Source organism: Natronomonas salinimetallica (genome assembly GCF_013839515.1).
Taxonomy (GTDB): Archaea; Halobacteriota; Halobacteria; order Halobacteriales; family Haloarculaceae; genus Natronomonas.
In genome coordinates this window covers 1-56,937 of the sequence record NZ_JACDNQ010000001.1, presented here as the reverse complement: position 1 = coordinate 56,937, position 56,937 = coordinate 1, and the positions used below count along the sequence as shown (strand labels likewise).

At 63.7% G+C, this 56,937-nt stretch carries 52 protein-coding genes and 2 pseudogenes; 26 read left to right on the top strand and 28 right to left on the bottom strand.

All coding sequences use genetic code 11. The features are described from left to right. The first annotated feature begins 122 nt into the window (after window positions 1-122). On the top strand, window positions 123-995 hold the full coding sequence (gene thiL / locus HZR14_RS00265) for a thiamine-phosphate kinase (protein ID WP_181690864.1): 873 nt from the start codon (window positions 123-125) through the stop codon (window positions 993-995). A gap of 60 nt (window positions 996-1,055) precedes the next feature. Here thiL and HZR14_RS00260 read toward each other — a convergent pair whose 3' ends face one another. The 3 genes from HZR14_RS00260 to HZR14_RS00250 all read right to left on the bottom strand — a co-directional run bounded on the left by HZR14_RS00260 (window position 1,056) and on the right by HZR14_RS00250 (window position 4,194). Beyond that, window positions 1,056-2,228: a site-2 protease family protein gene (locus HZR14_RS00260; RefSeq protein WP_181690863.1), complete on the bottom strand. Its 1,173-nt coding sequence runs from the start codon at window positions 2,226-2,228 to the stop codon at window positions 1,056-1,058. 475 nt (window positions 2,229-2,703) lie between these two features. Then, window positions 2,704-2,943, bottom strand: a complete 240-nt coding sequence (locus HZR14_RS00255) for a DUF7123 family protein (protein ID WP_181690862.1) — start codon at window positions 2,941-2,943, stop codon at window positions 2,704-2,706. A 465-nt stretch (window positions 2,944-3,408) separates the two neighbouring features. Next, window positions 3,409-4,194: a molybdopterin synthase gene (locus tag HZR14_RS00250; protein ID WP_181690861.1), complete on the bottom strand. Its 786-nt coding sequence runs from the start codon at window positions 4,192-4,194 to the stop codon at window positions 3,409-3,411. An 83-nt stretch (window positions 4,195-4,277) separates the two neighbouring features. Between HZR14_RS00250 and pyrH the strand changes: the two genes are divergently transcribed. The 3 genes from pyrH (at window position 4,278) to HZR14_RS00235 (ending at window position 8,524) form a co-directional block, all read left to right on the top strand. Continuing rightward, entirely contained in the window at window positions 4,278-4,961 is a 684-nt protein-coding gene (gene pyrH, locus HZR14_RS00245; protein ID WP_181690860.1) for a UMP kinase, read from the top strand. Continuing rightward, complete coding sequence (gene lysS / locus HZR14_RS00240) at window positions 4,954-6,594, top strand: lysine--tRNA ligase (protein ID WP_181690859.1); 1,641 nt, start codon at window positions 4,954-4,956, stop codon at window positions 6,592-6,594. The genes pyrH and lysS overlap by 8 nt, the downstream gene beginning before the upstream one ends. A gap of 121 nt (window positions 6,595-6,715) precedes the next feature. After that, complete coding sequence (locus tag HZR14_RS00235) at window positions 6,716-8,524, top strand: site-2 protease family protein (RefSeq protein ID WP_181690858.1); 1,809 nt, start codon at window positions 6,716-6,718, stop codon at window positions 8,522-8,524. 249 nt (window positions 8,525-8,773) lie between these two features. Here the strand turns inward: HZR14_RS00235 and HZR14_RS00230 are convergent, their stop codons facing one another. Beyond that, window positions 8,774-9,022 carry a DUF7123 family protein gene (locus HZR14_RS00230; protein WP_181690857.1) on the bottom strand — a complete coding sequence of 83 codons (249 nt, stop codon included), beginning with the start codon at window positions 9,020-9,022 and terminating at the stop codon, window positions 8,774-8,776. Between the two features lie 2 nt (window positions 9,023-9,024). After that, complete coding sequence (locus HZR14_RS00225) at window positions 9,025-9,306, bottom strand: DUF8028 family protein (protein ID WP_181690856.1); 282 nt, start codon at window positions 9,304-9,306, stop codon at window positions 9,025-9,027. Window positions 9,307-9,800: 494 nt separating this feature from the next. Here HZR14_RS00225 and HZR14_RS00220 point away from each other — a divergent pair, with 494 nt between their 5' ends. Continuing rightward, window positions 9,801-11,747, top strand: a complete 1,947-nt coding sequence (locus HZR14_RS00220; RefSeq protein ID WP_181690855.1) for a heme-binding protein — start codon at window positions 9,801-9,803, stop codon at window positions 11,745-11,747. Between the two features lie 19 nt (window positions 11,748-11,766). On the opposite strand, the gene hisB is transcribed toward HZR14_RS00220, so the two are convergent. Beyond that, window positions 11,767-12,354 (bottom strand): imidazoleglycerol-phosphate dehydratase HisB, encoded by a 588-nt coding sequence (gene hisB, locus HZR14_RS00215; RefSeq protein WP_181690854.1) that lies wholly within the window; start codon window positions 12,352-12,354, stop codon window positions 11,767-11,769. Window positions 12,355-12,443: 89 nt separating this feature from the next. On the opposite strand from hisB, the gene HZR14_RS00210 reads away from it, so the two are divergent. Together HZR14_RS00210 and HZR14_RS00205 are read left to right on the top strand one after the other, a co-directional pair. Next, window positions 12,444-12,947 carry a CinA family protein gene (locus HZR14_RS00210; RefSeq protein WP_181690853.1) on the top strand — a complete coding sequence of 168 codons (504 nt, stop codon included), beginning with the start codon at window positions 12,444-12,446 and terminating at the stop codon, window positions 12,945-12,947. 260 nt (window positions 12,948-13,207) lie between these two features. Further along, entirely contained in the window at window positions 13,208-13,696 is a 489-nt protein-coding gene (locus tag HZR14_RS00205; protein WP_181690852.1) for a metal-dependent hydrolase, read from the top strand. Here HZR14_RS00205 and HZR14_RS00200 read toward each other — a convergent pair. From HZR14_RS00200 to HZR14_RS00180, 5 genes are all read right to left on the bottom strand, one after another. Next, window positions 13,693-14,448 carry a PHP domain-containing protein gene (locus HZR14_RS00200; RefSeq protein ID WP_181690851.1) on the bottom strand — a complete coding sequence of 252 codons (756 nt, stop codon included), beginning with the start codon at window positions 14,446-14,448 and terminating at the stop codon, window positions 13,693-13,695. The two genes, HZR14_RS00205 and HZR14_RS00200, sit on opposite strands and share 4 nt — an antisense overlap. 161 nt (window positions 14,449-14,609) lie before the next feature. Further along, the gene (locus HZR14_RS00195) at window positions 14,610-15,050 is read right to left on the bottom strand and encodes a transcription elongation factor Spt5 (protein ID WP_181690850.1); all 441 of its coding nucleotides are present in this window, start codon (window positions 15,048-15,050) and stop codon (window positions 14,610-14,612) included. Further along, window positions 15,050-15,223 (bottom strand): protein translocase SEC61 complex subunit gamma, encoded by a 174-nt coding sequence (locus HZR14_RS00190; RefSeq protein ID WP_181690849.1) that lies wholly within the window; start codon window positions 15,221-15,223, stop codon window positions 15,050-15,052. Before HZR14_RS00190 ends, HZR14_RS00195 begins: the two co-directional genes overlap by 1 nt. A gap of 139 nt (window positions 15,224-15,362) precedes the next feature. After that, complete coding sequence (gene ftsZ, locus HZR14_RS00185; RefSeq protein ID WP_181690848.1) at window positions 15,363-16,511, bottom strand: cell division protein FtsZ; 1,149 nt, start codon at window positions 16,509-16,511, stop codon at window positions 15,363-15,365. A gap of 135 nt (window positions 16,512-16,646) precedes the next feature. Then, window positions 16,647-17,978: a D-aminoacyl-tRNA deacylase gene (locus HZR14_RS00180; protein WP_181690847.1), complete on the bottom strand. Its 1,332-nt coding sequence runs from the start codon at window positions 17,976-17,978 to the stop codon at window positions 16,647-16,649. Between the two features lie 195 nt (window positions 17,979-18,173). Between HZR14_RS00180 and HZR14_RS00175 the strand changes: the two genes are divergently transcribed. Next, window positions 18,174-18,968 carry a shikimate dehydrogenase gene (locus HZR14_RS00175; RefSeq protein WP_181690846.1) on the top strand — a complete coding sequence of 265 codons (795 nt, stop codon included), beginning with the start codon at window positions 18,174-18,176 and terminating at the stop codon, window positions 18,966-18,968. Window positions 18,969-19,094: 126 nt separating this feature from the next. Here HZR14_RS00175 and HZR14_RS00170 read toward each other — a convergent pair. Continuing rightward, window positions 19,095-19,259, bottom strand: a pseudogene (locus HZR14_RS00170) (IS5/IS1182 family transposase); the annotation flags it as partial. 155 nt (window positions 19,260-19,414) lie between these two features. Beyond that, entirely contained in the window at window positions 19,415-19,636 is a 222-nt protein-coding gene (locus HZR14_RS00165) for a transcriptional regulator (protein WP_181690845.1), read from the bottom strand. Between the two features lie 106 nt (window positions 19,637-19,742). Between HZR14_RS00165 and HZR14_RS00160 the strand changes: the two genes are divergently transcribed. Then, on the top strand, window positions 19,743-20,549 hold the full coding sequence (locus HZR14_RS00160) for a DNA methyltransferase (protein ID WP_255479124.1): 807 nt from the start codon (window positions 19,743-19,745) through the stop codon (window positions 20,547-20,549). Between the two features lie 117 nt (window positions 20,550-20,666). Here HZR14_RS00160 and HZR14_RS00155 read toward each other — a convergent pair whose 3' ends face one another. Both HZR14_RS00155 and infB read right to left on the bottom strand, forming a co-directional pair. Further along, entirely contained in the window at window positions 20,667-21,314 is a 648-nt protein-coding gene (locus tag HZR14_RS00155; RefSeq protein ID WP_181690844.1) for a hypothetical protein, read from the bottom strand. 647 nt (window positions 21,315-21,961) lie between these two features. Continuing rightward, entirely contained in the window at window positions 21,962-23,773 is a 1,812-nt protein-coding gene (infB, locus tag HZR14_RS00150) for a translation initiation factor IF-2 (protein WP_181690843.1), read from the bottom strand. A 157-nt stretch (window positions 23,774-23,930) separates the two neighbouring features. On the opposite strand from infB, the gene HZR14_RS00145 reads away from it, so the two are divergent. Beyond that, the gene (locus tag HZR14_RS00145; RefSeq protein ID WP_181690842.1) at window positions 23,931-24,680 is read left to right on the top strand and encodes an ArsR/SmtB family transcription factor; all 750 of its coding nucleotides are present in this window, start codon (window positions 23,931-23,933) and stop codon (window positions 24,678-24,680) included. Here HZR14_RS00145 and HZR14_RS00140 read toward each other — a convergent pair. Further along, a complete protein-coding gene (locus HZR14_RS00140; protein WP_181690841.1) occupies window positions 24,677-25,300 on the bottom strand; it encodes a DUF8526 domain-containing protein in 624 nt (207 codons plus the stop codon). The two genes, HZR14_RS00145 and HZR14_RS00140, sit on opposite strands and share 4 nt — an antisense overlap. A 150-nt stretch (window positions 25,301-25,450) precedes the next feature. On the opposite strand from HZR14_RS00140, the gene HZR14_RS00135 reads away from it, so the two are divergent. Next, window positions 25,451-26,236, top strand: a complete 786-nt coding sequence (locus HZR14_RS00135) for a hypothetical protein (RefSeq protein WP_181690840.1) — start codon at window positions 25,451-25,453, stop codon at window positions 26,234-26,236. Between the two features lie 142 nt (window positions 26,237-26,378). Here HZR14_RS00135 and HZR14_RS00130 read toward each other — a convergent pair whose 3' ends face one another. The 5 genes from HZR14_RS00130 to HZR14_RS00110 form a co-directional block, all read right to left on the bottom strand. Continuing rightward, complete coding sequence (locus tag HZR14_RS00130; RefSeq protein WP_181690839.1) at window positions 26,379-27,440, bottom strand: NAD(P)/FAD-dependent oxidoreductase; 1,062 nt, start codon at window positions 27,438-27,440, stop codon at window positions 26,379-26,381. Window positions 27,441-27,552: 112 nt separating this feature from the next. Next, window positions 27,553-28,176, bottom strand: a complete 624-nt coding sequence (locus tag HZR14_RS00125; RefSeq protein ID WP_181690838.1) for a helix-turn-helix domain-containing protein — start codon at window positions 28,174-28,176, stop codon at window positions 27,553-27,555. A gap of 137 nt (window positions 28,177-28,313) precedes the next feature. Further along, window positions 28,314-28,718 carry a MoaD/ThiS family protein gene (locus HZR14_RS00120; RefSeq protein WP_181690837.1) on the bottom strand — a complete coding sequence of 135 codons (405 nt, stop codon included), beginning with the start codon at window positions 28,716-28,718 and terminating at the stop codon, window positions 28,314-28,316. A 117-nt stretch (window positions 28,719-28,835) separates the two neighbouring features. Then, the gene (locus tag HZR14_RS00115; protein WP_181690836.1) at window positions 28,836-30,038 is read right to left on the bottom strand and encodes a TIGR04347 family pseudo-SAM/SPASM protein; all 1,203 of its coding nucleotides are present in this window, start codon (window positions 30,036-30,038) and stop codon (window positions 28,836-28,838) included. A gap of 1 nt (window position 30,039) precedes the next feature. Continuing rightward, a complete protein-coding gene (locus HZR14_RS00110; protein WP_181690835.1) occupies window positions 30,040-30,342 on the bottom strand; it encodes an Htur_1727 family rSAM-partnered candidate RiPP in 303 nt (100 codons plus the stop codon). 154 nt (window positions 30,343-30,496) lie between these two features. On the opposite strand from HZR14_RS00110, the gene HZR14_RS00105 reads away from it, so the two are divergent. Both HZR14_RS00105 and HZR14_RS00100 read left to right on the top strand, forming a co-directional pair. Then, complete coding sequence (locus HZR14_RS00105; protein WP_181690834.1) at window positions 30,497-30,700, top strand: DUF7511 domain-containing protein; 204 nt, start codon at window positions 30,497-30,499, stop codon at window positions 30,698-30,700. A 122-nt stretch (window positions 30,701-30,822) separates the two neighbouring features. After that, complete coding sequence (locus HZR14_RS00100) at window positions 30,823-31,275, top strand: pyridoxamine 5'-phosphate oxidase family protein (RefSeq protein WP_181690833.1); 453 nt, start codon at window positions 30,823-30,825, stop codon at window positions 31,273-31,275. 96 nt (window positions 31,276-31,371) lie between these two features. Here the strand turns inward: HZR14_RS00100 and gfcR are convergent, their stop codons facing one another. The 4 genes from gfcR to glpA form a co-directional block, all read right to left on the bottom strand. Further along, entirely contained in the window at window positions 31,372-32,007 is a 636-nt protein-coding gene (gene gfcR, locus HZR14_RS00095; RefSeq protein WP_181690832.1) for a transcriptional regulator GfcR, read from the bottom strand. 77 nt (window positions 32,008-32,084) lie between these two features. After that, window positions 32,085-33,458: an anaerobic glycerol-3-phosphate dehydrogenase subunit C gene (locus HZR14_RS00090; protein WP_181690831.1), complete on the bottom strand. Its 1,374-nt coding sequence runs from the start codon at window positions 33,456-33,458 to the stop codon at window positions 32,085-32,087. Next, window positions 33,455-34,729 carry a glycerol-3-phosphate dehydrogenase subunit GlpB gene (gene glpB / locus HZR14_RS00085; RefSeq protein ID WP_181690830.1) on the bottom strand — a complete coding sequence of 425 codons (1,275 nt, stop codon included), beginning with the start codon at window positions 34,727-34,729 and terminating at the stop codon, window positions 33,455-33,457. Before glpB ends, HZR14_RS00090 begins: the two co-directional genes overlap by 4 nt. Next, window positions 34,719-36,449: an anaerobic glycerol-3-phosphate dehydrogenase subunit GlpA gene (gene glpA / locus HZR14_RS00080; protein WP_181691042.1), complete on the bottom strand. Its 1,731-nt coding sequence runs from the start codon at window positions 36,447-36,449 to the stop codon at window positions 34,719-34,721. The genes glpB and glpA overlap by 11 nt, the downstream gene beginning before the upstream one ends. A gap of 529 nt (window positions 36,450-36,978) precedes the next feature. Here glpA and glpK point away from each other — a divergent pair. From glpK to HZR14_RS00050, 7 genes and pseudogenes are all read left to right on the top strand, one after another. Beyond that, on the top strand, window positions 36,979-38,511 hold the full coding sequence (glpK, locus tag HZR14_RS00075) for a glycerol kinase GlpK (RefSeq protein ID WP_181690829.1): 1,533 nt from the start codon (window positions 36,979-36,981) through the stop codon (window positions 38,509-38,511). Between the two features lie 3 nt (window positions 38,512-38,514). Then, window positions 38,515-39,609: a DUF7973 family transport facilitator gene (locus HZR14_RS00070; protein WP_181690828.1), complete on the top strand. Its 1,095-nt coding sequence runs from the start codon at window positions 38,515-38,517 to the stop codon at window positions 39,607-39,609. Window positions 39,610-39,790: 181 nt separating this feature from the next. Further along, window positions 39,791-40,960, top strand: coding sequence for a Cdc6/Cdc18 family protein (locus tag HZR14_RS00065; protein ID WP_181690827.1), 1,170 nt, complete (start codon window positions 39,791-39,793; stop codon window positions 40,958-40,960). A gap of 61 nt (window positions 40,961-41,021) precedes the next feature. Then, on the top strand, window positions 41,022-41,504 hold the full coding sequence (locus HZR14_RS00060; RefSeq protein WP_181690826.1) for an FKBP-type peptidyl-prolyl cis-trans isomerase: 483 nt from the start codon (window positions 41,022-41,024) through the stop codon (window positions 41,502-41,504). 317 nt (window positions 41,505-41,821) lie between these two features. Then, complete coding sequence (locus HZR14_RS00055; RefSeq protein WP_181690825.1) at window positions 41,822-42,226, top strand: UPF0175 family protein; 405 nt, start codon at window positions 41,822-41,824, stop codon at window positions 42,224-42,226. Next, a pseudogene (locus HZR14_RS14540) lies at window positions 42,186-42,347 on the top strand (PIN domain-containing protein); the annotation flags it as partial. The gene HZR14_RS00055 and the pseudogene HZR14_RS14540, both read left to right, overlap by 41 nt. A gap of 25 nt (window positions 42,348-42,372) precedes the next feature. After that, window positions 42,373-43,281, top strand: a complete 909-nt coding sequence (locus HZR14_RS00050; RefSeq protein ID WP_181690824.1) for a hypothetical protein — start codon at window positions 42,373-42,375, stop codon at window positions 43,279-43,281. Window positions 43,282-43,295: 14 nt separating this feature from the next. Here HZR14_RS00050 and HZR14_RS00045 read toward each other — a convergent pair whose 3' ends face one another. Continuing rightward, a complete protein-coding gene (locus HZR14_RS00045; protein WP_181690823.1) occupies window positions 43,296-43,655 on the bottom strand; it encodes a hypothetical protein in 360 nt (119 codons plus the stop codon). Between the two features lie 107 nt (window positions 43,656-43,762). On the opposite strand from HZR14_RS00045, the gene HZR14_RS00040 reads away from it, so the two are divergent. From HZR14_RS00040 to HZR14_RS00020, 5 genes are all read left to right on the top strand, one after another. Beyond that, the gene (locus HZR14_RS00040) at window positions 43,763-44,734 is read left to right on the top strand and encodes a DUF7983 family protein (RefSeq protein ID WP_181690822.1); all 972 of its coding nucleotides are present in this window, start codon (window positions 43,763-43,765) and stop codon (window positions 44,732-44,734) included. Then, entirely contained in the window at window positions 44,731-45,618 is an 888-nt protein-coding gene (locus HZR14_RS00035) for a DUF7964 domain-containing protein (protein ID WP_181690821.1), read from the top strand. Before HZR14_RS00040 ends, HZR14_RS00035 begins: the two co-directional genes overlap by 4 nt. Before the next feature lie 266 nt (window positions 45,619-45,884). Then, window positions 45,885-46,631 (top strand): ribonuclease H-like domain-containing protein, encoded by a 747-nt coding sequence (locus tag HZR14_RS00030; protein WP_181690820.1) that lies wholly within the window; start codon window positions 45,885-45,887, stop codon window positions 46,629-46,631. 361 nt (window positions 46,632-46,992) lie between these two features. Then, window positions 46,993-47,793 carry a lipoate--protein ligase family protein gene (locus tag HZR14_RS00025; RefSeq protein ID WP_181690819.1) on the top strand — a complete coding sequence of 267 codons (801 nt, stop codon included), beginning with the start codon at window positions 46,993-46,995 and terminating at the stop codon, window positions 47,791-47,793. Between the two features lie 211 nt (window positions 47,794-48,004). Further along, window positions 48,005-48,838 carry a deoxyribonuclease IV gene (locus HZR14_RS00020; RefSeq protein ID WP_181690818.1) on the top strand — a complete coding sequence of 278 codons (834 nt, stop codon included), beginning with the start codon at window positions 48,005-48,007 and terminating at the stop codon, window positions 48,836-48,838. 426 nt (window positions 48,839-49,264) lie between these two features. Here the strand turns inward: HZR14_RS00020 and HZR14_RS00015 are convergent, their stop codons facing one another. Both HZR14_RS00015 and HZR14_RS00010 read right to left on the bottom strand, forming a co-directional pair. Continuing rightward, window positions 49,265-51,958 carry a DEAD/DEAH box helicase family protein gene (locus HZR14_RS00015; RefSeq protein WP_255479123.1) on the bottom strand — a complete coding sequence of 898 codons (2,694 nt, stop codon included), beginning with the start codon at window positions 51,956-51,958 and terminating at the stop codon, window positions 49,265-49,267. A 316-nt stretch (window positions 51,959-52,274) separates the two neighbouring features. Next, window positions 52,275-54,347, bottom strand: a complete 2,073-nt coding sequence (locus HZR14_RS00010) for a vWA domain-containing protein (protein ID WP_181690817.1) — start codon at window positions 54,345-54,347, stop codon at window positions 52,275-52,277. 268 nt (window positions 54,348-54,615) lie between these two features. On the opposite strand from HZR14_RS00010, the gene HZR14_RS00005 reads away from it, so the two are divergent. Further along, window positions 54,616-56,187: an AAA family ATPase gene (locus HZR14_RS00005; protein WP_181690816.1), complete on the top strand. Its 1,572-nt coding sequence runs from the start codon at window positions 54,616-54,618 to the stop codon at window positions 56,185-56,187. The last annotated feature ends 750 nt before the right edge of the window (window positions 56,188-56,937 follow it).

The following is a 56,937-nucleotide window of genomic DNA, read 5'->3' as shown; positions in this document are numbered from 1 at the left end:
GCCCCAGTGCCGCCTCCGGGCGGTCGCGGTCGGTACTGTCCGGCCGGTGGTCGCACCCGACGCCGTTCGTGATCCGCCGCTCGCACCGATGGGCCTATTTTCCCCGCCGCCGATCGGCTGGTATGGACGAACGGGCGGCGCTGGCGCTCGTGGGCGATTCCGTTCCCGCGGCCGGCGACGACTGTGCGGTGCTCGACGGGCTCGTCGTGACGACGGATATGCTCCACGAAACCAGCGACTTTCCGGGCGGGACGACCCGCTATACCGCCGGTTGGCGGGCGGTCGGCGCGTCGCTATCGGACGTAGCCGCGATGGGCGCCGAGGCGACGGCCGCCCTCGCGATCTACGGGGCACCGTCGTTCGAGGAGGACGAAATCGCGGCGTTCCTCTCCGGCTGTCTCGACGTGTGTTCGGCCGCCGGTGCGGAGTACGTCGGCGGCGACCTCGACGGCCACGGGGAGTTCACCGTCTCGACGACCGCATTCGGGCGGAGTGAGGCCCCCGTCTACCGGTCCGGGGCGACGCCCGGCGACGCCGTCTGTGTGACCGGAACGCTCGGCCGAAGCGGGGCCGCACTGCGTCTGTTCGAGGAGGGTGCCACGGAGCGCGCGAACGGGCTGTTCCGGTTCGAGCCCCGCGTCGCCGCCGGGCGGGCGCTTGCGCCACACGCGAGTGCGATGATGGATTCGAGCGACGGGCTGTCGCGGTCGCTGCACCAACTCGCCGAGGCGAGCGACTGCGGAGCGTCGGTCTCGTATGCGGACGTTCCGGTCGCCCAGACCGCCTCCGAAGTGGCCGAATCAGCCGACGACGAACGCGAACTGGCGGTCCATTTCGGTGAGGACTTCGAACTCGTCTGTACCGTTCCCGAGGACGCGCTCGCGGCGGCGATCGAGGCGAGCCCCGTTGAAGTGACCCGGATCGGAACCGTCACCGAGAGGGAGGTCCGGATGGACGGGGCGGCGCTTCCCGATCGGGGGTTCACCCACGGATGAGCCGGCACCGCCGGCATGGGGGCGATACGGCACTCGAGGCGGTCACGGCACTCGAGGCGGTCACGGCCCGATGAGTTCGATCGGGACCGGGGTGAAACAGAGGACGCCGAGCGCGAGCGTCACGACCCCGACCGCCTTCCGGCCCGGATCCAACGGCTCGTCGAAGACGGGCGTTACGGCCCCGACGTAGGCCAAAAACAGCGTAATGAGCCCCCAAAACGCCCACAGTACCGGCGCGTTGTAGCTCACGTCGGCGAAGACCGCCAGGTATGCGGCCAATCCGAACAGCGCGGTGGGAACGAGCGATCCGATCGTTTCGGCCCGTTCGCCCACCATCGAGCGAACGATGTGGCCGCCGTCGAGTTGGCCCACAGGGATGAGGTTGAGGAAGGTCACGAAGAGGCCGACCCACGCGCCGAAGATCACCGGGTTGGCGACGAGACCGGGATCCTCGTAGGTGAGCTGTCCGCCGGTCGCCCACGCGAGGAACTCGAGCAGCGGCGGATAGCCGAGTTCGAGTTGGATCGACTCCTCGTTTTCGAGGACGTACTGGGGGACCTGTACCGGATCGAGATGTAAGCCGACCACCGCGACACAGACCGCGGCCGCGAGACCCGCCAGCGGCCCCGAGACCCCGATGTCGAACAGCGCCTTCCGATCGGGGATCCGACCCCGCATCGAGATCAGCGCGCCGAAGGTCCCGATGAAGCTCGGAACGGGGATGAAATACGGGAGGCTCGCCTCGACGCCGTGGTACCGAGAGAGCGCGTAGTGGCCCAACTCGTGGACCGCGAGCACGCCGAGTACCGCGACGGTGAAGGGCCACCCGGCGAGGAGATCGAGCGGCCCCCCGACCGGCTGGTAGTACCAGATCGTCCCGGCGTACAGCGTCGTGAGCACCGTCGCAGCGAACATCACGACGTTCGTCCACGGAATCCCTTCGACGCCGACCTGACGGGGTTTGGCGACGAGCGCGCGGCGGGGCTCGCCGATCTCGACGCCCGTTATCGGATCCGCCTCGCTGTCCGTGACCGTGTCGAGACGGACCTCGTAGCCGTGTTCGCGGAACAGCGGCCACAGCTCGCGCTCGAGCCGACGGGCGTCGGTTCGGGGCTGGCCGTAGTAGACGAGTCGGCCGTCCTCCTTGACGTCGACGTCGTTCGTCCGGAACGCCGGGAGAAGCGACTCCGGTGGCGGCCCGGCGTGGTCCGACGGCCGGCTGGGGTGATCCATCGTCCTAGTCCAATCGTCTCGCGGAAATAAATCCCGCGCCAGCGACCGGCGCTGCTGGTACGGCGGTTTTTATAACGGATTTTTGCGCGTCGTCGCACATCGGCGGGGACCGTCCCCCGACCGAGGCGTACGTCGGTTCGGGATCCACCGTGCCGTCGGGCTGGGGCGGCTCTCCGCCGGGCGTAGCCGCCGTTTCGTCCGACGGGATGAGACCTCTATCGGGCGAGATATACAGAACGCGGGGACCGGTCGGGCGGACCGGTGTCAGGCCGACGCGATCGGCGTCGGGGGGATCGGCGTCGACGCTCCGACGGCGTCCCGTCCGGCGTTGTCCCGTCCGGCGGGACCGACAGACCGGTGCCGGACAGCGACCCTCGGACCGGACGGCGGTCGTCGGAGGCAGACGTCACGGTCGTCGGAGGCAGACGTCACGGTCGTCGGAGGCAGACGTCACGGTCGTCGGAGGCAGACGTCATCATCCACGCGTGACGCGCCACGTGGTCGCGGAGGTGTAGGACCACTTTTCGATCTCGAGGTCGGGGGCGGAATCGCGGAGTTTCACCATCAACGCGCCGATCTCCTTCGGGGAGAGCTCGACGTCGTCGGCAATGAACTTGCTCTTTATGTACACTTCGCCATCCTCGGCCCGTTGGCTGAGATACTGTCGAAGGCGCGTCTCCTTGCTCTCCGTCGTGGGCTCCGTTGTGGCGCTCATATCTGACACCTCATCCTCCCCTTGCCGCCGGAGAAGTATATAAAGGCGAGAAGCTTCGGGTGCCTTCGGTTCGATTCGACACAAATCCGTAAACAAGAGACGTTTTATAAATGTCTCAAAAGTTCTCAGACGTTTTATAATCTGTTTTGGGCTTTTCTTTCTTTAATACTATGGAGAATTATGCTACATAATATCGGAGTTGAAATCCTGAATAAAGGAGGCTTCGGGGCGAAAAACGTCCCCCGGACGCTGGATGCCGCCACAGTGTGCGCCGGTCCGGGTCCGGATGTCCCAGGCCACGCCCGCCACGGTGTCGTCCCGACCCGCGTCCGTGCGTTCCGGCCCGGCCAACCACGGTGTCGTCCCGACCCGCGTCCATGCGTTCCGGCCCGGCCAACCACGGTGTCGTCCCGACCCGCGTCCGTGCGTTCCGATCGGTGCTCCGGTATGACGGGAGCGTCCCGATCAGTCCCGCTCGTGGACCCAGAAGGTCTCCTCGTCGGTCACTTCCTTTTTGAATAACGGGACCTCCGCTTTCAGCCGGTCGATGCCGTCTTCGACCGTCCGGAACGCCTCCCCGCGGTGGCCGGCGAGGACGACGACGAAAACGATGTCCTCGCCGTCGGGGATGCGTCCGGTCCGGTGGTGCATCCGCACGTCCAGGATCCCGTCGCGCGCTTCGAGTTCCGACTCGATTTCGTCCATCCGTCGTTCGGCGACCCCGTCGTACTTTTCGAACTCCAGATACCGCGTCCGCTCGTCGGCTTCGTCCTCCTTCGCGCGGACGCGGCCGGTGAACGTAGCAATCGCGCCGGAGTACGTCGCCTTGTCGGACCGTTTCACCGCCGCGACCAGCGATTCGAGCGTCTCGTAGGGGTCCGTCCCGTCGATTGCCCCGAGGGCGGCGTCCGCATCGAGGTCGCCGACGCCATCGACGGATACGATCGGGTCACCGACCGCCGCGTCCGTTTCGCCGGCCACGACGACCGGGAGCCGTGCCTCGGGCGCACCGAGGACGAACGCGTACTCGTGGTCCGGTGCGAGCCGGTCGATCGCGTCCCTGACGGAGAGTCCCTCGCCGCTCGCGTGCCAGCTGTCGTCGACGACGTACCCCGTCGCCTCGCGCGCGCGAGTTCGCCCGCCATCGGCGGCGGTTTCTAAACGGACGGTTCCGACGCGTCCCTCGGCCGCCTCCACGAGGCGCGAGACGGTGGGTTCGGCGTCCGATCCGAGCACAGAGACCGTGTACATACGGGAGTCCTTCGTCCGGGAGCGCTTGTAGGTGTCGGAGGGCTTGACAACCCTTAAGAGTAAAACAGGGCAACCATATCCCAATGAGAGTTATCGTTTCTATCGGCGGGAGCGTTCTCGCCCCCAATCTCGAGGCCGACCGCGTCGACGCCCACGCGAACGTGATCGACGGGCTGGTCGACGATGGCCACGAGGTCGCCGCCGTCGTTGGCGGCGGCGGCGTCGCCCGCCGTTACATCGGAACGGCCAGAGTGCTCGGCGCGACCGAGTACGACCTCGACGCCCTCGGGATCGACGTGACGCGGCTGAACGCCCGGCTGTTGATCACCGCCCTCGAAAGCTCCGCCACGCCGGAACCAGCCGAGTCCCACGAGGCCGCCCGCGCCTCGCTGCGGCGCGGGGAGGTCGCCGTGATGGGCGGGACGATCCCCGGTCACACGACCGACGCCGTCGCCGCACTGTTGGCCGAAATGGCCGGCGCGGACGTGCTCATCTACGCGACGAGCGTCCCGGGGGTCTTCTCGGCCGATCCGAACGCGGAGGCGGACGCCGAGCGCTACGACGAGTTGAGCGCGGGGGACCTCGTCGACGTCATCTCCTCGATCGAGACCGCGGCGGGCTCGAACGCGCCCGTCGACCTACTCGCCGCGAAGATAATCGAGCGCTCCGGGCTCCGTGCCGTCGTGTTGGACGGGTCGGATCCCTCCCGGATCGCCGACGCGGTCGAGGGCGACGCCCGGGGGACGGAGGTCCTCCCGAATGAGTGACCCCTACGACGTGGGGACCGACGAACGGCGCGCGTTCTGGGCCGACGCCGTCGCCGACGAGATCGAAGCCCGTGACCCCGAGGACCCCATCGTAATCAAAGGCGGCGTCTCGCCATCGGGCGTTCCCCACCTCGGCCACTTCAACGAGATCATGCGCGGCTACTTCGTGGCCGAGGCGCTTAGAGAACGCGGCCACGAGGTCGAGCAGGTGTTCACGACCGACGACCGGGATCGACTCCGGAAGCTCCCCCGCAAGCTCGCGGATCTAGAGTGGAACGTCGTCGGCCTCGGCGAGGTCGATGCCGGTGCGCTGGGCCGAAACCTCGGTAAGCCCTACACCGACATCCCCGACCCGTTCGGGTGTTGTGACTCCTACGGCGCGCACTTCACCGAACTGCTCGGCCGGTCGGCGGCGGTCGTCGACGTTCCGATCGAGACCGTCTCCAACACCGAACTGTACGAGTCCGGGCGGTTCGACGACGCGGTCGAGCGTGTCCTCGCGGGTCGCGAAACCGCGCGCGAAGTCCTCTCGACGTTTCAGAACAAAGTCGATGACGGGTACGTTCCCTTCTTCGCACAGTGTTCGGAGTGTGGACACCTCACGGAGACCATAACGGGGGTCGATCTCGACTCGAGGACCGTCGAGTACGTCTGCAGTGACGTCGAGGCGGGCGACGGCGTCATCGAGGGCTGCGGCCACGAGGGGACGGCGACGTTCCGCGAGGGGAAACTGCCGTGGCGCTTCGAGTGGCCCGCCCAGTGGCTGACGCTCGGGATCGACTTCGAGCCGTTCGGCAAGGACCACGCCGAGGGATCGTGGCCCTCCGGCGAGACGATCGCCCGCGACGTGTTCGGCTTCGAGCCGCCGGTACCGATGGTGTACGAGTGGTTTACGCTCAACGGTGACGCGCTGTCGTCGTCGGCCGGCAACCTCATAACGGTCGAGGAGGTTCTGGAGCTCCTCGAAGTCGACGTGATCCGGTATTTCTTCACGAAGAACCCGAAGAAACAGCGCGATTTCGACGTCGGGCGGATCGACCGACTCGTCGACGAGTTCGATCGCTTCGAGCGGGCCTACTTCGAGGGCGAGACGGAGGGGATCGGCGCGGACGAGGCCGAACGGGCCGAGCGCGCCTACCCGATGGTCGTCGACGACACGGGGACGCGGCCGATCCGGATCCCCTACACCTTCGCCGCCGTTCTCGGGATGACCGACGACCGGGACCTGCGCATCGCGATGGCCAGACGGTCGGGACATCTCCCCGAAGACGCGGGCGAGGACGAGATCGACGCCGCCCTCGAGCGCGTCGAAAAGGCGCGCGCGTGGGCGGTCCGAACGGACAACGAGTTCAACTACCGCCTCGCCGAGACGCTCCCCGAGACCGACTTCGACGACGGCGTCGAGACCGCACTCGAGGACCTCGCCGCCGTCGTCGAGGCCGAGTCCCCGGACGAGAAAGCCCTCCAAGAGAAGATCTACGAGACCGCCCGGAACAACGACGTGCCCGTTGGAGAGTTCTTTGCGGCGGGATATCGGCTCTTCCTCGACGAGCCGGAAGGGCCGCGCCTCGGCCCGTTCCTCGCCGCCATGGACGACGCCTTCGTCGTCCGGCGGCTCCGCCGGGAGGCGTGAATCACTTCGGGGTATTCGCCTTGTCCGCTGATAAAACGGCCGACGCCGGCCGCCCGTGGACGTCGGAACACCCCGCCCCGACGGAACGACTTTTCAGTATCCGAGGCCCTACCACTATCCAATGAGCACGCTGTCTTGGATCCTGATCGGGATCCTTATTTATACGGCCGCCGCGATGGCGCTCGAAGCCCGCGGGCTGTTGCCGTCGTCGTTCAACGTCTCGGGGCCGATCCTGACGATTCACACGAAACGGGGACGCGCACTCCTCGAGTGGCTCGCGTCGCCGAGGCGCTTTTGGCGTGCGTGGGGCAACCTCGGGGTCGGGATCGCGCTCGTGATCATGGTCGGGGCGTTCGTTACGGTGCTCCTGTCGGCGATCAGTACGGTCTCCCAGCCGCAGGCCGCCGGCTTCGTCCGCCCGCAGGACGCCCTCGTCATTCCCGGCGTCAATCAGTTTCTGCCGTGGGCGGCCGCCGTCGATATCGTCGCCGGTCTGATCGTCGGGCTCGTCGTCCACGAGGGCGGCCACGGCCTGCTGTGTCGTGTCGAGGACATCGAGATCGAGTCGATGGGCATCGCATTGCTCGCGTTCATTCCGATGGGTGCGTTCGTCCAGCCGGACGAAGGGAGCCAAGAATCGGCAGACCGCGGCGGTAAGGCTCGGATGTTCGCCGCCGGCGTGACGAACAACTTCTTCGTGACCGTGGTCTCGTTCGTATTGCTTTTCGGGATCGTCGCGAGCCTCGTCACCGTCGTCCCCGGTGTCGCCATCGGTGGCGTGCTTCCGGGATCGGCGGCCGAGGACGCCGGGATCGACCGCGGTGACGTATTGGTCGGCGTCGATGGCGAATCGGTCGACGGGGAGGCGGCGTTCAGCGCCGCCCTCGACGACGCCGACAGGCGAGTCACCGTCGAGCGACGGGACGGCGATCCGGTCACGGTCGACCGGAGCCTCATCGTCACCCGTGCGGTCGTCGACGGGCCGGTCGAGACGGGGGCCAGGATCGAACGCGTCGACGGCGAGGCCGTCCACACCGAGTCCGAGTTCGAGGCGGCGCTCGCGGGGGCCGACGTCGTCGAATTGGGTCTCAACCGGTCGAAACCCGACGGATCGGGGGTCGACGGCTCGGGCGGCGATCGGAGCGTCCGGATCCCCGTCGGCACCTTCGCCAGCACGGTCCCGGCGGACCAGCCGCTCGGGACGGCAGGTGCGCCCGACGAGCCGCTCATCATCCACAGCGTCGACGGCAAACGGACGCCCGATCACGAGGCGCTGTCGGCGGTCCTGGCCGAGACGGAGCCCGGCCAGACGGTGGAGGTCGTCACGTACCACGGCGAGAACGGCCCCTGGAACGGCGAGCGACACGTCTACGCGGCTACGCTCGACGAACACCCGGAGGGGGAGTACGGCTTCCTCGGCGTCGGCGGGATTCAGGCGGGGACGAGCGGCCTCACGGTCGACGATTTCGGCATCGACACGTATCCGGCCGATCGCTATCACGCCATGCTCGGCGGGACCGGGCTGGGTGAAGATCCCGTAACGTCGTTCGTGACGCGGACCGTCGGCGCGCTCGTGTTGCCTTTCATGAGCACCGTCGACCCGAACGTCGGCTACAATTTCGCCGGGTTCAACGGCGCAGTGACCAACTTCTATGCGGTGTCGGGGCCGCTCGGTGCCGGTGCCGTCTTCGGAGCCTTGAACCTCCTGTTTTGGACCGGCTGGGTCAATATCAACCTCGGGATCTTCAACTGCATCCCGTCGTATCCGCTCGACGGCGGGCACATCCTCAACGCCTGCGTCGAGGCGACGGCCGCTCGCCTTCCGGGTGAGGCCAGTTCCGTCGCTGTGGGCGCAGTGACGACGATGATAAGCGCGGTGATGATCCTGAGCCTGCTCGGGCTGTTGTTCGTCCCGTGGCTCCTCGCGTGAACTACCCCGCCCTACTCATACTGACGAACAAAAGAATGTACACACGACGCACGAGGATCACGCCGTTCGACGGAGCGAACGGCGAATCACTCGTGAGTCGGTTTCATTTGATTTCGTCCACCAGTATCAGCCGCAGAGGCGGCTTCCTTGAGGGCGGAGCTTCCTGCTTCTACGACGCGACTTGCATCCACGACTAATCGTTCGGGCTTCCCGCCTAATCGTTCGGGCTTCCCGCCTAATCGTTCGGGCTTACCGTGACACACACCAGACCGGCCGCGGGGAGTCGGACTCGAGCGAGATCCGAAGCCCCGGGGCCGACCCGGAGAGCTCCCGAAGCAGCCGTTCGATCTCGGCCGGCGAGCGGCCGAAGTCGTCGGCGAGCCGCTCACCGTTGACGTACAACTCGCCGTCGGCCCGTTCCAGTTCGAGCCGGAGATACTCGGCGAGCCGCTTGGCCCCATAAGAGCGGTACGCCGAGGCCGTATTCGATCCGGCCACAGTCATCCGCTCGGGGAGTGGCCGTGCCCGACCAGGGCACAGACGACGTTCAAAACCAACACACCGGCCAGAGCCACCGGGTACTGTCCGGCCGTGCCGATCACGAGCGCGGCGACGACGAGGACCGGTAGGACCGTCGACGTCCAGAAGGCTGCCGCGCGAACGCCGCCGGCGAGGCGATCGGTCCAGGCAGCGGTGGCGGTAGTGGTGGCGGTGGTGGTGGCGGCGGTACTTCCGTCGTCTCTCGCGGAGGGGGTTCGGCGGGACGGGGTGGCGCTCGACATTAGTAATCTCCTCGCCTGTTTCTACGTGTTCCCACCCCTATATAAACCGGAGAGCCTTCGCGTCGATTCGGGATCGTTCGCCCGTTTCGCGGCATTTGGAGCAGGGGATGGTTCATTTAACGACGGTTTTAGACGCTCTCTAACCTTTTATATCGGCTGTCGAGTAATTATTTCATAGATGGTATGATGTATTATAAATCGGCGGTTCGGCCGCGTTCGCGACCGAAGCGGGGCGGATCACGGCGGGACCCCGGCCGGTCAGGGGGCGGGGCGCGCCGGCCCGCCCACGGGGACGGCCGTCGGTGTCGGGTGCCGAAGCGTGGACACCCCATCGGAGGGCGCTACCGATCGACGTCCGCCCTGCCGTGGATTCCGTACCGCCGGCGGCGCGTTCCCGGCGCGTCACGCACCCGCGGACGCGGATCGCGTGGGGGAACACAGCCGGCCGTATCACGACGCAAAACCCACATTACCCGCGCGGACGAACCCCGAGTATGGAGCAACGAAAGCCGCCGGGTACCGAGGAAGGATGGTACGCGTTACACGACCTCCGCCGGATCGACTGGGACGGATGGCGCGACGCCACCGAACGGGAGCGCGACCGGGCCACGGAAGAAGGAATCGAGCATCTCCGATCCCACATCGACCTCGAGGACGCCGAGGAAGGTGGATCGGCGGTCTTCTCGGTCGTCGGCCACAAGGCCGATCTGTTGATCCTGCATCTGCGGCCGACGCTCGGGGCGCTCGATCGGGCCGAACGCCGCTTCGAGTCGACGGCCTTCGCCGCGTTTACCGAGCGGGCGAGTTCCTACGTCTCCGTAACGGAGGTTTCTGGCTACATGCACGAAGAACTCGTCGAGGGGATCGAGGACATCGAGGACGCCGGGATGCGAAACTACATGCAACAGCGAATCTATCCGACGATTCCGGACGCCGAACACGTCTGTTTCTACCCGATGGACAAACGCCGTGATCCCGAGTACAACTGGTATGACCTCCCCTTCGAGGAGCGCGCCGAGTACATGGCCACCCACGGCGAGATCGGCCGCGAGTACGCCGGCAAGGTGAGCCAGATCATCACCGGCAGCGTCGGCTTCGACGACTACGAGTGGGGCGTGACGCTGTTCGCCGACGATCCGACCGAGATCAAACACCTCCTCTATGAGATGCGGTTCGATCCCTCCTCCTCGCGGTTCGCGGAGTTCGGCCCCTTCTATATGGGCCGACGATTCCCCCCCGAGGATCTCCCGGCACTCCTGGCCGGCGAGACGGTGCCGAGCGGTGGGGCGGAGAGGTCCGACGCGAACCCGACCCCCGACAGCGACCCCGCCGGCGGCGACACCGAGAGTGGCGACGGCCACCCGAGCGCCGAGAACGAAAACGACAGCGGTTCCTCGGGTCGGCCCGACACCAGCCCCGAACACGAGGTGGTCGACGCCGAGACGTTCGCGGAACGGCTCTCCCGTGTCGGCGTCGACATCGACGAGCACGCCGACGCGGGGTACGGCCTCCTCTTTGCCGCGGAGACCGACGCCGGGAAACTCGCCGAGGACGTCGAGGGGCTCCGTGGGAACTTCGATCACTACGATACCCACGCACTGACTGCGGTCCGAGCCAACGCCGGCGACACCGCGGTCGTCTCGCTGTGGGAGAACGAGCGCGCGGCCAACACTGCCTCGGGCTTCCTCTCGGATCTCGAGGGCGTCGAGTCCGGTATCGGCGCACCGATCGGGGCTGGGGGGGCGGACGCCGAGACAGGGACGGACGCCGATGCAGAGACCGACGCCGAGACAGGGACGGACGCCGATGCGAACGGCCGACGGGCGGACGCCCAAAGCACCGACGCGAACGACGACATCCGCGAAGAACTCGACGACAACGACGTCTACGCGGGCCAGCCACACGGCGAGGACGTCTACGCGATGGTACTGTACTCCGAGGCCGACCCGGAGACGCTTCGCGTCGAACTCGACTCGCTGGCCGGACGGTTCGAGCACTACGACACCCACGTCAAATCCGCCGTCTACGCGAACGAACACGGTGGCGGCCGCGCCGCGGTCGTCTCGATCTGGGAGACGAAAGAGGCCGCAGACACCGCGAGCGGATTCCTCACGGAACTGCCGGGGATCGTCGGGCGGGCCGGCGCGGACGAGGAGAGCGGCTTCGGTACCATGGGAATGTTTTACACTGTCAAGCCCGACTACCGCGAGGCGTTCGTCGAGACCTTCGGTGACGTCACCGACATGCTCGCGGAGATGGACGGCCACCTCGAGACCGACCTCATGACCAATCTGGGGGACGAAAACGATATGTTCATCTCCAGCCAGTGGGAGCGTCGCGAGGACGCGATGGCGTTCTTCCGATCGGATGCGTTCCGTGAGACCGTCCAGTGGGGCCGTGACGTCCTGGCCGATCAGCCGCGACACGTCTTTTTGGCCTGATCTCCGGCGGTACGGGGCGTCAAAGCGTGCCTTTCGTGCTCGGGGGATCGCTGCGGCGCTCGTCGATCCGGGTCGCATCGTCCAGCGCCCGGGCGAGCGATTTGAACAGCGCCTCGATCTCGTGGTGGGCGTTTTCGCCGTCGACCTCGGCGTGCAGCGTCAGTCCCGCGTTCAACGCCAGCGACTCGGCGAAGTGTCTGGCCATGTCGCTCGTGAAGGCCCCGACGGTCGGCTGTGAGAACTCGCCGTCGAAATAAAACCGAGGGCGTCCCGAGACGTCGATGACGACGCCGGCGACGGCTTCGTCGAGCGGAACCCGCCGGTCGGCGTATCTGGTGATGCCGCGTTTGTCGCCCAGCGCCTCCGCGAGGGCGTTCCCGAGCGTGATCGCGACGTCCTCGACGGTGTGGTGGTCGTCGATCTCGAGGTCGCCGTCACAGCGCACGGTGAGATCGAAGAGGCCGTGTTTCGCAAACGCGTCGAGCATGTGATCAAAGAACCCAACGCCCGTCTCGACCGTGCTCTCGCCGTCGCCGTCGACGTCGATCGTCACCTCGATGTCCGTTTCGGCCGTCTCTCGCGTCCGGGCCGCCGTCCGGTCTGTCATACTTCCCTCTTTTCGCGCTCGTATATCAGTTGTTGGCCTCGACGCGGGACGGAGGTCGGTTTCAAGTCCCCGGCGTCCCTCCGTCCGGCATGGCAATCGAGGAATCCGTCGGCGAGTCGCTCCGCGAACGTGAGGCGTTCGTCGCGGCGGCCGAGTCCTGTACGGGCGGACTCATCGGCTCGCTGCTCACCGACGTCCCAGGGTCGAGCGACTACTTCGATCGGTCCGTCGTCACCTACAGCTACGACGCCAAACTGGACCTAGGCGTCCCGCGCGAACTGCTCGATTCGGAAGGGGCCGTCAGCGAACCGGTCGCGAGGGCGATGGCTCGCGGGGTCCGCGACAGCGCGGGCGTGCGGTGGGGCGTCGCGACGACGGGGATCGCCGGGCCGGCCGGCGGCAGCGACGAGAAACCGGTCGGCACCGTGTACATCGCCATCGCACACGCCGGCGAGTGGGGAAGCGGCGAGTCGTGGTGTCGGGTCGGGCGGTACGTCTTCGGAGGGGACCGAACCGAGATCAAACGGAAGATCGCACACCGGGCGCTGGAGGATCTCCGGGACGCCGTCGAGTCGGCCTATAGTAGCCATTGAAAATCAATGCACACCCGATCGCACGACAGTAGTGTGATCGGTGTGTAAATCGCTTCAATTGTTATACTGACGGACAAAAGAATGTACACACGACTCACGAGGATCACGCCGTTCGACGGAGCGAACGGCGGATCACTCGTGAGTCGGTTTTATTTGATTTCGTCCACCAGTATTACTATAGCGGCATCCGACACCACGGCGGCGAGACACCGACGGCGGGCCGAGCGAACACCTTTTGCTTGGGCGGCCGTCCGACCGATATGAACAAAGAAGGCCACGTGCTCAACGCCGCGCTCTTGGGGATCGGACTCGGGGTCGTCCTCGAACCCTCGGGGACGGCCGAGACGCTTCGAACCGTCGTCGCCGTGACGGTCCCGGTGACGCTCGGCGCGCTCTTTCCCGACGTCGATACCGCCTTCGGCAAACATCGCAAGACCCTGCACAACCTCCCGGTTCTCGGACTCTTTGCCGCGTTTCCGTTCGTCTTCGGGAACCTCAGCTACGTGTGGGTCGGAGTGCTCACCCACTACGTCCTCGATTACCTCGGCAGCCGTCGGGGGATCGCGCTGTTCTATCCGCTCTCGGCACAGGAGTACGGCTTCCCCGCCGGCGTGACGACGTCGAGCCGGTTTGCGAACGCCGTCACCCTCTTCGTCACCGCGGTCGAACTCGCCGTCGCGGCCGTGCTCGTCCACGTCCTCCCGGCGTACGTCGACGTGGGGGAACTCGTCGCCCAACTCCCGATCTAGTAGACGCTCACGGCGTCGAAGCGCCCGTCGTAGGCGATGTGATCCGGGTGCGTCGGTTCCGTTCCCGACAAGAAGAGCCGATCGAGTTTTCCCCAGCTGTTTTCGTAGAAGAGATGGGCGAACTCCGAAACGCATCGGAGACGGTGTTCGACGCCGCGGCGGTGATATACCGACCGTGGGACGCCGTCTTTGAGCGCGGCGACGACGTCCTCGACAGTTCGGAGGGGGCGGTCGAACTCGGTCCAGACTTCCCCGACCGTCCGCGGGAGGTGGGCATACGAGGTGCCGAAGGCGGGCAACTCGAACTCCCTCGCCAGTTCGCGTGATCGGTCGACGTGGGTCCGAACGTACTTCGGATTGTACACCTCGATGCCGTGGATTCGGTCACGGTGGGCCCGGAGGTCGTGGGATTCGAGGCTGACGGTCGCAAACTCCGGATGTGGCGCAAGGACCGCCGCGCCCTGGCGGTCGAACTCCGCCATCGCCCCTTCGAGCGTGATGAAATCCGGTACCGGCTCCGAGAGGCCGACCGCGAGGACGTGTTTTCGGTTCCGCCAGTTGCCCGTAAACACCTCCCGCCCCGGAACGACAAGGAGGTCGTCGTCGGAGAACTGCTCGGCGCGCGCACGGACCTCGGGGAGGCGGGTGAAATGCGGCGCGTAGACGAGCCCGTCGAGCCCGCGCGCCTTCGCGCGCTCGACTACCCGCTCATCGAGGATCTTCACGTGTGCGTCGAGGCGAAACCGACTCATGATCGAGGTACGGACTGCCGGGGCGTTATCGGTTCCGATTTCTTCGGGGACGGACGGAAACAACAGCGGCAGGGCGTCGGGTCGCTCGGCCGCGCAATGAGCGCTCTTCGGGGTCGCTCGGCCGCGCGATCAGCGCTCTTCGGGGTCGCTCGGCCGCGCGATCAGCGCTCTTCGGAGTCGAGCACGCGGATCTGATCGCCCCGGACCGTGACCGGGATCGGGACCGTTGCTTCGTATAGTTCGACTGTGACCTGGTCTTTACCCTCGTCGATCCGCTGGACCTGGGCCTTCTCGCCTTTGAACGGCCCGGCGATCAACTCGACGATGTCGCCCTCGGCGATCCCCTCGACGTCGGGTTTCGGGCTGAGGAAGTGTTCGATCTCGCTGAACGGCGAGGGCCGTTCGGAAACCAGGCTTCGGGCGTGCGGGATGTCCTCGAGGGCCCGATTGATCGCCGCCGTACCGTCGGCCTCGACCATCACGTAACTCGTGAGCGAATCCGGGGCGAGCGCGGCGTGGATCTCGGGTTCCTCGCGCGTGATGAGCATGTCGGCGACGGTTCGCTCCTGGCTGGCCGTGGTCTTGACCGCGTAGATCGACATTACGGACCACCTGGGATGAACGTCATGATCGCGAAGATGGCGAACCCGATGAGGCCGACGAGCAGGATGCCCAGCCCCGAGACGGCCGAGACCTTCGAGAACTCGTCCCACGTCGGCGTGCTCGCGAGCTTCAGAACGCGGACGTACGACGTGAGGTCGGTGGGGGTGTTCATATCGCACCATTCCGTCTCCGGGGTTTTTTAGTTGTTGATCCGGGCGGCAGCGCGGACGCACGCCGGGACGGCACGAACGGGCGGCGAGAGGAACAGTCGTGGGCGTTGTCCGGTGGCCGATATCGCCCGATGCGGGAGGCTATTCGACGAAGTCGATATCGTCGCCCCCGGCGGTCGCCGCGCGTTCCTTTTCGGCCTCGCTCTTGCCGTATATCTGCGGGCTTTCGACGCCCGTAACGACGATCATCGTCTCCATCTTGCCGTCGAACTCCGAGTCGACGGAGGCACCCCAGATGATCCGGGCGTCGGGATCGATGCGGTCGTAGATCTCCTCGACGACGCCCTCGGCCTCGTCGATCGACATGTCCGGACCGCCGACGACGTTGACGAGCGCGCTCTGTGCGCCGTCGAATTCGACGTCGAGAAGCGGCGACCGAAGCGCCGATCGGATCGAATCCTGGGCTTTGTTTTCCGAGTCCGACTCACCGAGCCCGATCATCGCGACGCCGCCGTTCTCCATGATCGTCTTCACGTCGGCGAAGTCGACGTTGACCAGCCCGGGTTTCGTGATGAGTTCGGTCATCCCCTTTACGGACCGCATGAGCACGCGGTCGCAGATCTTGAAGGCGTCCTGCAGCGGCATGTTGGGAGCGTAATCGAGCAGGCGGTCGTTGGGAATGACGATGACCGTATCGGCGACGGCGCGGAGACGCTCCAGCCCGGCATCGGCGTTGGCCCGCCGTCGTTCACCCTCCGCGGTGAACGGGATCGTCACGATGGCGATGGTGAGCGCACCCTGATCCTGGGCGGCCTGGGCGACGACCGGCGCGGAGCCGGTGCCCGTCCCGCCGCCGAGGCCGGCGGTGATAAATACCATATCGGAGTCGTCGATGGTGTTGTTGATGTCCTCTAAGTTCTCCTGGGCGGCCTCCTCGCCGATCTTCGGAACCGATCCCGCGCCGCGGCCGCCGGTCCGTTGACGGCCGATGAGGATCTTCTCGTCGGCGTCGACCTCGGTCGCGAGGTGTTGGGCGTCGGTGTTCGCGGCGACCAGTTTCGCGCCGTGGATGCCGGCCTCCGACATCCGGGTGACGGTGTTGCCGCCGGCACCGCCACAGCCGACGACCGTGATCTTCGTCTCGAGGTCCTTGACGACGCTTGCGAGTTCCTCGTCGGTCATCGCCCCGGACCCTGTCGCGTCTGGGGTGGTGTCCGAGCCGGACGCCTCGGTCGGCCGGTCCCCGTCCTCCTCGGCCTCGTCGATGGCGTCTTCGATAATCGAATCCATTGTTCGCCGATGTAGCGTACGCGCATGAAGTATCTTTCCCTGACGTCCGACGCGCGTCAGATCCGACGGCCGGATTTCGGCGGACCACCACGGGGTCGCCCGCCATAAATGATATACCGCGATATGAAATACGGCTCAGAACGAAAACTGCCGCTCGCGCGCGCTCCGAACGTCGGCCGGATCGATGCGGTCGCCCTCGACCTCGACCGACTCGCCCGCCGACAGGCGTCCGAACGCCGGGCCCGGTTCGACGCCGAGCGACGCGGCGAGATCGGGATCGAACGCCGAACGCGCCGCGAACACCGACGACTCCCGGACCTCGACGGTGTCGTATTTCGAGCGCAGGATAGCGGCGATCGCCCCGATCACGGCACGGTACCGTTCGTCGTCGTTTCCCTCGGGAAGCGCGACCGACCCCGAGGCGAGGGTGGCCCCTTCGGTCGTTTCGTACGCGATCGTCGAGCGGTCGAGTGCCTCGATCACCGCCTCCCGATCGATCCCGTTCGCCTCCTCGAGCAACGCCTCCGGAAGCGCCCTCGTGAGGAACCCGTCGGCGCTTTCGGCCGCGGTCCCGAACCGGAGTCCCGACTCGACCGGGACGAGCGCGTCCTCGAGGCGTTCGACGAGAGCGAGCGGGACGCCGGTCGTCTCTCGGAGGAAGGTCTCGGAGAGGACCTCGAAGCCCAACCGCTCGAGGACGGACTCGATCCCGGGAGACGCGCCGTCGAAGACGGCGAACTCGGTCCCACTCATCTGGAAGGCCTTCGCGATGACTGCCCGCGCGTCCTCCGGGTCGCCCATCGCGTCGATCGCCCAGTCGGCGGCGATGTGGCCGACGCCCCAGTCGGTATCGGTCAGGATCCGGTCGAACCGCGGCGCGTAGTGGCCGCATCCGAAGCCGACGACCGTTCGTTCGCGGTGGGCCGACACGCCCCTGAGATCGAGGATCGATCGCGCGACGGCCCGGGCGGCGTCGGGATCGCGCCATTGAGCCTCGTCGCTGCCGACCTCGACGAAGAGCGACGGGCAGCCGACGGTGCTCGGCCCGTGGTGGGTGCACTCGATGCCCACGTCGTACCCCGCCGGAGCGTGTGCCCCGAGGCGCTCGCGGACCACGGCGAGCGCGTTCGGCGCGGCGCGGGCGAGCGACCCCGCTCTGCCGCCGTATTCGGCCGGACCGAAGTTCCCGGTGGCGTGTGCTGTGAGCAGCGGCCCCGTCTCGCCGGCGTGTCTGGAGGCGAAAAGCAGCAGGTCCGGCTCCCCGAACGCGGCTGCCACGCCGTCGAGATGCAAATGGAGGTCCTCGAAGGTCCGGAGTTCGGCCCCCTCCGTGCGGTAGTAGCGACCGCCGCCGTTTCCGTCCGATCTGGTCGGATCCTCGTGTTCGTCCCACTCACCGACCTCCAGGAGGTGTTCACCGATGTGTTCGGAGGCCTCGTCAGCGCGCGAAACGACGACTGCGAGCATACCACCGCTCGGGAGGCGACGGACAAATGCCGTGTGATCGATCCGTGCGCCGCGCGAGCGGTTTTATATCCCTATATACGGTTTATGCAGTTTCCGGTCCTCCTCGAAGGGGAGCCGCCAGTATGGCCGCAAAGCGCCGTATCGCCGGAGCGACGATCGCACAACGCTTTTGTTCGCCCGCCGGGTCGCTCGCGTATGCAAGTATTCGGCCTCATCGGGAACCCAGTCGAGCACTCGGTGTCGCCACCGATGCACGAGGCGGCATACGGGGCGTGCGGGATGGACGCCCGATACGTGACCTTCGAACCGAAGCCGGGGTCGATCGGCCGCGTCGTTGATGGGGCGAGTGCGCTCGGGATCGCCGGCCTAAACGTGACGATCCCGTTCAAAGAGGACGTCGCACGGGTCGTCGAGACCGATCCGCTTGCCGAACGCATCGGCGCGGTCAACACCGTCTCCTTCGAGGGGGGTCCGACGGGCTACAACACTGACGCGGCAGGCGTCGTCCGAGCGTTCGAACATCACGGCGTAGAACGCTCCGGGCAGGCGGTCGTCGTCGGCGCTGGCGGGGCCGGGCGGGCGGCCGCGTTCGCGCTCGCCGACGAGGGGATGGACGTCCACGTCGCCAACCGAACCGTCGAGCGGGCGGAGTCGCTCGCGGCCGTGGTCCCGAACGCGAGTTCGGGCGGCCTCGATGACCTCCGGTCCGTCCTGGCCGACGCTGATATCCTGGTCAACGCCACGAGTGTCGGGATGGAGTCCGACGAGACGCCGGTCCCGAAGGCCGCACTGCACGACGGTCTGGCCGTCCTCGACGCCGTCTACGCGCCGCTCGACACCCGCCTGCTCACGGAGGCCGGTGAGGTCGGTGCGAAGACGATCGACGGCGCGTGGATGCTGTTGTTTCAGGGCATCGAGGCGTTCGAGATCTGGACGGGCCGGAACGCGCCACTCGAGGCGATGAACGCCGCGCTCCGGGACGCGCTTTGAGTATCGTTCGCCCGGCCGCCGATCGGGTTGCTTCGGGCGCTACTTGCCCCAGAAGGGGTGTGTTGAATCACCGTAGAGCAGTGGAATTCACTGTTTCATGGCACGCTTGATGTTGTAGACGACATACATCAGGTCGATGGTCATTCGGTAGGACGTATCGAGGTCGTAGACAATGCAGGGAAAGTCATCGAATCCGCCGCCACCTTCCGGGGCGGCGGATTCATCTCCATCACCGGTAACAACTTGAGCAATCGGAACAACTTCGCTAATGAAGCGGAAGATTTGGGTCATGGACAACCGAATTATCGCGCTTCAGCTCCTTCGGTTTAGCGAGCTATCCCGACGCCACCTATAGTAGAGATCGGAAGACAGTACACACTCGATCGCACGGCGGCAGTACGATCGATGTGTACATAGTTGCGATGTCTACTATAGCCTAGATCGATTCAGTCAGTATAATAAACAAATGACCCTCCCACTTCTACTCGTTTCAATATACCTTCTTCATATAGATCTCCAAGACGGCGGTATGCTAAATCATACGAACATCCGACTTTTTCGCTCACCAGTTGTGTACTTGCTACATCCAGATTTTTTACAGCATTAACAAAATCAGAGTCAGAATAAGATTGACTGTATTTACCCTCATCGTCCCGGTCTTTCGGCATACAAGCTGATTTACGATGCCACTGTATAAATTCAATTCATACCGCACCATTCAATCCAGAATTGAACGGATATCTTTATACGATTGTGGCTACATGATCAATTACGATGAGTGAGACTGCCGAGAGGGAGCTTATTACGGACTTTACAGATGTATCGATGGATGACCTGAAGGTTAAACATGATACAGTCCAAACCAAGTTGACGGGACAAGAAGAAAACGAATTGATTCTGTCTGCGTATGTTGCCCGAAATTCCGAAGTATTTCCGAAGGTGCTTGAATTACATGTAGATAACGGGTCTACCATAGCTGATGTAACATATGGAAAAGGGGTATTTTGGAAGAATGTAGACCTTGGAGACTACGAAGTTTATGCATCTGATCTGGATCCAAAAAAATCTCCATCGGGACACTCTGTAGACTGCCGAAATCTACCATACGAAGATAACAGTCTTGATGTAGTTGTTCTTGATCCACCATATGCTGAAGGTTTCTTTAGGAAAAATAAGGAGATGCTTGCGGGAGGAGATGGATCACATCAACAGTTCAGGGAGAGCTATTCAAACGGAGAGGTACTCGACACAAATGGTTCAAAATATCACCAAGCTGTTCTCGACGTGTATTATAAAGCTGGTATAGAAGCTCATAGAGTTCTAAAAGAAGATGGAACATTTATTATCAAGACTCAAGATGAGGTAAGTGCTAATACACAAGAACTTACTCACATACAGATTACTAACTTCTATGAAGGTGAGCTTGATTTTTATACTAAGGATTTATTCGTGACTGTTAGAAGCAATAAACCCGCAGTCTCTGGTATGAATACCCAAGTTCACGCTCGTAAGAACCATTCGTTCTTTATGATTTATGAGATGGATACAAACGACCCAGTAAATGTCCTGTACAACGATTAATACTGACGGACAAAAGAATGTACACACGACGCACGAGGATCACGCCGCTCGACGGAGCGAACGGCGGATCGCTCGTGAGTCGGTTTCATTTGATTTCGTCCACCAGTATAAATACCATTATCGTTCTGCTACGATCTCATCCATTAGCTCATACAAGCTTTTTGTAAATGGTTCTTGAAGCGGGATTGTAAGTTTAATCTGAGAGCGAGCAAGCTTCTGCCTCAAACTATCTGGGTAACTGCTCCCTTTGGATCGAGGTAGATCTTCTACTTTCAGAAATGCGAAGTCCCATTCATCTTTAATTTTATACAGATTGACCGCCATTATATCAACATCAGTATCATCGACATTCATCAAAGTTGTATTGTACTCGTTTCCTTCGTGTATAATCGTGCGTTGATCTGATGTTCCCTTAAGATGGAATCCTGCTTTATATTGAATCGGCTCACTCCCGTCATCAGTCAGAGCCTGTTGGTCTTTATTCACCTCTTCGATTGTATGCGTCTGTAGACTCTTTACTTCAATCTTCATCGGCTCACCCTTCCATTTGAACGCCCAGTCGCCTTTGTCTGCTGAATCTTGATCAGCTGGACTGCGTAGGTCAGTTACTCGTTCATCATCTTCTAAGAAAGATTCTCGTAATCTCTCCTCTGCTACATACCCATATATAGCACTCAAAGCATTCGAATTTTTGTCTATAATCCTATTGAACTCTTCAGGGTCTAACTTCCAATCATTCCAGTAGTCGTTAACATCATCATCCATACCACCGGCTTCAAACTGCTAAATTAAATCGATCGTTTAAAGCTTAAATTTAATGGGCTGATTGGGATCCAGCAGTTCACTCATTTCTTTTTCTCTAATCATTATCTTCTTGGTTTTTTCTTTTTCACTCATTATTTTGGCTAAAATCCTTAAGAAAAGTCTGTATTTGAGTATGTGTTATTGCTTCTGTCTCAGAAGTGGTTATAACCGTATCGTCTAATACTGACGAACAAAAGAATGTACACACGACGCACGAGGATCACGCCGTTCGACGGAGCGAACGGCGGATCACTCGTGAGTCGGTTTCATTTGATTTCGTCCACCAGTATAAGTGCTGAACTATTTTTTACATCATCGAGAGCGTCTCTTGTGCGTCCATGCTGTGCTTTTATTTTATTTATAACTTCACGCTTTTCTTTGCTTATTTCTCCACTCTGTCGGTCTTCCATCCGTCTCATTTCCTGTTTGACAGAGTATCTAACCAACTGAGATAGAGACGTAAATTAGTCTGATTCTTCAACGGCTTTTTTCAATCGTCCCTTTCGTCTTTTTTATACGGAGGGTGTAGTTCGTATAGCCCTCTTTTATATTTAAAGGCAAGAACTGAATGAGCATAGGTCTTACTTACGGAATAAGTAACGGCTGGTTTATTTGCCCCAGAACGGATCCCGCTTGCGCCGCTTGTCGAGGTACATCCGAAGCGCTTCGAGTTCGTCCGACGGAATCTCGTCGGCCAGCTCCTGTTCGAGGATCTTGGCGTGTTTCTCGGGGATCTCGGTCCACAGTTCGTCGCCCTCCTCGATCTGGCGGCCGACGGTCGGGCCGTCGATAGAGGCGGCGATCGACTCGCCCATCCGCGCCGAGTCGACGTCCTCCCCGGCGTCCTGTAGCGATTTTAACTCGCCGACCCGTTCGGGCTCGTTGCCCGCCCACTTGACGACCCGGGAGTTGCGCTTGAGCGTCCCCGACAGTACTTCGACGCCGACGACAGCGGGGTTGGACTGCCTGAAGACGTGATCTTCGAGGATCCGAAAGCGACAGGGTCGCTGTATCTTGTCGAGGATCTGCTCCTGTTGGGCGTCCTCGATCGCTGCGACGTGCTCTTCGTACTCCTCGACGAGTTGATAAATAACGTCGTCGGCGAAGAGGTCGACGTCGCCGGCCTGTTCGATCTCGTCCTCGGCGTCGTCCAGGACGTCGACGTTGAACGCGAGGATCGCGGCGTGTTTCGGCTCTTCGGCGGTCGAGGCGATGGCCACGTCCCGCGGGGCGACGTCGCCGACCTCCGCGCGGACGATCGGTACTTCCGCCTCCTGGAGGGCGGCCGCGATGGCCTCCAGAGAGCCGAGCGTATCGGCTTTGACGACAACGCCCTGTTCTTCGGTGACGACCTCGATGTCGGCGAGTTCGGCCCGCACCTCCGCGACGACCTCCTCGACGTTGCGGTCGCGGACGACGCGGACCGGCGCACCCGCCATCGCGTCGTCGAGGTCGGGGGCAGCGATCTTGACCCCGGCGGCCGCCCGCACCGCGTCGACCTGCTCGAACTGGCTTTCGGTCCGGATCTCCGCGAGCGGCCGCGGCTGGAGCAACGCGCGAACGTCGGTGATAATCGGCTCGTTCTTGCCGCCGACGACGACGGTGTCGTCCGAACGGATCACCCCGTCGTAGAGGACGATATCGAGGGTAGTACCGAAGCCGCGTTCGTCCTTGACTTCGAGGACGGTCCCGATACCGGGGCCGGAGGCGTCGATCGACATCTCCGATTTCAGATACCGCTGTGAGAGCCCCATGAGGACAGTCAACAGGTCGGGGATCCCCTCGCCGGTCTCCGCGGAGACGGGGACGACACCGATGTTCTCTCGGAAGTTCTGGACCCGCCAGTACATGTCCGCAGAAAAGCCCTCGTCGGAGAGTTGGCCGATGATCTCATAGAGCTTCTCGTTGAGCCGAGTCTCGGCGCGGTCGCTTTGGGCTTCGAGTGTCGCCTGGACCGGCGTATCGGGGTTTGGGTTCCAGCCGGGGATCGTATCGATCTTGTTCGCGGCGACGATGAAGGGTGTCTGGGTTCGTTTCAGGATATCGAGCGCCTCGTGCGTCTGTGGCTGGAAGCCGTCGTTGACGTCGACGACGAGGATGGCGATGTCGGCCAACGCCCCGCCCCGCGAGCGGAGCGTCGAGAACGAATGGTGTCCCGGCGTGTCGATGAACAACAGACCGGGCAGATCGAAGTCCGTCGGATCGACGAGGTCGCCGGCGATATCGGAGATCGTCCCGAGCGGAACGGCCGTCGCCCCGATGTGCTGGGTGATCGCGCCGGCCTCGCCCGCCGTGACGGCCGAGCCGCGGACCTCGTCCAGCAGGCTCGTCTTTCCGTGATCGACGTGGCCGAGGACGGCAACGATCGGCGTCCGCAGCTCCGCGCTTCCGGCGGCGTCGGTGGTGTCGGATTCAGACATAGAAGAGCCCCTTGTATGTTCGTGGCTCGCCGCGGCATATAACCGTTTCAATGTCGGATCGCGCCCCTCGTGGCGTGGAGGCAGCCACGGATGCGGGTCCGGGCTCCCCGGAGAGCTCACGTCACGCTTTTTCGTCCTCGGACCGTATCCGTCTCCGATGGACTCCGCTGCACTGTTGGATCTCCTCGGGAACGAAAACCGCAGACGGATCCTGCGGCTGCTCTCCCGGAAGCCCTGTTACGTCACGGAGATCAGCGAGTACCTCGGCGTGAGTCCGAAGGCGGTCATCGACCACCTCCGAAAACTGGACGACGCGGGGCTGGTCGAATCCCACGTCGACGACGGTCGACGGAAGTACTTCTCCATCGCACGGAACCTCCGGCTCGAAGTGAACGTCTCCCCCTACGAGTTCGGTACCAAAAGCGCGTACTCGGCGTCGCCGAACCTCGATATCACCTCCTGGCGACACGTCTCGTTGCACGTCGGCCGGGACGCCGGGGGGAACGACACCGCGTCGGCGGGCGGGGCGGACTCAAGTCCCGACGCCCCCCGAGCCGACGAAGCGGACGAAGGGGGAAACGGCGCAGATCACGACCTCGGCGATCTCGTCTCGGATATCGAACAGCTCGAACGGCTCGAAAACGAGCTCTCGATGGCCCAGCGGTGGGTACAGGGCCGGCTCACCCAGACGCTCGATCGGATCAGCGCGCACTTCGAGGGCGTCGACGGCCGCTTCTATGGGGATCTGATCCGCGGTCTCGCCGGCGGCTCCGAGACCGCAGACGCCCTCGCCCGGCGGGTCGATGCGCCCCCGGACGTGGTCGCCGACGCGCTGGACGGTCTGGCCGCACACGGCGTCGTCGAACGGGACGGCGACCGCTGGCGGCTCGTCACCGACAACGCCTAGATGTCCCGCGTCAGCCCGTCCCGAAGGTCGCGGCCGAAGTACGTTCCGACCGCGGCGACGGCGGCCCCGAGCACGCCGGCGGCGGCCACGAGCGGGACGCCGGCTCCGCCGAGGACGGCGACGACGGCAACGTCGAGAAACGTCCCCCCGGCGGTCGCGATTGCGCCCGCGAGCGCCGTCTCCGCGTAGCGTCGATCCGAGACGGCGAGTCCGAGCAGAAACGTCGCAGCGAAGACGCCGAGCAGCCCGGCCCCCGGAAGCGGAACGAACGTGCTCGCGGCGAACAGCCCGCCGACAGTCACGAACAGCGCAGCGAGGAACGTCCGGGGCGAAAAGATACCGAGAGCGCGTCCGGCGGCGCGGCCCCGGAGGCCGTTTCCCGTTCCCTCGGAGCCGACCTCTCGATCCCGCGTTCCGTCGGCGCCAGGGTCGAATTCGGCGTCGGAACCGGGGTCGAATTCGGCGTCGGAACCGGGGTCGAATTCGGCGTCGGAACCGGGGTCGAATTCGGCGTCGGAACCGGGGTCGAATTCGGCGTCGGAACCGGGGTCGAATTCGGTATCAGCGTCGTCCGTGGTGTTCGCAGGACGGTCCCGCGTCCGGGTCCGATCGCGGCTCATAGACCCACTATGTGGCGCGACGGGTATCCGTCTTTCCCAGCCCGGTGTCGTTTCGCCCCATCGACGGAGGCACGCTTCGAGCGCCGTATCGAAGCCGGCACGTTCGTCGGCTTGGACAAGCGTTGTGTTCCGTGATCCCCTCGCTACCGTATGAGTACACAGGACGGCGGCCACCGAGAGGCCGCGATCGCAGCCGTCGCCGAGCGGGACTACGGGACCGCCGGCGACCACTACACCCGCGCCGCCTGGCGCGTGCTCGCCGACCCGCGCCCGGAAGCGGAGCCGTTTGCCCCCGACGAGAAGGGCTGGACCGGCGTCGGATTGGGATTTCTCGCGCTCGCCGGGATCTGCTATCGGATCGGGGGGACGGCGGAGCGGGCCACGCGCCGAAGCGTCGAGGGCGTCGCCGTCGCCCGCGACCTCGCCGAGGGGGTCGAACGGCCGGCTCAGCGGGCGTGTCTCGGGGAGTTCGTCGCTGATTTCCGCGCCGTCGGCGGAACGGACGATCACGAGGCCGCCTACCGGGAGGCCGCCGACGCCTACCGGGCCATCCGCGAACGCGGCGGGGATGCGCCCGACGGCCGTGGCCCGCAGTACTGGGGAACGACGCCGCTTTTCGAGGCGGCGGCGGCCCCGATCAAACAGGTCGCCCGCGGCCTCTCGAACGGCGAGATCGCCGTCGCCTGGGAGGACCTCCACGGCCCGGATCCCGCCGATCCCGGGGCGTTTCTCGCCGCCCGGGCGGCCTACAAACGACAGCGCTTTCCGGGGCTGTTGGATCGGGCCGTCGAGGAGGGATTTCTCGCCGCCCCTCGCGGCACCACGGAGTACTCGACCGACCACCATCGGTGTCCCGCGTGTTCCTCGACGGACGTCAACTGGGTCGCGGGGCGGGCGCTCTGTCTGCGGTGTTCGCGTCCCACGGCGGAGCGGTGACCGGCCTCCGCCCCGGAATCGGCTCCCGGAGGGGTCGAACTCGGCGCGGGTATCGCCGGGTCGCGGACAGCCGCACGTCGCCCGGAAGCGGTCGGCCGCCGTCGACCCCGACGTTTCCGGTCCGTAACGACCGTACGGCGGCTCAAATCGAGTACGCGAGCCGTTCGCCGACGTCGAGGCCGCTCGAAAGCGCCGCGTGGATCCGCCCCTCGCCCGCGACCCAGTCGCCGAGACAGTACAGCCCCGCCGATTCGGCGGAGTCGAGCGGGCCGTGACGGACGCCCTCCTCGGGCAGCGCGTAGCGCCAGCCGTGGTGATCGGTCCAACTCGGTTCGGCGAGGCGCTCGTCGCCGACGATATCCGCCGTCGCTCCGGCGAGTTCGGCGACGTTGTCCGCGGGGTCGCGGTCGTAGTGTCGGTTCGACCACTCGCCGCTCGCCTGCACGACGAGCAGCGATTCGCCGTCGGGGACGTGTCCCGGTTTACACTCCTCGCGGGAGATCCATCCGACCGAGTGGTTCGAATCGGTGTTGACGAGCCCGTAGTAGGGCCGATCGAGTTCGAAGGGGTAGCGCAACACGGCCGTCCAGATCGCCCGGTAGGGGACCTCGGCGACGGCCTCCCGAAGCGCCGCGCGGTGCTCGTCGTCCCACTCGGCGTCGGCGAGTAACTCGGCCGTCTGCGGGGCGGGGGGGTTCAAAACGAGGACGTCGAAGGGGCCCCACGATCCCCCGCCGGCGTCGAGAAGCGTCCACGTGCCGGTCCGACCGGGACTCGTCCCGTCCGCACGCCGGCGTATCGTCTCCACGCGCGTCCGACGGTGGACTGTCGCGTCGGTCCGCTCGAACAGCCGCTTTGCGATCTGGGTGAGCCCCGACTCGTAGCTCCATTTGTGTTCGTCCGCGTCGCGACCCGGCGAGACCGATCCGGACCCATCGAAGGTGTAGATCGGTTCGGTGACGTCGACGAGGCCCTCGGTACCGAGGGTCTCCGTGAGCAACTCCACGACGCGTTCGTCGTCGGATTTGACGTAGTTCGCGCCGTAGTCGTAGACGAGGTCCTCGTGTCGCCGCGTCGCCGCCCGGCCACAGAGCCCGCCCGACTTCTCGAGGACGGTCACGTCGGCCTCGGGAACGGCCGTCTCGACGACGAGCGTCGCCGCGGCCGCGGCCGCGCCCGCACCGACGATTCCGATAGTTGTCATGCCCGCGGCTACGGATTCAGTCCACTAAACACCCGGTTTGTCGGTCATTTTCGACCCCGAAGCCGATCGTATCCCCCGGCGGCGGGCCACCGTCCCGTCCGGACCCCCTTCGCTACCCCTCGACCACGGATTCGAGAAGCTTCGATTGGGCGGCCGAGAGATGCCCGCGAAACGTCGCGGAGTTGATATCGAGGGCGTCGGCGACCTCGCCGGCGTTGGCACCCTTCGGATGCTCGAAGTAGCCCATTCCGTAGGCAGTTTCGAGCACCTCCCGCTGTCTGTCGGTGAGCCGACCGCGGTCGACGACGACGGTATCGGACTGCTCTGGATCCCCCGACTGGACGAGGTGGTCGAGGCTGACGTCGCCGAACGTCTCGCGCAGCGTCATGACGACCCCCCGGAGCGTTTCGACGTCCTCGGGCCGAAAGACGACGCGCAAATCGCCCCCGTTCGATTGCACGTCGACGACCGGACAGCCGAACGCCTCGATCTGTTCGCAAAAACACGTGTCCGAGCGGTCCCGCTCGAAGCGATAGACGCTGTATCGGTCGTCACCGAACACCTCTTTCGTCCCGTCGGGCGTCGACGTGTCGGCGTCGAGTTCGAACTCCTCGACGGTTCGGTCACCGGCGTCGGTCCACCGCACCGAGTCGACCTGCTCGCCCGTCTCGGCTGCGGCGTCGGCGACCGGACACCCGTCCGGATCGTCGATGCTGACGGCCGCTTCGAGTCCCATACGAAGAGTTGGTGATACCGCCACTTTTTATTCGCTATCGTTCCCGGCGGCTGGGACCGGGTGGCTATGCTTATAAACCTTGAGTAAGCGGAACGGAACGCCCGGCGGGCCGACCGACGTGGAATCCGAGGGACCGATCAGAGACAGAACATGAACGGGTACATCAACGCGACGCGGTCGCCCGCCTCGAGTTCGGTGTCGAGCCCGTCGATGTGCTCGTTGAACCGGCCGTTGATCGCGACGCGGGCGAACGCGCGGGTCTGTTCGCCCTCGGGGTTCTTTTTCCACTCCCCCGGCGGATCGCCGTCGGTCGGGGCCCAGCCGTTCGTCGTCGCCTCGGCTTCGGTCTCCGCGATGAGCATGTCGGCGACGTCGTACTCCTCGAAGAAGGCGTCGAGGAACTCTCGGAGTGTCGAGCCCTCGAAGGTGTACTCGAAGCTGTGCTCGCCGATCTCGGTTCTGACGTGGCCGGTACAACGGACCTCCACGGTGGTCCGAGCGGTGGATTCCGTCCGTTCGTCGGGTGCCTGATTGGTGCTCACACACACATATATAAACTACTACAAAAAATCGTTCCCGCCGAACGTGTTCGGCCGGGTGAGGCGTGGCCGAGGGGGACGTGAAAGGTCGCTGCGGCCGGTATCGAACGGCGCGAGCGATCAGTCGGCGCTTGCGGGCGGCAGTGCACCGCGCCGTTCGTCCTCTTCGAGATAACACTGCGGATCCGGACCGAAGAGGCCGTTTCCGTCCGCCAGCGCCCGCAGCCGCGACCCGCCGCGGCAGATCTCCTTATATCGGCAGTCGGCACACCGTCCGGTCAGGTTCTCCGGGCGGTTCCTGACCGCCTGGAGAAGCGGGTTCGAGTCGTCCTCCCAGACGTCGGCGAACGACCGGTCACGGACGTTACCGAGGCTGTAGGTTCGCCAAAACTGCGTCGGGTGGACGTTGCCGAGGCAATCGACCGCGGCGACGCGCTCCCCGGCCGGGTCGCCGCCGTTCTGTTCGAGCCGTTCGTAAATGCGCCGGGCGGTGTCCTCGCCGAACTCCCGGCGGGCGTACTCGACGATGTAGGCCGCATCGGCGTAGTTGCCGACCAACAGCGTCTCGATCTCGTCCCCGCGTCGGTGTGAACGAAGCGTCCGATCGCAGATCCGCTTGACGACGTCGCGGCGTTCGGCGGCGTCGAGGTCAACCGAACTGAGGTCCTCCCCGCGGCCGCTATAGGAGAGATGATAAAAGCAGAACCGATCGAGGCCGACGTCGGTCAACAGGTCGACGACGCCGTCGAGGTCGTCGACGTTCTGGCCGGTGACGGTATAGCGAAGCCCCGTTTTCAACCCCACGTCGAGACAGGTCTCGATCCCCTCGACGGCGGCCTGGAAGGCACCGTCGACGCCCCGGAACTCGTCGTTCAGTTCGGCGAGGCCGTCCACGGAGACGCCGGCGTAAGCCAGTCCGGCCCGCTTGAGCCCGCGAGCCCGATCGGCCGTCAAAAGCGTCCCGTTCGTCGAGAGGACGGGGCGGATCCCGGCGTCGGCCGCGTAGGCGACGAGTTCTTCGAGGTCCTCGCGGACCATCGGCTCCCCGCCCGAGAACAACACGACAGGCACGCCGTAGTCGGCCAGGTCGTCGAGCAGCCGCTTGCCCTCCGCGGTCGTCAACTCGCCGTCTTTCGGTTCCGACTCCGCACCCGCATAACAGTGGACGCACTTGAGATTACACCGGTTCGTCGTGTTCCAGACCACGACGGGCCGGCGCTGGGCGCGGTCCGTGACCGGAGTTTCGGTCCCGGTATCGATGTCGTACCGGAGACGGTTGCCGTCGGCGCCGTGATCGCACAACAGCGTGCTGACGGAGATCACGTCAGGACCACTCCCGGTTGCGCGGCTCCTCGCCGTCGACCGGCCGATCGACGGTCGATGCCTCGTCCGCCAACTCGTGGGTCGTATACCGGGCCACGTCGCCGCTCGGACAGATCCAGACGTCGTTGGCGTGCCACGCGAAGAGCCGACTCGCGAGTTCGTAGGCTCCGTCGGCGTCGTCAGCGCGGACGCTGCCGACGTGTCGCATGGGGTCGTCCCCGTCGCTGCGGACGAACACTTCGAACTCGCTGCCGTGTGGTGCGCGGTCGTCGCTATCGAGCCGTCGTCGGGTCGATTCAGCCATACGCGCGCTTTGGCCTCCCACCTTCAAGTCAGCTCTCTCGATTCCCAGTTGGCGGGAGTCACCGGTCGCCCGACCGGAATCGGGCGTCCGCCCCCTGTCTCACCGGGCGAGAACGTCCTCGAAGGTTTATATCTCGGGGCTCGAAGCGGCACATATGACCGACTCCCCCAGCGGCTTCGGCTCGAAACGGAGCCGACCGGCGGGCCATCCCTACACGCTCGAGGTGGTCCCGAGCGATCCGGCCGGTCCCGGCGGCGAGTACACGTTCTTGCCCCGCGACGCGGACGAAGGCGAACGGCTCACCCAGTGGATCACCGCCGACAGCGATGCGGTCGTCGAACTCCGGACGTGGCGTTGATACGCGCACTGTCGCCGTGTCCCAGCGAGCGTCGAGTCCGGTCGGGTGTCCGTCGGGGACCACCGGCATGTGTCACGGCCTGACAGCCGATAGTATAAGTACCGTGGACCGTTTTTCGGGATATGGCAATCGATCGCCGGGCCGAGATGTCGGCCGAGGAAACCGACACCTTCCTGGGTGCCCACGAGACGGGCGTACTCTCGCTCGCGCGGGCCGATGAACCGTACGCGATACCGATCTCTTATGGGTACGACGCGTCCGATCGGCAGTTCTACGTGCGGTCCGTCTCGACGCCCGACAGCGAAAAGAACCGGTTTTTTTCCGCGGATCCGGACGCCAGACTCGTCGTGTACGACGACGAAGACGATACCTATCGGAGTGTCATCGCCGTGGGAACCCTCGATCGGGTGGACCCCGCGGAACTGACGGTCGAGGACATCCAACAGTACGGGTCGGCGAAGCGGCCGCTCTTCGAGATCTGGCCGAAAGCGAAGGGCGAACTCGACATCGACCTGTACCGTCTCGATCCCGAGGTGCTGAACGGACAGATGATAGAGATCTCCCGCGAGGAGTGATCGCGGCCCGGCGTGTTTATACTGCCGGCTGTCCGTCGCGACCGCCTGTCGTCCCCCGAGGCCGCGACCCGCTCGACATGGAGGCAGCCAGCAGTACTAGTTCTCCGCGTCCCCGACGCGGATCGCCTGGATGAGCGAGTACACCGGAACCCCGTCGATCTCCTCGACCCCGTGTTTGTCGACGAGTACCACGCAGGCGACCGGCTTGCCGCCGCGTTCTGTGATCCCATCGATCGTCTCGCGCATCGTCGTTCCGCTCGTAATCGTATCGTCGACGACGTAACACTCCCGATCCCGGAGGTCGGCGAAGTTCTGTGAGAACGTCCCCTGTAGGTTCTCGATGTCGCCCTCCTCCCATTGGTGTTTCCGCGGCGCATAGGCGGCGATATCGGTGTCCAACTCCCGGGCGACGACCGTCGCGAGCGGCGCGCCCGCCTTCTCGATGCCGACCGTCAGATCGACCGATTCCCCCTGCTTCGAGAGCAGGTCCGCCATCGCCATACCGGCGTAGGCGAGGCGCGATGAGTCCCGGCCCAGCGCGCTCCAATCGACGTGGATGTCGTGGGGGCCACCGGTCTGTGCCGTGGTCGTCGCGGCCGACTCCCCCCCGCGCTCGACGAGCCACGTCGCCGTCTCGCGGGAGACGTTCAGTTCGTCGGCGATCTCCCCCATGGAGAAGCCACGCTCCGATAGCTCGCTCGCGCTCTCGATGAGACCGTCGATGTTTTTCATGCGTTAAAATGATCGTCTCGGTTGATAAGTCATCGGGGCATCCCCTGCCCGCCCACACCGTCGTCCCGCCGGCCGGCTCACTCGACGACCGCCGCCTCGAGGAGTTCCAGTGGGTGCCGGATCTCGTACCCCGTGCCGTGTTCCATCTGCATCGCACAGGTGGGACACTCCGTCATCCCGGTTTCCCCGTCCGTGTCCTCCATGTGTTCGAACATCTCCTCGCCGATCTCCATCGACTTGTCGTACTTTTCGGCCTTCCAGCCGTAGGTCCCGGAGATGCCCGAACAGGAGTCGCCGACGTCCTCGACGTCGACGCCGTCGAGGTCGCCGAACAGCTCCACCGCCTGCCGGTTGAGCCCTTGATTTCGGGCGTGACACGGGGCGTGGTAGGCGAACTCCTCGGCGAGGTCGCCGTCGATCTCGGTCTCGTCTATGGCCCCGCGGAGGTCCTCGTGGATCCGGAGGTACTCCACCGACTCGAAGGTGTGTGCAGCCACCTCCTCGACACCGTCGATGTCGAACAGCTCCGGGTACTCCTGGCGTAGCGCCATCGAACAGGACGTACACGACGCGATCGCGTCGTAGCCCTGCTCGACGAGGTCCGCCATCGAGGAGACGTTGACCTCGGCGTGACGCCGGGCGTCGGTGAGCATCCCGTTTGCGAACATCGGCGTGCCCGAACACCGCTGTTCGGGGACGACGACCTCGTAGCCGAAGTGCTCGTAGACGCGGACCATCGCCTTCCCGACCTCCGGGGTGTTGTAGTTCGAGTAACAGCCGTGGAAGTACGCCACCTTCTTGTCGGCGTCGACGGGGTCGCCGCGGCGCTCCCGGTTCTCGCGTGCGCGCTCCCGCGACCCGCCCGCGGCCCCCTGTCTGTCCCACCACTCGCGGAACGTCTCGGTCGCGAACGCGGGAAACTCCCGTTCGCTCGTGACGCCCATCGTCTTTTCCATCACCCACCGTGCCGGCCCGAAGTTCATCACGGCGTTCGCGAGACGGGGCACCTTGCTGGCGAACCACGCGGACGTCCGGTAGTTCGCAAGAATCCGGTTGCGGATGTATTCCACGGAGAGCTTCGACATCTGGTTTTCGACGTACTCCCCGCGGGCGGTGTTGTGCATCTGCGAGAGCGGCACCCCGGACGGACACGCGTTGTCACAGCGCATACAATTCGAACAGTCCATCACGGAGTCGTCGACCTCGTAGTCCTCCTCGTTCTGTTTGAGCCGCCACTGTTCGGGTCCCTGGAACTTCGGCCCGGGGAAGTCGTCGTCGACCTCCGCGACCGGGCAGTTCGTATCGCACGTCGAACATTTATAACACGAGTCCGCGCCTGGGCGGAGGTCGAAGTCCGTGCTGTCGGGGAAGACGTCGACCGGTTCGAACTCCTCGCCGGTGTTCGGCTCCGCCGGTTCGAACTCCGTCGGAGGCCGTTCGGCGTCGCTCATTGTGCCTCCTGTGCCGCGCGGCGGCCGGCGGCATAGCCGGTCGAGATAGAGACGCCGCTTCCGGATTTCTCGGCGGCGAAGTCATACCCCCCGAGGACCGATCCCGCGGCCCGGAGGTTGTCGAACTCGACGCTCCCGTCGCCCCCGACCGGCCGGAGGTCCTCGTCCGTCCGGACGCCGAAGCGGGCGAAGTCGTGATCGCCGAAGGCCTCGCCCTCGAACCACTCGTAGCGGTCGTCGGCGTGTGGGACGTGACAGTCGAAGATCGGCTCGTATACGCGTCCGCGGTCGGAATCGACGCCCTTGCCCACCAGTCCACCCGTCGCGAGGACGTACTGGTCGGCGCTGTTGGGGATCCGTGCGCCGTTTTTTTCTATGTATACCCGCTCGATTCGGCCCTCGCCGTCCGAATCGACGACCGGGTTCCCGGTCTCGAAGCGTCCCCCGGCCCGATCGAGCGCGTCGAAGAGAGCGTCTTCGAGCCGCAACCCGGGCAGCGATGGCGGCCCCATCGGCACCTCGAAGACCGCCGCGCCGAGGGCGTCGCTCAGGGCGGCCCGGACGCCGGCCGTGTCGTCGTCGCCGAGGATCGCCGGGAACCCGACGCGGGCCTCGCCGTCGAGTTCGGCGTTGACCCGCTCGGCGAGCGCCTCCCGCACCGGTCGATTGCGCCCGCGGACCGCGACGTCGCCGTTCGTGTCCAGCAACTTCGCGTACCGCGTCACCTTCGCATCGGCGCGGAGATCGCCCGGAAACCGGATCGTGACGCCGCGTACGTCGAAGGGGACGCCGGCCGCCTCGAGGTGCGCCGCCGCGTGCGGGGCGTCGAAGTCGACCATCGATTCCAGCCCGACCAACAGGACGTCGCGGCCGTCGCTCGCGAGGCCGGCGCTGGCCCCGGCGGGGTATCGGGCGGTCGGCTTGATCGTCCCACCGTGGGTCGGCACGAGGGCGTTGGTGTCGGTGTGGCCGCCGCGGTAGTTCGGTACTACCTCATCGAAGAGCGAAAGCGCCTCGCGGATCCGTTCGACCCCGACGGTTCGGTAGGGGTGTTCCGTCGGCAGCGACGGGATGGCCGCGTACGGATCCGTCAGCGGTCCCTCGCCCGCGGGGGTGTAGCCGAGTACGTCGACCAGCCCCGACGCGTTCCTGAGCGTGCTCTGTTTATACGAGACGAGACGGGTGTCGGCACCTACCCGTGCCGACGCCAGCGCGCTCGTGAGGCCGGCGAGGCCGCCGCCGATGACGAGCACGTCGGATTCAATCGCCACAGTACTCACCCCCGTCGGTCGCGACCCCACCTCTCGGTGACCCGTCGGCCGGTTCGACGCCGTCGTCGAACGCGGCGAAGTCAACCGGATCGCCGTCAGCGGGGTCGTTGTCACGGTTCTGGGTCGTCGCGTGCAGCGCGTAGTTCAACATCGCCTGGGAGAGCTGTTCGCCCCACAGCGCGTGTCGCTGGCCCCGCCAGCGCTCTTCGAGGAGTTCGTCCCACGCCGCCCGCGTCGTCGCCTCGTCGTACTCGTCGTGGAGTTCGTTCGCCATCCGGTGACAACAAAAGCCCCCCTGGCAGTTCCCCATCGACGAGCGGGTCCGGATGCGGACCGCGTTGAGATCCGACCCCGACTGTCCGATCGCGTCTTGGATCTCCGCGCGGGTGACGCCTTCGCACGCGCAGACCGTCGGGTTCGGTCCGTCGGTTTTCAACACCTCGTCGGCCCGCGAGCCGAGCCGTTCGACGCTCCGGCGGCCGATCGGCGATCGGAGACCGAACTCGTCCATGTAGTCTCTGAGCACCGAGAAGTCCTCGCTGCCGGGCAGCGGCACGTCGGCGGTTCGACACTCGGCGTCGATGCCGAACTGTTCACAGACGTGGTCGCTGATCTCTTCGCCCATCATCCGGTAGGTCGTGAGCTTTCCGCCGACGATGCTCGTCATTCCCTCGAGACCGTCGCGCTCGGCGTGATCGAGCAGGAAGTAATCCCGGGTGATGTCGGTCGGGTCGTCGCTGCCGACGTTCGGCGGCTCGTACAGCGGGCGGACGCCCCAAAACGAGCGGATGGTCCGCGCTTCCTCGAGCATCGGCACCAACTCGGTGAGCGTCTCGAGCATCATGTCAACCTCCCACTGTTCTTCTGGATAGTCCTCCGGATCCTCGACCTCCTCGTCGGTCGTACCGAGGATACAGGTGGTCTCGTGGGGGACGACGATGTCGGCGTCACCCTTCGGACGACAGCGGTTGATCACGGTGTCGACCTGCCGTGTGTTCATGATGGTCATGACGCCCTTCGAGGGGCGGACCTCGACGTCGACGCCGGCCATGTCGCCGATCCGTCCCGCCCACGCTCCCGTCGCGTTGACGACGTAGTCCGCACGGATCTCCTCGCGGCCACCCTCCGTCCCGTGGACGCGCTCGCCGGCCCCCGAGGCGTGCTCGACTTCGACCCCGACGACCTCCTCGTCCTCGACGATGAGGTCTTCGACGGTCGAGTGGGTCTCGATGCGCGCGCCGTGTTCGCTCGCGCTCGCGGCGTTCGCCGCCACGAGCCGGAAGGGATCGACGGCCCCGTCCGGCACGGAGATCGCCTTGTCGATGTCCTTTGCGAGGTGCGGCTCCATCGCGCGTGCTTCGCTCGCCGAAACCACTTCGGCGGGGATGTCACACGCCCGACAGCCCTCGAGTTTCTCCTGGAAGTACTCCTCGGAGTCCTCCGGCCGCTTGACGAAGAGGCCGCCGGTCATCTCGACGCAGTGGCCCGCGATGTCCCTGAGCACGCGGTTTTCCTCGATACACTCCCTCGCGCTCGCCTGGTCGGAGACGGCGTACCGCCCACCGCTGTGGAGGAGCCCGTGCATCCGGCCCGTCGTGCCGTGTGTCAAATTCCCCTGCTCGAGGAGGGTAACGTCCAGCCCGCGCATCGAGAGGTCCCGGGCGATCCCGATCCCCGTCGACCCACCCCCGATGACGGCGATGTGTGGTGCCGATGCCATGTCTGTTACTCTCATTGTGCCCGACCTACTTTATTTCATCGATAAGCCGGATATCCGAGTAAATTAACTGGCGGTCGCGGCGGAGCGCCCGGACCGAGCGCGGCCGACGTCCGAGGAGTCCGTCCGATATCGGCCCGTTCACTCCCCGAAACGGCCCGTAACCGACCCACAGGCGGCGTGTAAACGGGTTTCGTCGGCAGGGAGCCGGACGTACCGTCGGCCGAAGGGCCGTCGAAAAACGGTGTTCGTACGGACCGATGGACGCCGTATCGGGGGCCGAGATCCCCACGATCCGCGAACGAACCGCTCGATGGCCGGTGAGGAAGGCGTCCTACGAGCCGACCGAAAGCGTCCTACGAGCCGACCGAAAGCGTCCTACGAGCCGGTCCAAGGGTTCGCTGCCGACCGTTCGCCGATATCTTTATTGATAAACCCCCAATTATGGGTAACATTTAATACATAGTGTCCTATTGTTTATTGGCAAGGTGGCTACGGAAGTAAACTGCCGCCTGCAGGAGCATATACAACGATGACAACCTCATACGTCGGCGCGATCGACCAAGGAACCACGGGAACCCGCTTCATGGTCTTCGACCACAGCGGGGAAGTAATCGCAAACGCCTACGAACAACACGAACAGATCTACCCGGAGCCCGGTTGGGTCGAACACGACCCCGTCGAGATCTGGGAGAACACCCAAAGCGTCGTCACGAGCGGCCTCGCCGACGCGGGGCTCGACCCGGAACAGCTGGCGGCGATCGGGATCACGAACCAGCGCGAGACGACGATCGTCTGGGACAAAGAAAGCGGCCGGCCGGTACACAACGCGTTGGTCTGGCAGGACCGCCGGACGACCGACCGCGTCGAGGAGATCCAGGAGGCCGGCAAGGTCGAGGAGATCCGCGAGAAGACCGGCCTGGAGTGTGATGCGTACTTTTCGGCGACGAAAACGGAGTGGATCCTCGACAACGCCGAGCCCCTGAAGCTCCAGAGTAGCCGATCTCGGGACCTCCGCGACCGTGCCCGCGACGGCGAGTTGTTGATGGGGACGATCGACTCGTGGCTCATCTACAATCTGACCGGCAACCACATCACGGACGTCTCTAACGCCTCCCGAACCATGCTCTACAACATCGAGGGCATGCACTGGGACGAGGAGCTGCTGGCGGAGTTCGACGTGCCGGCGGAGATGCTGCCGGAGGTCCGGCCCTCCTCCGACGAGAATCTCTACGGTCACACGGACCCGGACGGGTTCTTGGGCGCGGAGGTCCCGGTTGCGGGGGCGCTCGGCGACCAGCAGGCGGCGCTGTTCGGCCAGACCTGCTTCGATGCGGGTGACGCCAAAAACACCTACGGGACCGGGTCGTTCTACCTGATGAACACCGGCAACGAGGCCGTCTCCTCCGACCACGGACTGTTGACGACGGTCGGCTTCCAGCTCTCCGGCGAACCCGTCCAGTACGCCCTCGAAGGGTCGATCTTCGTCACCGGCGCGGCCATCGAATGGCTCGAGGACGTCGACATCATCAACAACGCCGCCCAGACGGCCGAGCTCGCGAGTTCGGTTGATTCGACGGACGGGGTGTACATGGTGCCGGCGTTCACGGGGCTCGGAGCCCCCCACTGGGACGGCCGTGCCCGCGGGACGATCGTGGGAATGACCCGCGGGACCGGAAAAGAGCACATCGTGCGGGCGACGCTGGAGTCGATCGCCTACCAGACGCGGGACATCGCCGAGGCGATGGAGGCCGACTCGGGCGTCGAAACCACGACGCTGCGGGTCGACGGCGGGGCCGTCAAAAACAACTTCCTGTGTCAACTGCAGGCCGACATCATCCAGACGGAGATCGCCCGCCCCGTGGTCGACGAGACCACCGCCCTCGGATCGGCCTACGCCGCCGGCCTGGCCGTCGGCTACTGGGATGACCTCGACGAACTCCGCTCGAACTGGCAGGTCGACCGCGAGTTCGATGCCGAGATGGCGTCCGAGCAAGCCGACGAAATGTACGGTCGATGGGACGACGCCGTCGAGCGGTCCCTCGATTGGGCCCAGGAGGAGTGATCCATGTACGATATCATCCTTCAGGTCCCGGTCATCGGCATGCCGTGGGAGGACTTCGCGCTGCTGTTTATCACCGCCCTCGCGGGCGGCGCGTTCGGTGCAGCCATCGGCGCCCTCCCGGCGTTCATCTTCACCGGGTTCGTCGTCTTCCTCGGCGAAGGGCTCGCTATCCTCCAGCGTGAGGTCGGCGGGGCGGTCGCGGAGATCGGTCAAGGCGAACTGGCCGCGGGCGTGACCGGCGTTATCGGTTTCGGTGCGATTACCGGACCACACATCGCCTTCGCCGGCGGTGTCGCCGCCTCCGCGTACGCCGGTAAGAAGTACCCCGAGATGGAGCCTGACGGTTGGGATTACCACTTCGGGAAGAACATCCTCTACGCGTTCGGCACGAAACCGGACATCCTCGCGGTGGGCGCCATCTTCGGGGTTCTCGGGATGTTTATCAATCAGTTCGCGGCCGCGATCCTCGCTGTCGGTGGGACTGGAATCACCGACTCGATCGCGCTGTCGGTGTTCACTACCGCGTTCATCGCGCGGGTCGTGTTCGGCTACCCGCTCGTCGGAAAGGCGGCCGGATCGAGCATACTGGATATGTCGCCCTTCGAACGTGAGGAGCCCCGCATGGCCACCGACGGCGGCGAAGTACCGCTCGAACACGAGGGACGTCTGGCCACCGAACCGTGGCTGCCCCACCAGTACAAATGGGGCGGCGTCGCGACGATCGGTCTCATCGGCGGGATCCTCGGCGGCTACATCTGGATCCAGACCGGGAGCATCTTCCTCGGCTACGCCATCTCCGCGATCAGCCTGCTGTTCTTGAACCTCGGCGTCGAAAAGATCCCCGTCACCCACCACATCACCCTCATCGGCGCGGTCGGTGCCGTGGTCGTCGCCCCCGTCGCGGGAAGCGTCGTTGCGCTCCTCGCGGCCGGCGTGTTCGGCGTGGTCAGCGGCCTCCTCGGCGAGGTGACCCAACGGCTGTTCTATTCGCACTCCGGGACGCACGTCGACCCCCCGGCGATGGCGATCGCGATCGCGATGTTCTTCATCGCGGTCCTCTCGATAGCCGGCGTGTTGCCGAACGCGGGTTACCTCTAGATCGAGGTGTCGAACCGCGTTTCGGGCCGACGTATCGCTCAGAACCGTGGCACGTCGGGCCAACACACCGGTCCGATGCGCCGCAGCGTCCGTCCCCGCGGGAGGGGATGGGCGCTCTCTCAACCGGGGTTCTTTTTATGCCGTGGCTGAAATCACCCGCTATCACACACGTGGACTGGACATGGACATCGACGCGCGAATAAAACGACGGGAGCGCCGAAACGAGGGGCCACGCCTGATCCAGGACTACGACTCGCTGTCGCCTGTGGCACACATTGACGAGCCCTCGGATCGAGGCCCCGTGTTCGAGCGGCTGCTCGATCACCTCGATCCCGTCTTCGACGGCGTTCTCCCCCCGAACGCGTACGTATACGGCGAGTTCGGCTCGGGGAAATCCGCGATCGTTACCGCGCTGTTCGATCACCTGAAACGCCTCTCGACGGAGCCGCGCTCGGTCATCCACACGAGCACGCGGGCGGCGTCGCCGACGACACCGGGGTTCGTCTACCTCGATATGCGAGAGACGACGAGCGAGTTCGCCTTCTATCACGCCGTCCTCGACTCGCTCGTCGAGGACTCGGTGCCGGAACACGGCATCAGCACCGAGGAGCTCCGGGATCGGCTCCACGCCATCCTCGGGGAGTCACGGAACGGGATCGTCGTAGCCGTCGATCACGTCGGCGAACCGAACAGCACCGATACGACCGGCCTCATCGACCTGTTCGCCGGCCTGCCGAGCAACGTGAGTTGGCTGGCCGTCGGCCGCGCCGACCCCGAACGGATCGGATTGACGACGTACACGGCGACGTCGATCAACGTCGCACCCTACCAGCGTCAGATGCTCGTCGACGTCCTGATGACGCGGGCCTCGGAGGGACTCGCCCAGCGGGCGCTGGATCACGAACTCGCCCGCCGGATCGCCGAGTGGGCCGACGGTAACGCACACGACGCTCTCGCGGCGCTTTTCATCGCGGCCGATCGGGCGAGTCGGGCCGAGCGGACCCGGCTCCTCGAGGAGGACATCGACGCCGCCATCGGGGAGATCCCCCAGCCGTCCGTCTCGTTGGCGCAGGTGCTCTCGTTACCGGCCAACAAACAGGTCGTGCTGCGGAAGCTCGTCGACCTCGACGCCGACGACCGCGCCTCCGTGTCCGCGACGACGGAGGCGATCAGTTCCACCGTCGATCTCTCCGTGGGGACGGTCAAGCGCTTCCTCTATGAGATGGCGGAGGCCGGCATCGTCGAACGCGTCCAGTCGGACGACCACGACGGGAAGGGCCGGCCACCCAGCCGCGTCGAGTTGCGGTTCTCCCCGACTGCGTTCCGTCGGCTCTACGACCTCCGGCAGTGATCCGTCCCGTCGGCCCGCCTCGCTCCGAAGCCACTATGTATCGGTCGCCGCAACAGCCGGTGTGACGATCGAACAGGGTGATCGAGTCCGGCTCGGGTACGTCGGCCGATTCGAGGACGGTACCGTCTTTGCGACCTCACGCCCCGACGTGGCCAGAGAGCACGATCTCCTACCGGACGGACGCGCGGATGCGGAGCCCTCACCGCTGTCGTTCACCGTCGGTGCGAACGAGGTGATCGCCGGCCTCGAGGCGGCCGTCGTCGGGATGGCCGTCGACGAGGAGGCGACGGTGGCGGTCCCGCCGGCCGACGCCTACGGTGCGCACGATCCCGAGCGGGTTCGGGAGTACGCCCCCGAGACGTTCGAGGCGATGGTCGGAGATCCCCCCGAGATCGGTGATCACGTCGAGGCGAAAAACGACCTTCACGGCGACGTCACCGCGGTCACGGAGAACACCGTCCAGGTCGATTTTAACCACGAACTGGCCGGCCGGACGCTCGTCTTCGACATCGAGGTCCTCGCCGTAGAATCGCCCCGGCGATAGAGCAGTATGTGTTGGGTTTCGCCTCGGACCCGCTGGCGAAGACGACACAGCCCACGAGGGAGCGGCGGCGAGCGAACTCGAATGTGCCGGGGAGGGTTCGGACGACGTGGGGGCACGTGCGATGGGATTCCAGCGACCCCGAGCGTCCGGGACACGACGGTCCGCTCGAATTCGCGTCCACCGACCGGCCGCGGGTGGTTGCAGGGGGCTCCGAGCCTGCGGGTTCAGATGCCAGAAGTTGAGACTGGTCGTCTCAATGCATATAGGAGTCTAGCGTAGTTCATGAATAGTATGAAGTCGTAGTCTCGGATAGAACGATGGCTCGAATTACCGGCTCCTATCCAGACGACCTTGACCTCCTCATTGAGGGGGCTGTTGAGGCTGGTGTGTTCGGGGGTAAAAGCGATGCGTTGCGAGAGTTCGTGCGTGAATACTTCGAGGATAACGAGAACGAACGTATTGCAGCTGCAGTCGCCCTCTACGAACGTGAGCGAATCACGCTCGGTGATGCTGCGAGACTCGCTGATGTCGACCGTTGGACGATGCGTGATATCCTCCGTGAGCATGGTGTTGAACTTCGCCTCGGGCTCGTTGACGAAGACGACGCAGCCTACGAAGCAGAGGCAGCACGTGAACTCGAATTCGATGATGAGGACTCGTCTGATGAGGGGTTACGTACCAATCTCGGACACCGTCGCAAACAGAGAGGCGATTGTCAGTGATCACCTCGATCCAGGGGAAGCACAGGCGTTCGCCCTCGCCGACGCACACGGCGGTCGGCTGCTGACAGACGACGGAGATGCCCGGTCGTTTGCGAAAGACCAGGGTGTGACCGTTGTTGGTGTGCCCGTGAACACGTCTATTACCGATGAGTGGAGCCGACAGACGGCTATCCGAAGAGAGTGAGCAACGGTTTCTGGACCTGTACGCCCATCTGCTGGTGTATGTCAACGACCGCTTCGAGGTCATCAAAGAGATCGAAACGGTTGCTGATCTGGAACAGCACTACACAGACGAGCTTCTCCCGCTCCGAAACGCGCTCTACAACGAGTCGACGACAGACCTGATAGAGGACTTCGTTGAAGAGAACCCTCCCGACCTGTCGGAGGCTGATCTCGAGCAGGTCACAGCGTGGACTGATTTTATCGCCGGAGAGTTCGTCGTCGTCCGCTATCGAGAGGACGACGCGATCTTCCTCGATTGGACAGAACCGCCGAAAGCATATGCAGTCCGCCCGGCTCGACTTCCGTTCGCCGAGGTGTGGGACGAGTCCGCACTTCCAGTCCCAGTTTCGAGTGTCGTCCTATTGCCGTTCGAGGACCAGATCGTCTACGACGGGTGGATCGGGGTCAAGAACATCATCTTCGGGGGTTCCCTCAGTACTGACATCGATGACGAGTACGAAGAGGCCAAACATCGCTTCGGCATCATCGACTCGCTTCCAGTACCCGAGGAAGACGAAAAGACGGACGCCGAGGAGTTGCGCTTCTACATGAAGAACAAGCGCAACCGAGAGCGATACGCGTCGGAGATCGAGAAGTTGCGGGAGAAAACCGACGAACTGGAGCGGATTTACCACCAGGAAATGGGGAAGGCCCGAGCCCGCAGCTTGGGTCGCGAACTGCGCGAGTTGGGACTCAACGAAGCCTATGTAGGGATCTACGATGATCGGATCATCACTAGTGCCCCCTCCGAATCCGAGGTTCGCAAGCTACTCGAAGAGATTATGCCCGCTGGGAAGGCTGACCACCCCTACATCTACCACTTCGATCCCTGACCGAGAGTCCACAGCTACGACTGGAGTTGCGTGACAGTCGACGCGATTTCGCTTTTGGTCGGTACGCCGGAGAACTCGAACATTCTGTTCCCGACACCGAAGGCGTATCTCTGGTAGGAGACGTCGACGTGAATCCAGCATTCGACATCGCTGTCTGTCGCCTCATACTCGGCTTCACTTGTATTCTCTCCGTGCTTCAGCACGTCGAGCAGGTACTCTTCGATACGTGGCGCATTTGCGATTCGCAAGAGATGATCGGCAGCGACGTTGTCCAACACGTCTGCTGGGGTCCCGTACCTTTCACCAACGAGATAGAACTCGCCGTCGTATTCGTGTGACTCGACCTGGACACGGAGTGCGTACGTCTCAGCCATATCAGTAGTTCCGAAATACCACGTATCAGACTGTCTGTTGAAGAGACGACCCGCCAGTGGCCGCGTCGTGAACAGGATTTAGTCGGAGTGGCTCGCAACCACTGTATATGGCTTTCACTGCCAGCTGGCACACGCTTCTCGACGAACTCGACGACCTTCCCGAGAGCGCGACGCTCATCACGCCGCTCTCCCATCAGCGATTTCGTATTACTGACGTGCAGGACGCTCGCGTCATCATTCAGTTCGAAGACAGAGACGAGAAGCGACCGCTCCAGTGCGACCAGTTCGAAACGCTCTATCGACGAATCGAAGACGCTCCCGACGGGTTTGATCTTGACCGTCTCCCGCCGGATGCCGACCCATACCCGGCGGTGTGGAGTGTCCATCCACGGTTCGAGGTTGATGAAGACGCTGGAATCATCACACAATCGGAGGTTTCGACGGCAACGCAGGTGGTGGGCGCGGAACAGGAACCAACGGACGAGGAACGAACTGAACCCGACGGACTTGATGTCTACTCGGATGCACTTCTCCTCATCGATGCACTCGAACGCCACGATGTGACTACTCTCTCTGAACTGGAGACCGACGCGTTGGTGAATCTCTACACCCTGCTTTCGGATGTCCAGCGAGATGCTAACGAATTCCGCAAGGAGATCGCGGATGTCCTCCTCGCTCGGCTTCATCACGACCGTCCGGTTTCCGGGCAGTACGGCTCCGTCCAGCGGACGAGTCGCCGCAACCGTTCGCTCAAAGACGACGAGGAGGTGCTGGAACGCCTCAAGAACGCTGGCATCGACCGCGAACGTGTGCTGAGCGTCGACCGCTCGAAAGTCGATGAAGCGCTGGAAGTTACCACGCTCTCCGAATCCGATGTGTACGAAGTCGAAGAAAGCGAATACGTTCGCAAAGCCGAAGTCGATGAAGACGTCAAAGAGTCCCGATTGCAGGGATTGAAAGACCGCCTCGCGGCCAGCGAGGACGATGAGGCGGACCAGCTCCGAGCAGAGGTCGAGGAGCTTGAACAACGTATCGACGACCTCACGAGCTTCCGCACGGGTACGGAGATGCAAGGATGACTGCCTACCGATTTCGCGTCAAGTTCGACCCCGACCCGACATCTCTGTGGCGAGATATCGTCGTCGGCGCAGACAGAACGATCGCTGAGTTTCAGTCGGCGATCAACCCCGCAGTCGGGCTCGATCAGGGCCATCTCTGGTTTGTCGGTGATGACGAGGACTACTGGGACAGCGCTGTCAAATACCAGTGTCCGCAGGAGTATGAAGAATCGCTTGGTGGCGATCCGGTATTGCGTACGGAACGGATCGAGAACGCAGGAGACGTGACGATCGGCGAGATGACCCGCCAGCTCGGCCTCGAACAGTACGACCGCATCTGCTATCTCTATGACTACGGCGACGAGTGGCGCTTCTACGGTATCCTAAAAGAGATTCTCAGCGATGAGCCGAGTGACACAGAGCCAGCAGTCGTGAACGAGAAGGGCGATTCGATCAACGACCAGTACGATCCACCGAGAACCGATGAGGGCGACCCGCCGCTCCCGGATCCACTCTATTCAGTGCTTCCAGAGACTGCTGTGCCCGTCGCGGATCTTCGTGCACTGGAGGAGCGTAAAGGGATCGTTCACGTCCTTCCGTTACTCAGCATCGAAACCGGGTTCGGAGCAGTCTGTGAGCGGTTCGCGATTCAGTTCGAGGAGACAGGATACGTCCTCGAAAATTTCCAGCCAGGATGGCAGATCGTCGAGGAGATCGACGGCGCAAACAAGACCGAAGAAGAACTTCTCGCCGCGCTTGCGGACGCAGTTCGCGAGTGGCACGCTGAGATCGCGGAAATGTCGGGAGCGATGACGGGACAGCACTTCGGCGAGGAGACTGTCGACGCGATGCACGTCGAACTGGAAGCCGAACTCGAACGCAAAGGGTACGGCCACCTGTTGTAGTCTCAACTTCCGCAGATGCCATTTGATATCGCAGAATACGATTTAAATCTGGCGTCCCCCGTCCGATTCGATGCGTCGGACGAGTAGTACGCTATAGTGAACATCGCAACTATGTACACATCGATCGCACTGCCGCCGTGCGGTCGAGTGTGTACTGTCTTCCGATCTCCACTATAGCGATGGCACGCGATTCGCCCGCCGGTGTCGCGATCGCATCACGAACGGATGTCGGCAGTATTAGGGGAATGGCAATCCCACGGTCAGCCGTGCGCCTCGAACACACCTACATCGGCGTCGAGGGGGTCGGCCAGGCCACCGAACGGGAACTGTGGAACTCTGGCGCGCTCACGTGGGCGGCGTTCGACCGGACGCTGTGTGGCCCGACGACCGCGGACCGGATCGAGTCGTTCATCGACCGTGCACGCCCGCGTCTCGATGACGGCGACTCGGCGTTCTTCGACCGGGCGCTCCCCTCGCGGGAACGCTGGCGGCTCTACGAGGACTTCCGCGGGCAAGCGTGTTTTTTCGACATCGAGACGACGGGATTGAATCACACCCACGATAGCGTGACTTGTGTCAGCGCGTATCGGGGCGACGATACGGAGACACTCGTCAGCGGCGACGACCTGACCCGCGAGAGCCTCGTGGAACTGCTCGATTCGCCGTTGCTCGTCACGTTCAATGGGGCACGCTTCGACGTCCCCTTCCTGGAGGCCTCGTTCGATATCGATATCGATCGGCCCCACCTCGACCTGATGTACCCCTGCAAGCGCGTCGGGCTGACGGGCGGGCTGAAAGCGATCGAACCCGAGATCGGCGTCGAGCGCGACCGACCGGACATCTCCGGGAAAGACGCCGTCCGACTGTGGCGCGAACACGAGCGCGGCGTCGACGGCTCCCTGGAGACGCTCGTCTCGTACAACCGCGAGGACGCGATCAATCTGCGAACAGTCGCGGATCGGACCGTCGAACGGCTCGACCGGGAACTACTGCCGGAGACGTTTTCGCCGTAGCGGTACCGACGTCGGCTCCCGACCGCGGTACTACCTGCGTATCACTCAGTTGGGCACCTCATAAATTGATATTCGCTATATAGAACGGGGCGATCCAGTAGTTGAGACCGACCTTCTCAATGCATATGGCGCACAACCGCAATGAGGAGGCCGAGGTCGTCTGGATATGATCCGGCGATTCGTGTCGTCGTTCCGGACTACGCTTTCGCACTCTGTGTGAGTACGCCAGAATCCCATATGCATCGAGAGCCGGTCTCGACGACTGAGGCGATGTACAGTGAACTGTGTTCGTCCCCCCGCGGCGTGGCTCCGCTCGTGACGGTAGCGAAACCCGCTTGTCCGTCGCCGTCTCAGGCGGGGTATGGACTGGCGGCTCATCACGGAGGAGCGACTCGGCGGCCCGCTGGCGATGGCGTTCGACGAGACAGCAGCCGAGACGGTCGCCTCGGGCGGCCCGGCAACGGTTCGGCTCTATCGGTGGACGCCGAGTACCGTCTCGCTCGGCTACGGTACCGACGCCGCGGTCGTCGACTGGGAGCACTGCTCGGACGCCGGGATCGACGTGACGCGTCGCCAGACGGGTGGGGGTGCGATCTACCACGACGAGGCCGGCGACGTTGCCTACTCGATAATCGCGCCCCGCTCGGCGTTTCCCGGCGATGTGACCGAGTGCTATCGACGGCTTCTCGAACCGGTGCTTGCGGCCTTCGAGACCGTGGGGGCCGACGTGGGATTCGCCGACGCCGGAGCCCCGGCGCTTTGGCAGCCGCTCTGTTATCTCCGGGCGCTCGATCCGGCCCACGACCTCGTCTGCGACGGCCGAAAGGTCGCCGGCAACGCCCAGTATCGGACCCGCGAGGCGGTCGTCCAGCACGGGTCGTTGACCTTCGAATCCGACCCGGAAGCGCACCTCGTCCCGTTCGTCGACCCGCCGGTGGCCCCCGAGGCGTTCGCCGACCGCGTGGGGGGGGTCTCCGAACGGCCGGCCGTCGATGCCGACCGTGCCGCGTTCGTCGACCGGTTGGAGACGGAACTGGCCCGGTGGGCCGACGCTGATCCGGGCACCTGGACCGACGCCGAACGCGACCGGGCCGCGGACCTGTGCGAGCGAAAATACGACGACGACCGGTGGGTACGGGAGCGGACCGACCCGACGTCGTGACGGCTGGGGGTCGTCCGCAGGCCCCGGGGGAGGATGGATGGGACGGAGCGGGGTGGCCGGACGGGAGGGGAACGGGGTGGCCGGACGGGAGGGGAACGGGGTGGCCGGACGGGAGGGGAACGGGGTGGCCGGACGGGAGGGGAACGGGGCGGTGAGAAAGCGACGGTGCCGGATCCGAAGCCCCTATTGACCGTCTCCACCGACTGTGGATATGTTTCGGATCGGTGCCCACGCCTCCGTTGCCGGGGGCGTCCACAACGCGGTCGAAGAGCAACTCGAGTACGGCGGCAACTGCGGCCAGATTTTCACGCACTCCCCCCGGGTCTGGCAGGAACCGGCCATCGACAACGACGAGGCCGAGCGGTTCCGCGAACGCTCGGCGGAGAGCGGCGTCGGCCCGTGGGTCATCCACAGCTCCTACCTCGTGAACCTCTGTACGCCGAAGGAGGGCCTCCGGCAGAAGTCCATCGCCTCGATGCAGGCCGAGGTCGACGCGGCGGCCAGGCTCGGCGTCCCCTACGTCAACGTCCATCTGGGTGCACACACCGGCGCGGGCGTCGAGGGTGGCCTCGACAACGCCGCTTCGGCGCTGGCGGAACTCGACGTCCCCGACGGCGTGACGGTGCTCATCGAGTCCGACGCCGGGAGCGGGACGAAACTCGGCGGCTCCTTCGAGGAGCTGGCCGGCGTCCTCGAGCGCTGTGAACTGGACCTCGACGTCTGTCTCGATACGGCGCATCTCTTTGCGGCGGGCTACGACCTCTCGACGCCGGAGGGAGTCGACGAGACGTTCGCGCAGTTCGACGATGTCGTCGGTATCGAGCACCTCGAGTACGTCCATCTCAACGACTCGAAACACGGCTGCGGGACGAACAAGGACGAACATGCCCACATCGGGGAGGGGCTGATCGGCGAGGAGGGAATGACTGCCTTCATAAATCACGACGCCGTCGCCGACGTCCCGTTCGTCCTGGAGACGCCGACGGAGGACGGCAAGTCCTTCGCCTGGAACGTCGAGCGGGTCCGGGAACTCCACGGCGCATAACGTGGCTGAAACGGCGTTGGCGCACAGTACGGCGGCGCTATACCGCCAGTGAGGCGGAGTAATCGGTGCGGTCGCAGTGGTGTTTGCTCTCCGGTGACCGTTCGTAGTGGGTCGCGTCAACGGCGACATGTGGCGAGGGATCGTGCAGCCGCGCCGAGTGGCGCAGCGGCACTCTCCGGATCTGTGTCACGATCGTATCGAGCCACTTATTCAACGTTGATGGGTGCGGGAGATCATCGGGCTCAAAGCCGATTATTTCCAGAATTGGCGGCATCGTCTCCAGCCGATCGATACTCATCTCGTGAGGTACCTCGGGGGCAAGTGGTTCGAGAGACGCCGTCTCTCGTCATCACGGAAGACGTCGTCTTCCGTACGACCCCGAGGCACTCGGACTGCTCCTCCTATAGATTTGAGGCCGAGATCCAGTTACTCCCCAAATAGTGATTCACGGATTCGGCCGACGATCCCATCGCTATCGTTGTCGTTGTTTTCAGTCGCCTCATCGGCGTTGGTTTCTACAGACGTCTGAGGCTCTGATTGGCCACTAGATGGCGCTGACGAAGGCTCACTACCCCCACTACCGTGCCCCAACCCGTCGCTGGACTCCGCTCCTACCGAGGTTTCGGGGGCCTCTGAGCGTGTCGTTGAAGCACCCTCCGAGGGGTTTCTGCCTCCACTATCGTTGGATGCTGCCCGAGGCTCATTCTCAGCGGCTTCCAGATCGATATCCCCCAACTCGGTCAGTGATTGCTCATTTGCCACCGAGTCTATCGTCGCCTCGTCTTCATCGGGTTGCAGCGCCTCTCGTGAAGCTTCAAGTAGCTCCACTAGTTCGCTTGGACGTTCGCGATACAGCGGGAAGAGCCACCAGACGCGCTGGAGTCCTTCGACGGGCAGCGTCTCGGATTCACGGAGGTGGTCCATCGCCGTCTGCCAGTTATCCTGTTCAAGACGAGCGCCGTCAAGATCTAGCGTCGCCAGCAACTCGGTCGTCGCCTCGAAGGTGAGTGCGTTCAAGAGCTCCTCAAGTTGGACGTTCCCTTGGACAGTTTCAACCTCCAGGTCCTCTAGCAGGTCTTGCGCCCACAGTTCGTGACCACGCTGTTCAGCCCGCTCTAAGAGCTCGCTGTCGACACCGGCATCATCAATAACCGGTTGAACGCCGATCATCTCCCCGAGTTCACGGACCCAATTGAGTTCTTGTACGTACTCTTTCGAGTCAAGCCCGGGGACGTAGTCGCCTTCCTCCGGCATTGCGATGAAGTGATGGAAGTGAGGCCGCTGCTCGCCGTGTTTCCGAAGCACTCGACCCATTCGCTGTACCAATTGGAGTTTAGTCTTCGTCCCGGCGACGTTGATGCCGACCTCAGCGTCGGGGACATCAATCCCTTCGTCAAGCATCTTCGGCGAAATCAAGACGCCGTTGTCACACCTGCTGAACGCGTCGATGTTTCGCTGGACGGTCTGCCGTGTCTTCCGCGACGACGATTCTAGCTTCGAGTGGGCGAGATACACGTCGGCAGTTGTCCCCGACAGTCGGTCGGCTATTTCATCCGCTGTCTCGATGTCCATCGCGAAAATAACGATTTTGATCGGAGAGTCTGAATCCGCGAGATATTCTTCAGCGAGGGCAACCGCATCATCGATTTTTGGCTGTGAACGGTGTCGGATCCAACTTCGCGAGTGGATCGTCGCAGCGAGGTTCTCCCATTCTTCCGGGATCGCATCGTTGGATAGCGTCCGGCCAGCCGCCTCGTGGGCGCGAATGAAGTCTCCGAGGTCCTCAAGTTCGACGAACGGGACAGGGAGTCGTTCCAGCAATTCAGTTGTCGCATCCGCATGCTTGAGGCGTTTGAACTGGTTAGAAATCCGGTCTGTGGTCTCGTCCCACTCCTCTTGCTCATAGGGATCAAGCGGCGTTGGATGAACCGTCCAGTCGAAGTCCGGGATGATTCCATCCCGCTGGGCCTGCTCAACACCGTAGGTGTACACAACGTCGCCAAGCAAGTCAGTGAGTTGCCGGCGTTTCATGCTTGCGTCGTCCCCGATCGTCGCCGACAACCCCATCGCAGCCTTGTAATTTGGTCGGGCAATCGCTGCTCCGTAGCCGCTTTCGTTGGCGTAGTGGTGGACTTCATCGTAAATGACGAGATCGTATTCGTCAGCCAAATCGCGGTCATATCGCGGCAGCAGTGATTGGGCGGTCTGAAACTCAACTCGCCCATCGGTGAAGCTCACGTCAGCGGCCCGTTCGCCGGGGTCGTGTGCTGGCATCGGTAGCCCGAGTTTCTCCTGGATCTCACGCTCCCACTGTTTAAGAATCGCATTCGAGTGGGCGACCACGAGGATCCGGGCCTCATCCGTCCGTGCCGACTCCGATTGTTCTGGGAACGCTCCGCAGACGTCTGCGATCGCAGCGATCCCAGCGACGGTTTTACCGGTCGCCGTCGCCATCTCGAGAATACCCTCGCGGTCATTTTGCTGCCAGCGATCGAGCCCGGTTTCCTGATTCTCCCACAGTGAAACCATCAACAGTGGAGCACGTAACCGCTCACGAGCCTCGGCTTTGGTGAGATCTCCTAAAGCAGCAGCTTCGTTCAATAGCGGCTGTAGCAAGGATTGCTCGGCATAGGCTTCCTGCTGGGCAGCAGTGACAAACAGCTCGAGCAAATATAGCCCCCCACCGCGACCGATGTGTGTGATGTCGAGCGCGCTCGGATCGAACCCGCGCTCACGAAGATGTTTCAACAGGACGGTTTCGGCGGGCCCTGAAAGGACATCGGCTCGAGCGGATCGTTGCGCGGGGAGTTTCCGATTGAGGGCAACGATATCCGACCGAAGCTGATGGAAGCGCTCGCGGTTTCGATCGACTGGTGTTGGATCGACAAGTCCCTCGATTCGCTCCGTAATGAAATCAGCAAAAAGCCCGCTATAATACTCTTCCAGATAACCCCATTCAACCGGGTCAACCGGCCCCTCATATCTGGAGATGATGATCTTGTTGGCGACCTCATCGTCAAGCAAAACGAGTTGCTCGATCGCTGGCCGTTTTGAGAGCACAGCGGACTGATACTCTCCGAAGAAATTGTACTCGTACTCATAGCCCCCCAACCCAGTCATACGTTACCTCGATCCATGTGAATCATATTATACGTGTTGGTGACATCAATGCCTTTGACCACATTATGACACCCCCAATCACCACAATCGGAGCCGTCTCGTGTTCCGTCACTCATCCCAGACAGTAGGTGCATCCCCATGCTGTCGACGAGACCTGGGATGGCGGACTCCTCGCGACGGGGGCACAGCCTGATGGCGTCAGCCGGATTCCCCGTCTCACCGAGTGGTGCTCGACTCGACCTCGGCGAGGCAGGTTTTCGGCTAACGCTCAGGTGCGGAGCAGCAGCGGGCCCGTCGCGATAGGTGATCACGAGTGTTACTCCGATCGTTTAGACAACTCGACCGCCGTGTCGCTACAGAGCCTCGTCAGCAGGTTGAGTTCCTGCTGGAGCGTTTCGTCGCCAAGCGCCGCCATCTCGTCGGCGAGATACGCCCGAAGCCGCTGGAATCGGGCCGCAGCATCATCCGGAACAGCCAGCGGCACGGAGTCGCGCTCGTGCTCGCTTCGACCGTCCTCGAGCAGCCAGTCGTCGACGGCAGCCGACCGATCCGACGCGGTGCGTACGGTCTCCGCCCAGCTGCGGAGTTCACGAGCATACCGGGAGAGCGCGATCGCCTTCCGGACGCCGTCGTGGGCGTACGACTCGGGGGCATCTGGCAGCTCAATCCGAAGCCGTTGGCTGTAGGCCTCGCCATCCCGTTCGGTCCACGACGCGACCAACTCGAGATCGGCGGTCAGTGCGGCCCGATCCAACCGGACGAGAACGATCCCGCCGCGGGTCTCGCCGTCCTGCTTCGGCGACGGGAACAGCGTCCCGACGTGCATGAGTCGCCCCGTTGCGCTGTCGGCTGAGGGGGACCCGGCAACGGCTTCGATCGCACAACCCTCGGCGTCGAGTTCGAGCGCGAGGTCGTACACCAGCGGCGTCACCATGTAGGCAAACTCCGCGCCGAGTCGCTGTCGGAACTCCTCGCCCGAGGTCACGAAGTAGTGATTCGCACCCCGAATCCCCGAAAGCGCGGCAGCGAGATCGGCGTTCTCGTCGAGACCCATCCCGACGAACGTCGTATGAACGCCGGCACTGGCAGCGTCCGCGAACAACGACGTGAGTTCGCCCTCGTCGGTGGCCCCCGCGTTGGGCATCATATCCGTCATGAAGACGACGCGTTGCTCGCGGCCCTCAGCGGGCGTGTCCGCCAACAGCTCCCAGGCGGCTTCGAAGCCATCGGCGAGGTTCGTGCCCCCACCAGCCGTGATCTCGCGAAGATGCCGTCGGATCGCCGGCAGATCCGTCGCGTCGACGTCACGAAGCGGCTTCGCGACGTGGGAGCGATTGTTGTAGAGCACGACCCCGAGTCGATCGTCGGCCTCGAGTTGCTCGGTCAACGCACAGAGAGAGTCGACGGCGGCTGAGAGTTTCGTCTCCTCGCCGGCGTCGGTCTCGCGACGGCGACCGTGTTCGTCGTAGTAGTACTGGTCGAACTGGCTGTCCATCGACCCGGAGATATCGAGCACCGCCACGAGATCCAGATCTGGACGCTCGAACTCCGCGGCGGAGATGTTCGAATCGAGACCCACGGCGACGTACGGTTCCACCTCGTCGGTGAGTGGATGCTCGCTGAGGGCCGAGGCGTACTGCGGGGCGAACAAAGCATCCGTCTCCGGGGCAGTCCCGCCGGTCTGGAAGTGGTAGTCGTAGAAGAGCCCCTCGGTCGCCAGCGCATCCGGTTGTGGCGTGTACCCGCTTCGGATGTTCTCCCGGAAGTTCGTCACGTCGGCGGCTCCACCCGTCGCCATCCCGAGTGAGTCATCGGCGGCAAATGAAGACTGTTGGAATTGCTCTGTTGGACCGCTGGAAAGCGACTCGTTCGTCGCGTGGAGCTGGTGTGCGTCGACCGACTGCCCGCAGTCCTCACAGACGAATTTGGGGCCAGTAACGCCCCGAGATGCCGACGGTTCCATTGGAATCCAGTCGTCAGTTTCAGCCTCAGTGTCCGGCTGCACCTCGGAGACACGAGTCTGATCCGTAACGACCGCCACCATGCCGTCGAGATCCAGCCGGTCGACAGCCGTCCGGAGGCTGGGATCGAAGCTATCCAGCGCGGTACCGCGGCGAAGCCCCCCGCCACAATCCGGGCACGCTTCTTGGGCTGGCTCCGTCTTCGTCTCACAGTAGACGACATCCGCCAAGACGTACTGCTCGCCTGCAACGAGCCCGGCAACTTTCGAAGTCGCCGAACCAGCCAGCACGGGCATCTCCGTTCCGTCCGCGCGTTCAACCAGTAGCCGTTGAACGAGCGTCCCGTCGCAGTCGATCACACGCCGACCGACGATCGTCGCTGTCAATTCCTCCCACGCGCCGTCTGGAGCTGTTGTGTTGGTATTCATCGCAGAGGCGTCGTATCCCGGACGCCAACCGGGCGGTCATGCGCGTTGTAGTGTCAAAAACGGCATCGAGGTGCCGTTTTCCCACCCACCCCACGCATTACTTTGCGCCTTATTGGTTTAAATCTTCCGTCGAGGGGAAGTGTTATGCTACTAGAGCGTCTGTAAACAACAACGTAATGTCGATAGTGTGTATCGCACGCCCGTATGAGGGACCGACCAATCGGTCTATCACGCGGGACAGACAGCTCCCAGCAGCCATCGGGGCGACATGAGCTTCGACGTCGGCGACGATACGCTCGTTCGAGCGCTCCGGGAGCACAATCCGTGGTGGGACGACGGCGCGACCGCCATCGGGCCAACGCTGCCGGCCAGACGGCGGAGCGATTACTACCATCTCGCCCGCCCGGACTCGGCGGGCAGCCAGTTCGAAGATCAGTCCGTCCTCGGCTTGGCTGGTCGGTTCGGCGTTGGGAAGACGACGCTGCTGCGGCAGTTCATCTACGATCGGCTGACCGACGGCGACGCACCCGAACGGTTCTGCTATCTCCCCTTCGACGCCGACCCGCTGTATCAGTTGCAGTCCGACGACCAACTCCAACAGGCGATCCGCTACTACGAAAGCCGCGTTCTGGGTCGGTTGGATGATCCCAACCCGCACTTTCTACTCTTGGACGACGTCCATCGGGTCGACCATCCCACCAAGCGATCCATCGAAGGATGGGGAACGGCGGTGGCGGAGACGCTCGAGTCCGTTCCCGGACGCCACGTCGTCGTTACAGCCAGCGCCGGCGGCCAACTCGAGCGGGAACTCGATCGCGTCGGAGTCGCTGCTGACGATTACGACGTCCAGCCGATCCTACCGGAGAAGTTCCGCGATTATCTCTTTACGCTGTACCCATCGTTAGAGGACACCGACCGCCGTGTGAGCCCGACGCCGATCCGACGCGGGGCTTCGAGCCTGCCAGCGGCGCTCGACGGTGGCGACCCGGCAGCGCTCGTCGAGACGATCCGGGATCAACACGACCGCGTCTCGGACGTCACCCGACGCATCCAGTCACAGGTCGTCCACTACCTCGCGATGGGCGGCATCCTGAGTTATGCGCAGGAGGGAGCGATCGAGGACGCAAGCGATCTCGACGACGCCGCGTACGACCGCCTGCTCGGGGACGTCCGACACGCGTTGTATCGTGAGGTGCCCGCCTTCGAGTCGGTGAAGACGATCGCTGATCTCGAGCGGGTGTGTGCGCTGGCGGCCCGCAATCAAGCGACGGAGTCAGTCCGCTATCAGCGACTCGTCGAGTTGTTCGACGTCGACCGACGAACGATCCGTGATAGCTACCTGTCGGCGCTGGCCGAACTGTATCTCCTGACGGCGACGACGGAGTACGACAACGCCCGCCCGCGCTCGGTCCGGCTCTACCTTCGCGATACAGGGCTCGTCACGGCGTTTACCGACGGGGAGCCGACCTCGGCTTTGCGTGATCGGGACGTGGAAGCGAACCTCGCACGGATCGCGGCGTTCGATCACACGATGCGATTCGCCTACGGTGTCAACGCCGCCAACGGGAACGACGTTGAGCCCACAGTCGAATACTGGGAAAGTCGTCATGGGACGGTGGATTTCGTCTTCGAGGTCAACGACACGCCGGTTCCGGTCGCCCTCGCCTACCAGCCGCCCGTCGACGACAAGCGGGCGGCTTTGGACGCGTTCCTCGAGACGTACGAGACCCCGATCGGGTTCCTCGTCACCGGCGATACCGTCGGCGACAATACGACGATCCAGCAGATAGGGGATGGGATCATCCAGCTGCCGTACTGGCTGTATCTACTGCTTTGCTGATAACCGTTCAAAATAGAAGCAATAAAAGAGTCAAAATTAGGTTGGCGAATAAGTCTTGATGAGGCGGTTGAAAAAGCGCTCGTGACGTACGATATGTCGCACAGCGAAGAGGCCGATGAAATGGGCCGAGCAGTCGCCACACTCCAGGACTAACAGCGCCACTTCGTCGAGGTTTCGAATCTTTTCAGCATATTCTGATTTCGATCGTTTCCTCCAGTTCAGGAGATCCAGCTCGTTCGGCGGCTTCCTCGACGAATCAGTGTGCTGGCTGTATTCGCTCAGAGACTTTGCTCTATTGAACTATCGAGAGGTCGCCATATCACCGCTCTTTGGTACAACTCTGGCATTTGAGTCCATCCGAAATCGTTTGAAGCGGGTTGCGTTCGGTGAGCTCCCGTTCACACGACGAACATCGAACAGTATCGGCTACACCGATCCCACGCCCGTATCCGAGAGTAACGGTTTGATGTATGCTACCGTCGATAAGCTCGAAATCGATTTCACCTCGCTCATACTCAACTTCAGTCAGAGTGAACCGGAGAATCTGTGAACTTCCACGCGGACTCTTGAACGGCCTTCAAGGCTATTCAGACTCCTCTCCGGCACGTTCAGCGGCGAATGCCCCGCATGCCTATCGAGTGTTGCAAGGGATAGACGGCTGTGTTGAATCGCCATACTGCGGTGGAATTCACGGTTTCACAGCTCGCTTGATGTTATAGACGACACACATCAACGCGATTTCTCGGAACT

Bases quoted from the DNA above. Each gene is read 5' to 3' on its own strand.
- HZR14_RS00070 (WP_181690828.1), top strand. From the start codon at position 38,515: ATGTACGATATCATCCTTCAGGTCCCGGTCATCGGCATGCCGTGGGAG.
- HZR14_RS00165 (WP_181690845.1), bottom strand. From the start codon at position 19,636: ATGCCGAAAGACCGGGACGATGAGGGTAAATACAGTCAATCTTATTCT.
- HZR14_RS00110 (WP_181690835.1), bottom strand. From the start codon at position 30,342: ATGGCTGAATCGACCCGACGACGGCTCGATAGCGACGACCGCGCACCA.
- HZR14_RS00235 (WP_181690858.1), top strand. From the start codon at position 6,716: ATGAGCACGCTGTCTTGGATCCTGATCGGGATCCTTATTTATACGGCC.
- HZR14_RS00195 (WP_181690850.1), bottom strand. From the start codon at position 15,050: ATGTCGATCTACGCGGTCAAGACCACGGCCAGCCAGGAGCGAACCGTC.
- HZR14_RS00180 (WP_181690847.1), bottom strand. From the start codon at position 17,978: ATGCTCGCAGTCGTCGTTTCGCGCGCTGACGAGGCCTCCGAACACATC.
- HZR14_RS00130 (WP_181690839.1), bottom strand. From the start codon at position 27,440: ATGACAACTATCGGAATCGTCGGTGCGGGCGCGGCCGCGGCCGCGGCG.
- thiL (WP_181690864.1), top strand. From the start codon at position 123: ATGGACGAACGGGCGGCGCTGGCGCTCGTGGGCGATTCCGTTCCCGCG.
- HZR14_RS00140 (WP_181690841.1), bottom strand. From the start codon at position 25,300: ATGAGCCGCGATCGGACCCGGACGCGGGACCGTCCTGCGAACACCACG.
- HZR14_RS00250 (WP_181690861.1), bottom strand. From the start codon at position 4,194: ATGTACACGGTCTCTGTGCTCGGATCGGACGCCGAACCCACCGTCTCG.
- HZR14_RS00155 (WP_181690844.1), bottom strand. From the start codon at position 21,314: ATGGATGATGATGTTAACGACTACTGGAATGATTGGAAGTTAGACCCT.
- hisB (WP_181690854.1), bottom strand. From the start codon at position 12,354: ATGACAGACCGGACGGCGGCCCGGACGCGAGAGACGGCCGAAACGGAC.
- HZR14_RS00190 (WP_181690849.1), bottom strand. From the start codon at position 15,223: ATGAACACCCCCACCGACCTCACGTCGTACGTCCGCGTTCTGAAGCTC.
- HZR14_RS00015 (WP_255479123.1), bottom strand. From the start codon at position 51,958: ATGACTGGGTTGGGGGGCTATGAGTACGAGTACAATTTCTTCGGAGAG.
- HZR14_RS00040 (WP_181690822.1), top strand. From the start codon at position 43,763: ATGGCTTTCACTGCCAGCTGGCACACGCTTCTCGACGAACTCGACGAC.
- HZR14_RS00210 (WP_181690853.1), top strand. From the start codon at position 12,444: ATGGCAATCGAGGAATCCGTCGGCGAGTCGCTCCGCGAACGTGAGGCG.
- HZR14_RS00225 (WP_181690856.1), bottom strand. From the start codon at position 9,306: ATGTCGAGCGCCACCCCGTCCCGCCGAACCCCCTCCGCGAGAGACGAC.
- HZR14_RS00135 (WP_181690840.1), top strand. From the start codon at position 25,451: ATGAGTACACAGGACGGCGGCCACCGAGAGGCCGCGATCGCAGCCGTC.
- HZR14_RS00220 (WP_181690855.1), top strand. From the start codon at position 9,801: ATGGAGCAACGAAAGCCGCCGGGTACCGAGGAAGGATGGTACGCGTTA.
- infB (WP_181690843.1), bottom strand. From the start codon at position 23,773: ATGTCTGAATCCGACACCACCGACGCCGCCGGAAGCGCGGAGCTGCGG.
- HZR14_RS00145 (WP_181690842.1), top strand. From the start codon at position 23,931: ATGGACTCCGCTGCACTGTTGGATCTCCTCGGGAACGAAAACCGCAGA.
- HZR14_RS00020 (WP_181690818.1), top strand. From the start codon at position 48,005: ATGTTTCGGATCGGTGCCCACGCCTCCGTTGCCGGGGGCGTCCACAAC.
- HZR14_RS00010 (WP_181690817.1), bottom strand. From the start codon at position 54,347: ATGAATACCAACACAACAGCTCCAGACGGCGCGTGGGAGGAATTGACA.
- HZR14_RS00045 (WP_181690823.1), bottom strand. From the start codon at position 43,655: ATGGCTGAGACGTACGCACTCCGTGTCCAGGTCGAGTCACACGAATAC.
- lysS (WP_181690859.1), top strand. From the start codon at position 4,954: ATGAGTGACCCCTACGACGTGGGGACCGACGAACGGCGCGCGTTCTGG.
- HZR14_RS00125 (WP_181690838.1), bottom strand. From the start codon at position 28,176: ATGGGACTCGAAGCGGCCGTCAGCATCGACGATCCGGACGGGTGTCCG.
- gfcR (WP_181690832.1), bottom strand. From the start codon at position 32,007: ATGAAAAACATCGACGGTCTCATCGAGAGCGCGAGCGAGCTATCGGAG.
- HZR14_RS00050 (WP_181690824.1), top strand. From the start codon at position 42,373: ATGAGTGGAGCCGACAGACGGCTATCCGAAGAGAGTGAGCAACGGTTT.
- HZR14_RS00255 (WP_181690862.1), bottom strand. From the start codon at position 2,943: ATGAGCGCCACAACGGAGCCCACGACGGAGAGCAAGGAGACGCGCCTT.
- HZR14_RS00175 (WP_181690846.1), top strand. From the start codon at position 18,174: ATGCAAGTATTCGGCCTCATCGGGAACCCAGTCGAGCACTCGGTGTCG.
- HZR14_RS00105 (WP_181690834.1), top strand. From the start codon at position 30,497: ATGACCGACTCCCCCAGCGGCTTCGGCTCGAAACGGAGCCGACCGGCG.
- HZR14_RS00200 (WP_181690851.1), bottom strand. From the start codon at position 14,448: ATGAGTCGGTTTCGCCTCGACGCACACGTGAAGATCCTCGATGAGCGG.
- HZR14_RS00055 (WP_181690825.1), top strand. From the start codon at position 41,822: ATGGCTCGAATTACCGGCTCCTATCCAGACGACCTTGACCTCCTCATT.
- pyrH (WP_181690860.1), top strand. From the start codon at position 4,278: ATGAGAGTTATCGTTTCTATCGGCGGGAGCGTTCTCGCCCCCAATCTC.
- ftsZ (WP_181690848.1), bottom strand. From the start codon at position 16,511: ATGGATTCGATTATCGAAGACGCCATCGACGAGGCCGAGGAGGACGGG.
- HZR14_RS00260 (WP_181690863.1), bottom strand. From the start codon at position 2,228: ATGGATCACCCCAGCCGGCCGTCGGACCACGCCGGGCCGCCACCGGAG.
- HZR14_RS00065 (WP_181690827.1), top strand. From the start codon at position 39,791: ATGGACATCGACGCGCGAATAAAACGACGGGAGCGCCGAAACGAGGGG.
- HZR14_RS00090 (WP_181690831.1), bottom strand. From the start codon at position 33,458: ATGAGCGACGCCGAACGGCCTCCGACGGAGTTCGAACCGGCGGAGCCG.
- HZR14_RS00160 (WP_255479124.1), top strand. From the start codon at position 19,743: ATGAGTGAGACTGCCGAGAGGGAGCTTATTACGGACTTTACAGATGTA.
- glpA (WP_181691042.1), bottom strand. From the start codon at position 36,449: ATGGCATCGGCACCACACATCGCCGTCATCGGGGGTGGGTCGACGGGG.
- glpK (WP_181690829.1), top strand. From the start codon at position 36,979: ATGACAACCTCATACGTCGGCGCGATCGACCAAGGAACCACGGGAACC.
- HZR14_RS00100 (WP_181690833.1), top strand. From the start codon at position 30,823: ATGGCAATCGATCGCCGGGCCGAGATGTCGGCCGAGGAAACCGACACC.
- HZR14_RS00035 (WP_181690821.1), top strand. From the start codon at position 44,731: ATGACTGCCTACCGATTTCGCGTCAAGTTCGACCCCGACCCGACATCT.
- HZR14_RS00005 (WP_181690816.1), top strand. From the start codon at position 54,616: ATGAGCTTCGACGTCGGCGACGATACGCTCGTTCGAGCGCTCCGGGAG.
- HZR14_RS00205 (WP_181690852.1), top strand. From the start codon at position 13,208: ATGAACAAAGAAGGCCACGTGCTCAACGCCGCGCTCTTGGGGATCGGA.
- HZR14_RS00025 (WP_181690819.1), top strand. From the start codon at position 46,993: ATGGACTGGCGGCTCATCACGGAGGAGCGACTCGGCGGCCCGCTGGCG.